This is a genomic window from Shinella sp. CPCC 101442 (assembly GCF_024704725.1).
Classification (GTDB): Bacteria; Pseudomonadota; Alphaproteobacteria; order Rhizobiales; family Rhizobiaceae; genus Shinella.
In genome coordinates, this window is record NZ_JALIQS010000005.1 from 113,590 (window position 1) to 169,155 (window position 55,566).

Consider the following 55,566-nt stretch of genomic DNA (forward strand, 5'->3'; position numbering starts at 1 on the left):
ATCGTGCCGATGCCGTAGAGGAGAAGCAGGCCGCCGGAGACCTTCACGAAGTCTTCGGGGCTGGCGAAGTCGTTGGCGTGGGACACGGCGATCGGGTAGAGCGCGTTGGCCATCGCACCGTAAAGGGCGGTCAGCACCAGCAGCACGGTCACGTTGGCCGGCTGGAAGACGAAGAGGGCAAGTCCGGCGGCGGCGGCCACGGCCGAGAGCGCGGCGAGCACCATGCGCCGGTCGATCCGGTCGGACATGCGGCCGGCCGGCAACTGCATGACGGCGCCGGCGAAGATCGCCACGCTCATCATGGTCGCGATCATGCTGGAGGAAAGCCCGACCTGGGCGCCGAACACGGCGCCGAGCGTGCCGAAGGCGCCGTTGGAAATGCCGATCAGCACGATGCCGACACAGGCGATCGGCGAGGTGCGGAAGAGTGCCGGGATATCGAGGCGCACCTGCTTCAGCGGCTGCGGCGAGGCCGCGGTGGAGAGCGTCGTCGGCAGCATGGCGAAGCAGTAGAGAATGCCGGCGAACATGAAGAGGATCGGCGTCGTCACGTCGCCAAGCGCCACCGTCATCTGGCCGCCGACGGTGCCGATCAATGTGATGGCGATGTAGAGGGAAAAGATCAGGCCACGGCTCTCGTTGGTGGCGCGTTCGTTCAACCAGCTCTCGATGATCATCGAGGTGCCGGCAATCGAGAAGCCCGTCACGGCACGCAGCACGATCCACCAGACGGGATCGACCAGAATACCGCTCAGGAGCGCGATGATGGCGATGAGCGAGGCGAAGCCGGAAAAGGCGCGCACATGGCCGATGCGCTTGACGATGGTCGGTGCGAGCAGGCAACCAAGAACGAAGCCGGAGGCCCAGGACGTGCCGAGCAGGCCGAGCATCGTGGTCTCATAGCCTTCAAAGGCGCCGCGCATGGGAAGCAGCAGGCCGTGCAGGCCGTTCCCGAGGAACAGGAACAGCGTGCCCATGAGCAGTGCGAAGACGGATATGAGGTTATTGCGCATGTGATTTCCGCAGGTTCGCCGATGCAATAGGAATAGCGCGCCTCACGCCGATTGCCAGATGCAAAGGCGACATGGCGCATGATTTTCAACCCTTGCGCTGATCGCTTGGAAAAGTGTCTGAGGTGTGACAGGAAGGGCCAGGAAAGGCCACCATGTCGAAAATCCTCCCTGTCCTCCTGCTCGCCGTCATGCTGCTGCATCTCATCCGCCCCATCGGCCTGCCGGGGTTGAGACGGCGCGCGGATTTCTGGAAGATCGCGGTCGTCGCCATTGCGTTGATGATGCTGACGGTACTCATCCGGCCATAGGCGCCGGGCATGGACTGAAACGCAAAAGGGCCACCCGAAGGTGGCCCCCATGAGGTTTGGTCCGGCGTGGACCCGGGCCTTTGGGCCCGCAGGAAGGTGGGGTCAGAACGAGGGCTGCCTCGTTTCATTCACCACAATTCCCATGCCCGAAGCCAAGACCGAAATCTCATTAGACATTGGATCACCTTCCTTTCTGTTCGTTGATACTGACTGGAAATGTAGGCGATCCGTGACGAAGCGCAAGTCCCCCGCCGTTATTTCTGCTGGCGCAGGATGTCGACGCCCGGAAGCGGCTTGCCTTCCATCCATTCCAGGAACGCACCGCCGGCCGTCGAGACATAGGTGAAATCGTCGGCGACGCCGGCATGGTTGAGGGCTGCCACCGTATCGCCGCCGCCGGCGACGGAGACGAGCTTGCCGGCCTTGGTCTCAGCGGCCGCGTGCCTGGCGGCCGACACCGTCGCGGTGTCGAAGGGGGCGATTTCGAAAGCGCCAAGCGGGCCGTTCCAGACGAGCGTCGAAGCGCGGGAAATCCACGTATTGACGGCTTCGATGGTCTTCGGGCCGACATCGAGCATCATGGCGTCGGCCGGAATGGCGTTGACGTCGACCACTTCGTTTTTGGCATTGGCTTTGAATTCGCGCGCGACGACGCCGTCTTCCGGCAGCACGATGGCGCAGGTCGCGGTCGCAGCCTCGATCATGATCTGCTTGGCGGTTTCGGCAAGATCATGCTCGCAGAGCGACTTGCCGACATCGGTGCCGCGGGCGGCGAGGAAGGTGTTCGCCATGCCGCCGCCGATGACCAGCGCATCGACCTTCTTCACGAGGTTCATGAGGAGATCGATCTTGGTGGAGACCTTGGCACCGCCGACGATGGCGACGACCGGGCGGTTCGGGTTGCCGAGGCCCTTTTCCAGCGCTTCGAGTTCCGCCTGCATGGTGCGGCCGGCATAGGCGGGCAGCAGATGGGCGAGGCCTTCGGTCGAGGCATGCGCGCGGTGCGCGGCGGAAAAGGCATCGTTGACATAGAGGTCGCCGTTGGCGGCGAGCGCTGCGGTGAAATCGGGGTTGTTCTTCTCTTCACCCTTGTGGAAGCGGGTGTTTTCGAGGAGCAGGATGCCGCCGTTGTCGAGCGCTGCGATGGCGGCCGCGGCCGTCTCGCCGACGCAGTCGGAGGCGAAATGCACCTTCGTGCCGAGCACCTCGTTCACCGCCGGCAGGATCTGCTCCAGCGACATGTCGGCGACGACCTCACCCTTCGGGCGGCCGAAATGGGCGAGCAGGATGACCTTGGCGCCCTTCTTCGACAGTTCGAGAATGGTCGGGGCGACGCGCTCGATGCGGGTTGCGTCCGTTACCTTGCCGTCCTTGACCGGCACGTTGAGATCGACGCGGACGAGCACGCGCTTGCCGGTGATGTCGGTGAGGTTGTCGAGGGTCTTGAAGGTCATGGCGCGGCTCCGAAAGTCTGGTGTCTGGTCAAGAAAAAACACCCGGACATCGCTGCCCGGGTGTTTCGCATTTTTGCTTAGATCAGCTTGCCGAGGGCAACAGCCGTGTCGGACATGCGGTTCGAGAAGCCCCATTCGTTGTCGTACCAGGACAGGATGCGAACGAGGTTGCCGTCGAGAACCTTGGTCTGGTCGGCAGCGAAGTTCGAGGAGTGGCTGTCATGGTTGAAGTCGATCGAGACGAGCGGGCCCGTGACGTAGTCGAGGATGCCCTTCAGTTCGCCTTCGGCGGCGGCCTTGATGGCAGCGTTGACTTCGTCGGCCGTGACATTGCGCGACGGCACGAACTTCAGGTCGACGACCGAGACGTTCGGGGTCGGAACGCGGATGGCCGAACCGTCGAGCTTGCCGGCGAGCTGCGGCAGCACGAGGCCGACGGCCTTGGCAGCGCCCGTCGAGGTCGGGATCATGGACAGGGCTGCGGCGCGGGCGCGGTACAGGTCCTTGTGCATGGTGTCGAGCGTCGGCTGGTCACCCGTGTAGGAGTGGATCGTCGTCATGTAGCCCTTCTCGATGCCGAAGGCCTTGTCGAGAATGTAGGCGACCGGCGCCAGGCAGTTCGTGGTGCACGACGCGTTCGAGATGACCAGGTCATCCTTGGTCAGCGTGTTGTGGTTGACGCCGAAGACGATCGTCTTGTCGGCATTGTCGCACGGTGCGGAGACGATGACGCGCTTGGAGCCGTTGGCGAGATGCGCGCCAGCCTTTTCCTTCGTCGTGAACAGGCCGGTGCATTCGAGCGCGATGTCGACATCGCTCCACGGCAGTTCCTTCGGATCGCGGATGGCGGTGACGCGGATCGGGCCACGGCCGACGTCGATCGTGTCGCCGGAAACGGTGACGGTGCCGGGGAACTTGCCGTGGACGGAATCGTAGCGAACGAGGTGCGCGTTGGTCTCGACCGGGCCGAGGTCGTTGACGGCGACGACTTCGATATCGGTGCGGCCGGACTCGACGATGGCGCGGAGCACGTTACGGCCGATGCGGCCAAAACCGTTGATGGCAACTTTCACAGTCATGTGGGGTCTCTCCCTATGGATAATCTCTAGGCGACGTCAGGGCGCGACGGGAGGCCGCGCCCGACAGACAATCAGGCGAGCTTGGCTTCCGCAGCGGCGACGACAGCTTCCGGCGTGATGCCGAAATGCTTGTAGAGTTCCTTGTAGGGACCCGAGGCGCCGAAGGAGGACATGCCGACGAAGATGCCGTCCGAACCGATGAAGTGATCCCAGCCCTGGCGGATGCCGGCTTCGACGGCGATCTTGACCGGCGAGTTGCCGATGACGGCCTGCTGGTAGGCTTCCGGCTGCTCGGCGAAGAGCTCGACGCAGGGAACGGAAACCACGCGGGTCGAGATGCCCTTGGCCGACAGCGCCTGCTGGGCCTTCACCGCGATCTCGATTTCCGAGCCGGAGGCGAAGATCGTGACCTTGGCGTCGCTTGCCGAGACGAGATCGTAGGCACCGCGCGCCGAAAGGTTTTCTTCCTCGTATTCCAGGCGCACCGGCATCAGGTTCTGGCGGGTGAGCGCAATCGCCGACGGGCGGTTGTGGCTCTCGAGCGCAAGCTGCCAGCACTCTGCCGTTTCCGTGGCGTCGGCCGGGCGGAAGACGAGCAGGTTCGGGATGGCGCGCAGTGCCGCCATGTGCTCGACCGGCTGGTGCGTCGGGCCGTCTTCACCAAGACCGATGGAATCGTGCGTCAGGACGTGGATGACGCGGATACCCATCAGCGCAGCAAGGCGGATCGACGGACGGCAATAGTCCGAGAAGATCAGGAAGCCGCCGGAGTAGGGGATGAGGCCGCCATGCAGCGCCATGCCGTTCATGGCGGCAGCCATGCCGTGCTCGCGAACACCGTAGTGGATGTAACGACCGGAGAAGTCGGTCGGCGTGATCGACTTGGTCTGGCTCGTCTTGGTGTTGTTCGAGCCGGTCAGGTCGGCCGAGCCGCCGATGGTTTCGAGCAGCACGCCGTTGATGACTTCCAGCGCGTCTTCGGAGGCCTTGCGGGTCGCCGGGTTCGGCTTGGTTTCGGCAAGCTTCTTCTTGTAGGCGGAGATGGCCGAATCGAGGCCGCTTTCGAGGTCGCCGGCGAAGCGGCGGACGAACTGCGCCTTCTTCTCGGCGTCCGTCTTTTCGAGGCGGGCGTCCCATTCCTTGTGGGCCTTGGTCGAACGAAGACCGGCGAGGCGCCAGGCGTCGAGCACGTCGGACGGAACCACGAAGGCTTCCGATTCCCAGTTCAGCGCCTTGCGGGTGGCGGCGATTTCTTCCGCACCGAGCGGCGAACCGTGCACCTTGTGCGTGCCGGCCTTGTTCGGCGCACCGAAACCGATGGTCGTCTTGCAGGCGATCAGGGTCGGCTTGTCGGACTTTTGGGCTTCTTCGATGGCGGCAGCGATCGCCTCCGGATCATGACCGTCGACGGCGATCGTGTGCCAGTGCGAGGCGCGGAAGCGGGCGTGCTGGTCGGTCGAGTCGGCAATCGAGATCGGGCCGTCGATCGAGATGTTGTTGTCGTCCCAGAACACGATCAGCTTGTTGAGCTTCAGGTGGCCGGCGAGCGAGAGTGCTTCCTGGCTGATACCTTCCATGAGGCAGCCGTCACCCACGATGGCGTAGGTGTAATGCTCCATCAGGTCGGCGCCGAATTCGTCGCGCAGCTTGCGCTCGGCAATCGCCATGCCGACGGCATTGGCAATGCCCTGGCCGAGCGGACCGGTGGTCGTCTCGATGCCGGCGGCGTGGCCGTATTCCGGGTGACCCGCGGTGCGCGAGCCGAGCTGGCGGAAATTCTTGATCTCGTCGATCGTGATGTCCTCGTAGCCCGTCAGATAGAGCAGCGAGTAGAGGAGCATCGAGCCGTGGCCGGCCGACAGCACGAAGCGGTCGCGGTTCGGCCAGGACGGCGTCTTCGGATCGAAGGAGAGAAAGCGGGTGAAAAGAACCGTTGCGATGTCTGCTGCGCCCATGGGCAGGCCGGGGTGACCGGAGTTCGCCTTTTCCACGGCATCCATGGAAAGGAAGCGAATTGCGTTCGCCATCCGGTCGTGTTTTTCGCGAGAGATCATGACTGTTCCGTATTCTTCGGAGTGTTGGGCCCGATGCCTTTTGGAGCATCGGTTAGGAAGCGGGAGACACATAGCAGGTGCGCCGTCGGAGTCAACGAATTCGGCCGTTTTTCCGGCCTTTGCGGGTCAATTCCGCCGCCTTTTGCGGCCTTTGCGAAAAGGTGTCGCAGGCGCGCTTTGCAACCCGCCGAGCGGCTGATCCACAACGGGTTTCGGGCGTAGCGGGCCGCGCTGTTGACGCTCATGCCCGCAGTTGAATACTGTCAAGGTAAGAGAACCGGCGCTGGCGGCGGCGATTCGCGTTTTTTGAGAGTGCCGGTGAAGGCTTTATGACCAACGGGGAAACAGTTCGGGCAGCGATCGAGGAGCTTCGCAAGGCGCTCAGCAATCTCGACAATGCGCTCGACATGCGCTTCGACCGAGAGCGCGATCACGGCGAGGTGGAAGGCGAAGTGCGGCGGGTGAACACCGACCGCTCGCGGCTTGCCCAGGAACTCGACCAGTCCGAATTCCGTGCCAACCGGCTGGAGGAGGTCAACCGAGAGGTTTCCCGCCGGCTCGTGACGGCGATGGAAACCATCCGGGCCGTGCTCGACCGTTAGAGTAGCGCATTTCCGGGCGCAAACCGCTTCACACTTTTGCTGGAAATGCTTTAATCGCAAGCAGAAAGAATCCGCATGGCACAGGTAACCGTACAGATCGATGGCAAGGCCTATCGCATGGCTTGCGAAGAGGGCCAGGAGGCGCATCTCGAAGAGCTCGCCGCCGGCTTCGATCAGTATGTCGGGCACTTGAAAAGCCAGTTCGGCGAGATCGGCGACCTGCGCCTGACCGTCATGGCCGGCATCATGGTGATGGACGAGCTGAACGACGTGAAGCGCCGGCTGGGCAAGCTGGAAAAGGAAGCCGAAGAGCTGCGCAAGGGGCGCGAGGGCGTGATGGGCGAGGTTTCGCGCAACGAAGAGGCGATCGCCCAGGCGCTCGGCGATTTGACGAGCCAGATCCAGGGCATGGCCGCGAAACTGAACGGCAAGCCGCCAGTCAACTGACATCACGCGATTGCCACTGGCGAAGCACACGCTTTCGTCCTATATGTGAGATGCGGTCTGCGCTTCCCGACAGGAACCACAATCCCTGGGGCCATACTCGATCCAAAGGGAGCTGTCCCTGGCCAGGCCCGTGGGCTTGGACATATGGCGCCCACCTACGTTTGTAGGCACCCAGGATCGTAAACATCCATCGGTCGCCGTGGATCGCACTTTTTCTTATGTTTCGATGATTTCGACTGAGCGTTAGGCTTTGACGCCGATTTTCATGCCGGTGTCGAGGTTGACCGGTCGAAACACGGTAAATCAGTATCGCCTTTATCGTCGAGCCAAACACCCTTTGACATGCGCCGGTTTCACGGCACTCAGATTGAGGCGCGCTCCTGAGGCAATCGTGATTTCCGGGAGGCACTTCGCCGTCTGCCCTCCCGTTCAAGCGTTTCGGAGCGTCAGTCGATCGACCGGCAATATGTCTTTGTTAATAGCGCCAGCCAGCGCACACTCCTACATTATGCGTATCGGCAGCATGCGAGCGCCACAACCATTCAAAAAAGCGCTGATGTTTTCGCTGACAAGTCGGGAGATTGCCATGCACTCGACGCACCTTCAGCCGGAAGAATTGTCTGCGGTAAAGCAGGTTTACGACGATATCGTTGCGGAAGACTGGTTTGATGACAACGAGGATGCGCGCTCGTCGTTCGCGCGCTACCTGATCGAGACGTATTCGATTGATTCAATCGAACCGGCGCGGTTCCGGACGATCGTGGAAGGTTCGGCGCGCATGCACTACAGCCGCACGAGATAAGAGCCATCCGGGGGTGGGATGGAGGACCCGGTGTCAGCGATGATGTCGGGTCCTTTTCGTTAGACACACGCCAATATTCGCGTATGGTTGCACTACCGGTCGCCGATGCAACGGGCGCGACCATGAGAGTTCGATAGCTTTCGCCCCGGTATTGGAGGTGAGGCTATGTCGCGTAGCTCTGTTGTACTTTTCGCAGAAAACAAAGAGTGGTCGGTCATCGTCATTGAGGACGGTGGCGAGTCTCGTCATCCCTTCCGTCTTCACAAGCATGCAGCCAGTTTCGCGGACGGACAGCGTGTCCGGCTCGGCTTTCCGCTTATCGATTTCGCGGCTTGCGACAACGCCAATCTGCCGGTCGAAGCGAGATAGTTTGACATGTCCACGGGGGACGCAAAGAAAGGCGCGGCTTGAGTTTTGCGTAGTCGCGTCTTTCTGGATGCTTTGTGGAAACCAGATGCTTGCCATGCTCGATCCAAGGGCAGCTTTCCTCTGCCGGGCTCGTGGGCTTGGGCATGTGCTGTCCACTAAGTTTGTAGGCACCCAGATCGCAGATCTCCATCGCCGGTGTTGATACGCTTTTCCTCCAGAGATTTTAGTCGGCGTGGGCCGATAGGCCTTTGGCAAGGACATGCCAGCATGCGATGTGTCACGGTCATTTTGCCGATCGGTAGAACGCCCGCCGCAGCGTATCAAAATCCCATGAGGTCACGGCGCCGTCGGCTCCGGCAGATTTTCTTTAGAAGAAACCGGCTTCTCTACTCGTATGGGTAATGCGGTTTCTTCGAAGCCTGTGTAGGGTTGCGTGAGGGACTATGGCCAGCGGGGCGCGAGGCGCAGCCACGCTGAATTCGCTATCAGGGGGAAACGGCAGCGATGGTGATCACAAGCGGCACGCTCAGCAAGGTCAATACCGGTACGGCATCTTCCAGGCAGTTTCCGCATGTCACGGGGCTTGCGGACGGCGGGTGGGTCGTTACCTGGGAATCCGATAAGCCGGACGCGTCCGGCCTCGATATTTCCCAGCAGGTCTATAACGCCGACGGCACGAAACAGGGTGGCGAAACACGAGTGAACACCTATACGGCACTCGACCAGTACGGGCCGCAGGTGATCGCGCTTTCGGATGGTGGCTGGGTCGTCACGTGGTTCGGTTCCGGTGGCGCCCGGCAGCAGGCCTATCGTGCGGACGGCGCCGTCAGGGGCGCGGAAACCCGAATCGATACCGAGAGCTTGCTTGGTGCCCAGACCACAGCCCTTTCGGACGGTGGCTGGGTCGTTACCTGGGAGCGCCCTTCCGGAGGAGCCTCCTCCGACTACGACGTCTACCAGCAGGCCTTCCGTGCCGACGGCACGGCGCGGGGCGGCAAGATCCTGGTCAACACAGCGACCAGCGGCGACCAGCTGGCGCCGCAGATCACGGCCCTTTCGGATGGTGGCTGGGTCGTCATGTGGTCGTCCACCGAGGGATCGACTGATTCCGGTCCGCTCGACACGGACATCTATCAGCGGGCTTACCATGCCAACGGCACGGCGCGCGGGGTCGCGGTGCGGGTCAATACCCATACGGCGGACTTCCAGATCGGCACGCAGATCACGGCCCTTTCGGACGGCGGCTGGGTCGTTACCTGGATGTCTTCCGATCTGATCGCCGATGAAGTCGGCATCAACCAGCAGGTCTACAACGCCAACGGCACGAAACAGGGCAATGAAGTCCAGGTCAACTCGGTGGCGATCAGCCTGCCGGAGGTGGCGGCGCTGCCGGACGGCGGCTGGGTCGTCGCCTGGCTGGCATTGGAGGGCCTCCGACAGCAAGCCTACAATGCCAACGGCACAAAGCAGGGTGGGGAAGCCACTATCACCACCGATGGCGTAGATCCGCAGATCACGGTGCTTTCGGACGGTGGATGGGTGGTCACCTGGATCAATTTTGAAGCAGGGGGAAGCACCGACATCTACCAGCAGGTCTTCAACGCCGACGGCACGCTCCACGGCGGCAAGACACGGGTGAGTTCCGGGGGATTGGACGACGACTACAGTCCGGAGATCACGGCGCTTTCGGATGGCGGATGGGTGATCACCTGGACCGTCGACGGGGCGCGTGGGGAGGGCGTATACCAGAGAACCTTCTGGCTGAACGACGCGCCGATCGGCAAGGACATCGCGGTGCAGACGGCGCAGGAGGCAAAGCCCTTCTCCTTCACGGTGCCTGCCGGCACCTTTGCCGATCCCGATGCGCTTGACGCGCTCACCTACAAGGCCACGCTTGCCGGCGGCGGCGCGCTGCCGGACTGGCTGCATTTCAACGCGGCGACCCGCACCTTCTCCGGTACGCCGCACAAAAGCGACGTCGGTGGGCTCTCCGTGCGCGTCACTGCGACCGACAAGGGCGGCCTGTCCGTCAGCGAGGTCTTCACGCTGACGGTCAAGAACCTCAACGATGCGCCGGCGCTGCCGGCAAACATCACCGCCGGGACGTTCGAAAACGCGTCGGTCCTCATCGATGTGCTGTCCGCCGCCTACGACGATGACGGCGACAAACTCAGCATCCTCTCTGCGTCCGTCCGTTCCGGCTTCGGCAGCGTGTCGATCCGGGCGGACGGCCGACTGGTCTACGATCCCACGACGGCGCCCAACCAGAACATCGCGGCGAACGAGACACGCTCCGTGATCATTCGCTACACCGTTTCCGACGGCCATGGCGGCAAGACGACGGCCGACGTAACGGTGACGGTCAAGGGTGTCGAGCCCGACATCTTCAAGGGCACGCCCGGCAATGACAGCCTGAAGGGCAGCATTCATGGCGATATCCTCTATGGCTATGCCAGCGCCGACCTGCTCAACGGCAGGACGGGCGCCGACCGGATGGTCGGCGGCAAGGGTGACGACACCTATTTCGTTGAAAATGCCAGGGATACGGTGGTCGAGACGGCCGGCGAGGGCACGGATCTCGTCAGGGCCTCCATCACCTATGCACTCACCGCGAATGTCGAGAATCTGAAGCTGACGGGTCTGGCGAAGATCAACGGTACGGGCAATGGCCTTGCCAATGCCATCAGCGGCAATGCCGCCGCCAACACGCTCGACGGCAAAACGGGCGCCGATCGCATGGCGGGCGGTAAGGGCAGTGACATCTATGTCGTCGACAATGCAAAGGACAAGGTCGTCGAATGGACGGGTGCCGGCACGGACCTCGTCAAGGCTTCGGTCAGCTACGTGCTCTCCGCCAATGTAGAACATCTGACGCTCATGGGAACGGCGGCCTCTGGCACGGGCAACAGCCTTGCCAATGTCATCATCGGCAATGCCGCCGACAATGTGCTCAATGGCAAGGCAGGGGCCGACCGGATGGTCGGCGGCAAGGGTGACGACATCTATGTCGTCGACAACGCAAAAGACAAGGTCGTCGAAAAGGCGGGAGAGGGGACCGATCTCGTCAGGGCTTCGGTGTCGTACGCCCTTTCGGCCTATATCCAGAAACTGACGCTCGTAGGCTCTGCGGAGATCAACGGGACCGGCAACGGCCTCAACAACATCATCGTCGGCAACCGTGCAGACAACACGCTGAACGGTAGGGGCGGTGCCGATACGCTGAGGGGCGGTGCCGGTGACGACACGCTGATCGGCGGCAACAGTGGCGGCAAGGACAAGCTTTACGGCGGGTCGGGCGCCGACACATTCGTCTTCGTCGCGGCGCAGGGAGCGGCTGCCGTCGCAGTCGGTAACCGTGACGCGATCGACGATTTCTCACGCAAGCAAGGCGACAAGATCGACCTGAGCGCAATCGACGCCAACGCGAAGACAGGGGCGAGTGACGCCTTTACCTTCATTGCGACCGAACAATTTCACAACAAGGCGGGCGAGCTTCGCTATGTGCTCAAATCCGGGGACACGGTCATCCTGGGCGACACCAATGGCGACGGCAAGGCGGACTTCGGCATCAAGCTCGACCTCAGTCTGGCGATGAAGGGAAGCGATTTCATTCTGTAGCGCTGCGAGGCTGAAGAGTGGATTCCGGTTTTCGTGGCGGTGAAGCGCCCTTCAGATTTGCAATCGCTCGATCCGCTGGAACACGCCTTTGATCGTGCGGCCTTGACCGCGGATCGGCTCGATACGCATCAGCAGGATCAACTCGTCGGCGTCGTTTCGGCGAAGCTTGATGTCGAAGCTTTTGCCGGAATAGGTCTTGCGCGTCCCCCGTTTCCAGAAACCGGCGCCGTCGGCCATGCCATCGCCGGAGGTCTCCGCGATGGCGCTCCAGTCGTTGTTTGCGATGACCCGGAGCGAGGTGCCGGACTGGTGAATGGTGAGGCGGCAGGTCGCACACTCGCCGGCATTCGAGGAGACCTGCTGCCATTCGCCGTGGAAGGTGCCTTCGGCGGCGGCCGGCGTGGTGAAGCCCGCCAAGCAAAACGCAAGGATTGCCGCCAGAAAATGCCTCATGCCAAAACCCTTTCGCCGCCTCGTTTGTTGTAATCTAGGCGAGCATGGCTGGCTTCGCGAGGCCGGCTGGAGCATTTGAATTTCCATGGTTAAGCGGCAAAAAACAAAGGCCGCCCCGAGGGCGGCCTTTGTTTTTCCGAAGCTGTCGGCAAGCCTTATGCGGCGGCCTTCAGTTCCTTGTCGATCATGGCGCGCAGGCTGCCGAGGTCTTTCGCGAAGGCGCGGATGCCTTCGGACAGCTTTTCGGTGGCCATGGCGTCTTCGTTCAGCATCCAGCGGAAGGCCTTTTCGTCGACCTTGACCGGCGAGACCTTGGCAAACTTCTCCGGCGAGAGCTTGCGCTCCAGCGTGCCTTCTGCCGCGTCGAGCTCTTCGAGCAGCGCCGGGCTGATGGTCAGGCGGTCGCAGCCGGCAAGCGCTTCGATCTCGCCGGTGTTGCGGAAGGAGGCGCCCATGACGATCGTGTTGATGCCGTTGGACTTGTAGTAGTCGTAGATCGCGCGGACCGACAGCACGCCCGGATCTTCCTCGGCCGTGAAGGTCTTGCCCGAGGCCTTGACATGCCAGTCGAGGATGCGGCCGACGAAGGGCGAAATGAGGAAGACGCCGGCATCGGCGCAGGCGATCGCCTGGGCCTTGTTGAAGAGCAGCGTCAGGTTGCAGTCGATGCCGTCCTTCTGGAGCACTTCCGCGGCGCGGATGCCTTCCCAGGTGGAGGCGAGCTTGATGAGGATGCGGTCGCGGGCAATGCCGCGCGCTTCGTAGGCCTTGATGATCTCGCGGCCCTTGGCGATGGAGGCTTCTGTGTCGAAGGACAGGTCGGCATCGACTTCCGTCGAGACGCGTCCGGGCACCAGCTCTGCGAGGGCGGCACCCACGGAGATGGCGAGACGGTCGGCAACGGCCGAGACGACGCCGTCACGGTTTCCGCCCTGCGACTGGCCCCAGCGGATGGCCTCGGCGACGGTATCGGCAAACATCGGCGTGCCAAGCGCCTTCAGGACGATGGTGGGGTTGGTGGTGCAATCGACTGGCTTCAGGCGGCGCACGGCTTCGATGTCGCCGGTGTCTGCCACGACGGTCGTCATCGTGCGGAGTTGTTCAAGCTTGGATGTCATATCCGAAATCCCGAATGGTTGTTGCGGGCCGGTTTCCTTGGAAACGCCGGACCCTCCTCCATGTTCCCTGTGAAAGCGCACCCGGCGACCGTGCTTCCTGTTTCAGCCGCCGTGTGCACTGGCACAACCAATCTTCCGGCGGAATTGCGCCAGCTGATCTGAGGCGGACTATCATCGTTTCCAGGGGCGAAAGTCAAGCACTTTTGCACAATCTCCTGAACATATGTCGCATTTCTGGTTTGCTGTGCTAAGCTGCCCTCAGAGCGATTGCAGACAGATGGAGGCGACGTGGCCAGGCTCCGGCGCGACACACATACGGCCTATTCGGAATCGGCGGCCCTGAGGCTCAGGGCCGCCTGGCTCTATTACAATCAGGGCCTCACGCAGAAGGATGTGGCAGAGAAGATCGGCGTCAGCCGCACCACCGTCGTGCGCATGCTCGACGAGGCGCTGAAGCGCTCGGAGGTGCAGATCTGGATCAACGAAGGCGTCGGCGACTGCGTCGAGCTCGCCGTGCGGCTGGAAAAGGCCTATGGCCTCGACGAGGCCGTCGTGGTGCCCGCGGCCGCGAGTGCGGAGGCGACCGCCAAGGGTGTCGGCCTCGCGCTCGGCCAGTTCCTCACGGAAGCCATTCCGGACGATTGCACGGTCGGCGTCGGCTGGGGGCGGACGCTGACGGCTTCGCTTGCCAGTTTTCGCCCGGCACGGCGCGAACGGGTAAAGGTGGTGTCGCTGCTCGGCGGCGTCGTCGAGGCGCACCACATCAATCCAATCGAATACACCTGGCGGCTGGCGAGCCAGCTTGGGGCGGAGTGTTATCTCTTTCTTGCGCCGCTGCTCGTCGATTCCCGCGAGACCAAGCGCAGCCTCATCGAGAAATGCGGCCTGAGGACCCTGTTCGACCTGGCGGAGAACATGGACATCGCGGTGGTGAGCTGCGGCGATATCGGACCGCGTGCGAGCTCGCTCTCGCGCGATTTCATTGCCCGGCACGAGCTGGAGGAACTGATCGCGGCGGGCTGCGTCTGCGATACGATGTGCAATTTTCTCGATGCGGAGGGCCAGACGATCGACCATCCGATCCGCCACCGCGTCATGTCGATCGATCTCGATACGGTGAAGAAGGCGCGCCACATCGTATTGGTTTCGGGCGGCGCGCACCGGGCACCCGCCATCCGCGCCACGATCCGCCGCATCGGCTGCAACACGCTGATCACCGATGAGGGGGCGGCATTGGCGATGCTGCGGCTTGCGGAGGCCGCTGCCGCGGCGTGAAACATCGGCTTTAGAGAAGGTCGAGGCGAATGGCCCGTGTGATCGCTCCGATGAGGTTGCGGGCGTCAAGCTTGTCGATCGCTCCGCGCATGGCTTCCGCCACGCGCGGCATCGTCAGGTCGGTTTCGAGCACGATCTCGGCCGGCGTCCTGCCGTGGGCGGCAAGGAAAAGGCACCGTCTTTCGATTTCGGTCAGCGCGGGCAGAGGGGAAAGATCATTTTCCGAAGACATGCGTCCCGCTTAGGGGCTCGGCCGGCCGGGGCAAAGCGCAAGCTGTTTCAATGCTTAACGACCGCAGGCGGCTTTTCGCTACTTTGTCTCATTGTGGGGCATGTCTTGCCGTGTCGCAAAAGGAAGGGAATTTGCCTTCCGCGGCTGGTAGCTGATAAGGCACGCGGAAATCAGGCCGGAGACGACAGTGACATTCAAGGAGAGGAAGGCAGCGATCCGCAACGAGCGGCTGGCGCTGCGCGATGCGATGACGCCGGACGCGCGCATCGAGGGCAGTCTTGCGATGGCGGAGCACGCAGGCGACCGCCTGGAGTTTGCGCCCGGCACGGTGATCTCTGGTTTCTGGCCGATCCGTTCCGAGGCCGACATTCGTCCGCTGATGGCGCATTTGCGCACGCGCGGCGCGCGGCTCTGCCTGCCTGTGGTGCTCGATCGCGAGACAATCATCTTTCGCGAGCTCGTCGTGGGAGCGCCGGTGGTCAAGACGGGCTTCGGCACGACGGGACCTGGAGAGGAGGCTGCGGTGCTCGATCCGGATATCCTGCTCGTGCCGCTTTCGGCTTTCGACAAGGCGGGTCACCGCATCGGCTATGGTGCCGGGCACTACGACCGCGCCATCGACCGCCTGACGGCAAAAGGCCATGCGCCAAAACTCATCGGCATTGCCTTCGACTGCCAGGAAGTGGCATCAGTACCCGCGGAACCGCATGACGTCGCGCTGGACGCGATCCTCACCGAAAGCGGCTTCCGTTTGTTCCAACCGGTTTCGTAAGGCAATCAGATGCGTTTTCTTTTTCTTGGCGACATGGTGGGCAAGACCGGGCGGACAGCCGTCTGGGAGCGCCTGCCGGGCCTGATCAGCGACTTCAAGCTGGATTTCGTCGTCGTCAACGGGGAGAATGCGGCCGGTGGTTTCGGTATTACCGAGGAGATTTTCCTTGGGACGATCAATGCCGGCGCTGATGTCGTGACGACCGGCAATCATGTCTGGGACCAGAAGGAAGCCGTCAGCTTTGCCGGCCGGCACGACCAGTTCCTGCGGCCCGCCAACTATCCCGCAGGCACGCCGGGCCGCGGCGCGAACCTCTTCATTGCCCGCAACGGCGCGCGCGTTCTCGTCGCCAACGTCATGGGCCGCGTCTTCATGCATCCGGAACTCGATGACCCCTTCACGGCGGGCGAGGCAATCCTTGCCTCCTGCCCGCTCGGCGAACAGGCGGATGCCATCATCTTCGATTTCCACGCGGAAGCGACCAGCGAGAAGCAGTGCTTCGGTCATTTCGTCGATGGCCGCGCCAGCGTCGTCGTCGGCACGCATACCCATGTGCCGACGGCCGATTGCCAGATCTTGAACGGTGGCACCGCCTATATGTCGGATGCCGGCATGTGCGGCGATTACGATTCCTCGCTCGGCATGGACAAGGAAGAGCCGCTCAACCGCTTCATCTCGAAAATGCCGAAAAGCCGCTTCGAGGCGGCCTCGGGGCCGGCGACGATCTGCGGTCTTGCGGTCGAGATTTCCGATCGCACGGGACTTGCCGAAAGGGTAGCGCCCCTCCGGCTCGGCCCGCGTCTTGCGGAAGCGTTGCCGGAGTTCTGGCGATAACCGTTTCTACCATGCGTGGTCAGCGTCAGAGCATGTGACGCAGGTGATCGGCGGACCCGCCGGTCAGGTTGATGTGGGTGCGCACGCCGACGTCGGGCTCGTCTTCCGGGTTGAAGTTCGCCTTGGCGATCTCCCAGCCGAATTTCAGCTTGCTGCCGGTCGAGGCCCAGATTTCGACATCCTCGATCTCCAGCGCCAGCATGGTCAGATAGGGATCGTTCTTGCCGTGATCGAACCAGGCTTCGACGACCGAGCTCCAGTACTCGTCGACCTTTGCCGGATCCTTGCGCACCATGATCCGGCCGGCGATGCAGGCGTGGTAGTCGTGGTCCTTGCCGACGACGCAGAAATGCGCGCGCGAGCCGGGCACGATGGCTTCGACGATTTCCGCGTCGGTCTTGGTGAAGAACCAGATCGTCGCAGCCTGCCGGTCGAGTTGCGGCGCCATCGGCTGCATATGCATATGGGCACCCTCGATACCGAGCATGCCGGCATGGATCCGGTCGATCTCGTCGAAAAGCTGTTCCTTGGGGTTTTCTCGGGCACGGGTGAGATTGGACATGGATATTCCTCTCAAGCGTTGACGTTGATGGACGGGAAACGTGAGGGGGCAGACAAGGTTCCAGCAAAACCGCTCAACCGATCGTGATTGCCTCCTGCCTTGGCACGCCTCGACCCGCCAGGGGCGTGGGTGCATAGTCGCGGCCGATCAATGAACGGAGCCGCCGATGCCGCATCTCCTCTTCATTTCGTTGCTGCTGGCCGTCCTTGCGGCCTTCACCGCGCCGCGGCCCGCCCTTGCGCAGGCCGAAACGCCGGTCAGCCAGTGCCAGATGATCGCCCGTTCTCTGCCCACGGTCACCTTCGCCACCCTTTCGGCGGTGCCGGCTCTTCAGGTGCAGACGAAGGCGAACGAGCAGGTACGCATCACCTATATCGGCCATTCCACCTTCTTCATCGAGACGCCTGCGGGCGTAACGATCGCCACGGACTTCAACGGCTGGTTCAAGCCGCCGGCGCTGCCGACCGTCGTGACGATGAACAAGGCACATTCCAGCCACTATACGCTCAGTCCCGATCCCGGCATCGAATATGTCCTGCATGGATGGAAGGATGGTTCGGTGGAGGGAGCCGACCACGATGTCGTGGTGGGTGATGCCTATATCCGCAACGTGCCGACGGATATTCGCGCTTGGGGCGGGGCAACGGAACCGAACGGCAATTCCATCTTCATCTTCGAGGTGGCTGGCCTTTGCATCGGCCATCTCGGTCACCTGCATCATGAACTCACCGAAAAACAATATGCCGAGATCGGCCGGCTCGACGTCCTGATGGTGCCGGTCGACGGCGGGCTCACCATGGGAGCCGAGAGTATGAGCCGCGTGGTGCAGCGGCTGCGCTCGGCGCTCATTCTGCCCATGCACCGGCGCGGCCCACCGATCAGCCAGTTCCTGTCGATGTTCGGCAAGGCGTTCGATGCGGTGAAGACCGATAGCGCGTCGATCACCGTTTCAATCGGCAACTTGCCGAAACGGCCGACGATTCATATTCTCTCCGGCGTCTGATCCGGAGTCTTCGATGCGATTTCCCGTTGCCGCCTGTGTTGTCCTGCTCTCTTGCGCTGTGGCTTTCGCCAGCAGCGCGCCAACGCCGGGCGGTCCGGGAGGCGAGGCCGGAAAGCCGCAACAGAAGCAGACGGAAACCAAGCCCGCCGAAAAGGTCCCCGCGCGCACCCTTGGCGTTGCGGAAACCTTCGTCATGCCGTCGGGCAATATCGGCTGCATCTATATCCCCGAAGGCGGCACGGCCGTGTACCAGCCGGTCGATGGCGGGCCGGAGCTTTCCTGCGATCGCATCGAGCCGAAATATGTGCGCGCGACGCTCGGGCGCAGCGGCAAGGCGGTGGTCCTCTCCAATGTCGGCGATCAGGGCTGCTGCGGCGGCGACAGGACCGTCGACTATGGCGAGACGTGGTCGGCGGGGCCTTTTACCTGCTATTCGGAGCGCACGGGGCTGACCTGCGAGCGCAGCGACGGCCACTCTTTCCTTCTGAGCCGTGCACGCATTCGAGCCGATTGAAGCCGCTGGACGTCGCGCGACAATGAAATTATAAGGCGGCATTCCAAAAATCGGGGCAGCAAGCTGGCGCGTTCCCGCGCTCCGCACGTCCCATGAACCGAACGGCGACCCGAGGAGGGGCGCCAAAAACGAGACAGGGGTGCCATGGCTGGCCATTCACAGTTCAAGAATATCATGCACCGCAAGGGAAAACAGGATTCCGTGCGGTCGAAAATGTTCTCCAAGCTCGCCCGTGAAATCACGGTTGCGGCCAAGACCGGTCTGCCCGACCCGGCCATGAACGCCCGCCTGCGTCTGGCGATCCAGAACGCCAAGGCGCAGTCGATGCCGAAGGACAATATCGAGCGCGCCGTCAAGAAGGCGTCGGGCGCCGATGGCGAAAACTACGAAGAAATCCGCTACGAGGGTTACGGCCCGGGCGGCGTCGCCGTCATCGTCGAGGCGTTGACCGACAACCGCAACCGCACCGCCTCCTCCGTTCGCTCGACCTTCTCCAAGGCCGGGGGCGCGCTCGGTGAAACCGGTTCGGTTTCCTTCTCCTTCGACCGCGTCGGCGAGATCACCTACAAGCTTTCGGTCGGCTCCGCCGATGCCGTCATGGACGCGGCTATCGAGGCCGGTGCCGAGGACGTGACGACGGACGAGGACGGCCACACCATCATCTGCGGCTTCGAGGATATCGGCGACGTTTCCAAGACGCTGGAAGACAAGCTCGGCGAAGCCGAGACCGTCAAGGCGATCTGGAAGGCACAGAACACCGTGCCGGTCGACGAGGAAAAGGCGCAGTCGCTGATGAAGCTCATCGACACGCTGGAAGACGACGACGACGTGCAGAACGTCTATGCGAATTTCGAAATTTCCGACGAAGTCATGGCCAAGCTTTCGGCCTGATCGATCGGAGACGGACATGAAAAGGCCGGGTGCCGCAAGGCCCCGGCCTTTTTCGTTCAGGCGGCAACCGCAAGGCGCTGTTGTGCCTCCGCAAAGAGCCGCACCGATTTCAGCCGCGCCTCCATGTCGTAGATCGGCATCGACACGATCAGTTCGTCCGCCTTCGTGAGGTCGATGAAATCGGCGATGCGGCGCCGAATGGTTTCCGGCCCGCCGACCACGGCATATTGCAGCGTGTGCTCGACCATGATGCGCTCCTGCTCGTTCCAGAAGCTATCCATATCGTCGACCGGCGGCGGGAAGGCGTCCGGCGTGCCGCGGCGCAGGCGCACGAAGGATTGCTGCATCGACGTGAAGAGGTGGTTCGCCTCGACATCCGTATCGGCCGCGGCCCCCATCACGCCCACCATGGCATGCGGTCTGTCGAGATATTGCGAGGGCGTGAAGCGCTCGCGGTAGATTTCCAGCGCCGTCAGCAGCATTTCCGGCGCGAAATGCGAGGCGAAGGCGAAGGGCAGGCCGAGCATGCCGGCAAGATGTGCCGAATAGTGGCTCGAGCCGAGCAGCCAGACCGGCACGTTGCTGTTGGCGCCGGGGATGGCCACGACCTTCTGCTGCGGGCTGGTCGGTCCCATCAGCTGCATCAGCTCGATGACATCCTGCGGGAAATTGTCGGCGCTGCTGTCGAGATTGCGCCGCAACGCCTGCGCCGTGCGCATGTCGGTGCCCGGCGCACGCCCGAGGCCGAGATCGACGCGGCCGGGAAAAAGTGCTTCGAGCGTGCCGAACTGCTCGGCGATGACGAGCGGTGAATGGTTCGGCAGCATGATGCCGCCCGAGCCGACGCGGATCTTTTCCGTGCCGGCGGCGACATGCTGGATGACGAGGGAGGTGGCGGCGCTGGCAATGCCGCGCATGCCATGATGCTCGGCAAGCCAGAAGCGCTTGTAGCCGTAAGCTTCGGCCTCCTGCGCAAGGCGGCGGGAATTGGCCAGCGACTGGGCGACGGTGCCGCCTTCGATGACCGGGGACAGGTCGAGGATGGAGAAGGGCACCATGGGAGCGGCCTCTTGTAAGGGAATTTGATCGTCCTCCCATGTAGGTTCAGTTTTGCGAAATCCAAGCGAGAAGAAATCGCTTTTCGTTCGCGACCTTCGATGTTTTTGTTTTGTTCACATTTCGCTGGCAGGGTCCGCTCGACAGGACTAGGATTTTTCTATGCAGGAAACGATTCGCATCATCGGCGTCGATCCGGGGCTTCGCCGCACCGGCTGGGGGATTATCGAGACGCTCGGCAACTCGCTGCGCTTCGTCGCCTCGGGTACGGTGACGTCCGATGGAGACGCGGATCTTGCCTCTCGTCTTTGCCAGTTGCATGACGGCCTTGCCGAGATCATACACAGCTACCAGCCGCACGAAGCCGCCGTCGAGCAAACCTTCGTCAACAAGGATGCGGTGGCGACGCTGAAACTCGGCCAGGCCCGCGGCATCGCCATGCTTGTTCCCGCCCGCGCCGGTCTGCGTGTCGCCGAATATGCGCCAAATGCGGTGAAGAAGGCCGTCATCGGGGTCGGGCACGGCGAGAAGCAGCAGATCCACATGATGCTGAAGGTTCTGATGCCGAAGGCGACTTTTGTCGGCAATGACGCCGCCGATGCGCTCGCCATCGCCATCTGCCACGCCCACAATCGCCAGGGTCTCTCCGGCCGCCTCGCCAAGCTCGTCGGTTGATTTGTTCTTGACTTGTTCCGGTTGTGGCGATAAGTAATACCGCAGAGGTATTACCATGCGTGTGACGGAAAAAGGCCAGGTGACGATTCCAAAGGATATCCGCGACCGGCTGAATATCGGTCCGGGATCGGAGGTCGACTTCGTTGCCGATGGCAAGGGCGCGCGACTCATCGTCGTCTCGGGTGGCAAGGTTGCCGAACCCGATGATTTCGAGACGTGGCTGAAGAGCCGGTCCGGGACGTTCGATACCGGCGGTATGACGGGCGATGAATATGTAGAGTGGCTTCGGGGACCGCGTGATGACCTCGGTTCTGATTGACACCAACATCATCATCGACGTTTTCGGACCGGAGACACCCCTCAAGCTTTGGTCTTCCGATGTCATCCTTGCGCTCAAGCCGGATGCGCAATTCATCCTGTCGCCGATCGTCTGGGCGGAGTTGGCGGGCATGATGCCGAGTGAGGATGAGCTGGCGCTCACACTATCGCGCCTCAATCCGGTGCGCGAAGCTTTGCCTTTCTCTGCCGCTTATCAGGCGGGAATTGCGCACCAGCGCTATCGCCGGGCCGGCGGGCAGCGCGAGCGCACACTGCCGGATTTCCTGATTGGTGCTCATGCGGAGATACGCAGGCACCGGCTGCTCACCCGCGACGCCGCGCGCTACCGCACCTATTTCCCGACGCTCGACATCATCTCTCCTGAAACCCATCCCTGACGGATACCCACCATGATCGGCAAACTCAAAGGCACCATCGACGAGATCGGCGACGACCATGTGGTGCTCGACGTTCACGGTGTCGGCTATGTCGCCCATTGTTCGGCGCGCACGCTCGGCAAGCTCGGTTCGTCCGGCGAGGCGGCCGTTCTGTTCATCGAGACCTATGTGCGCGAGGACCAGTTCAAGCTGTTCGGCTTCCTGACGGCGCTGGAGCGGGAATGGTTCCGGCTGTTGCAGAGCGTGCAGGGTGTCGGCTCCAAGGTGGCGCTTGCTGTGCTCTCGACGCTGACACCCGGCGAACTGGCCAACGCCATCGCGCTGCAGGACAAGATCGTGGTGTCGCGCGCACCGGGCGTCGGGCCGAAGGTGGCGGTGCGCATCGTCACCGAACTGCGCAACAAGGCGCCGGCCTTCGCGGGCGAGGCGGCCGCTTCCATAGGGCTCAAGCAGGAGATCGGCGAAGGTGTCGCCTCCGCGCCCGTTTCCGATGCCGTCTCGGCGCTCACCAATCTCGGCTATTCGCGCGACCAGGCGGCCAATGCCGTCGCGGCGGCGCTGAAGAATGGTGGGGAGGGGGCCGACAGCGCCAGGCTCATCCGCCTCGGCCTCAAGGAATTGTCGCGGTGATGCGGTTGCCTTCCGCCGTGGACAATGGGATTAGGGCGCGATGAGCGACGAGAACAGACTGCTTGCGCCGGAAAAGCGCGGCGAGGACATCGATACCGCCTTGCGGCCGCAGACGCTGGACGATTTCACCGGCCAGGCGGAGGCGCGCGCGAACCTCAAGATCTTCATCGAGGCGGCGAAGAACCGCGGCGAGGCGCTCGACCATGTGCTTTTCGTCGGTCCGCCCGGCCTCGGCAAGACGACGCTTGCGCAGATCATGGCGAAGGAACTCGGCGTCAATTTCCGCTCGACCTCCGGCCCCGTTATCGCCAAGGCGGGCGATCTCGCGGCGCTGCTCACCAATCTCGAAGAGCGCGACGTGCTCTTCATCGACGAAATCCATCGCCTCAACCCGGCCGTCGAGGAAATCCTCTATCCGGCCATGGAGGATTTCCAGCTCGACCTGATCATAGGCGAGGGCCCTGCCGCGCGTTCGGTCAAGATCGACCTGTCGAAATTCACCCTCGTCGCCGCCACCACGCGCCTCGGCCTGCTCACCACGCCATTGCGCGACCGTTTCGGAATTCCGGTGCGGCTGAATTTCTACACCGTCGAGGAACTGGAACTGATCGTGCGCCGCGGCGCGCGCCTGATGGGCCTCGGTATCACGGAAGACGGCGCGCGCGAGATCGCGCGGCGTGCGCGCGGAACGCCACGTATTGCGGGCCGTCTTCTGCGCCGCGTGCGAGACTTCGCCGAAGTGGCGCGGGCCGAAGCGGTGACCCAGAAAATCGCGGATGAGGCGCTGACCCGGCTGCTCGTCGACAATATGGGGCTCGACCAGCTCGACCGGCGCTATCTTTCGATGATCGCGCATAATTTCGGCGGCGGGCCGGTCGGTATCGAGACGATCGCGGCGGGGCTTTCCGAGCCGCGCGATGCGATTGAGGACATCATCGAGCCCTATATGATCCAGCAGGGTTTTATCCAGCGCACGCCGCGCGGCCGCGTGCTGACCGCCAATGCCTGGAAGCATATGGGCCTGACGCCGCCGCGGGATCTGGAGGCGTCGCAGTTCCGGCTGGGGCTCGAGGATGAGTGAGCCGGATCGCCATATGATCCGGATAGACCGCAAGCCGCAGCTCTTCAGCTTCCGTGTGGCTGGCCTGATCTTCCGCGACGGGCATGTGCTCGCCCAGCGCGGGGCGCAGGACGATTACTGGGCGCTGCCCGGCGGGCGGGCGGAGATCGGCGAGAGCTCCCAGGAGACGGTTCTGCGTGAAATGCGCGAGGAGCTGCATCGGGAAGCGCGTATCGAACGCCTGCTGTGGACGGTCGAGAATTTCTTTACCTATGAAGGCTACGCCGCGCACGAACTCGGCTTCTACTACCTGCTCACGCTGGACGAGGCATTTCCGTTTCACGAGACGGACATCGTCCACCGGGTCGTCGATGGTGTCGAGGTGGAGTTCCGCTGGCTGCGCGCGACACCGGGCGCGCTGAGCGGAAATCGCCTGAAGCCGCAGTTTATCGCAGATCGCATCGACCGGCTGCCGGCATCGGCCGAACATCTCATCGTCCGGGAAGGCCTGCCGTTGCTCGCCGCGAAGGAGACCGCATTTTGACGGATATCCCCCATCATCTCTCCGGTGAATTAACCGAAGCGGGCCACCGGCTCGTGCAGCGCGTCTATTACGAGGATACGGACTTTTCGGGTGTCGTTTATCACGCGCGCTACCTGCATTTCCTCGAGCGAGGACGGACGGACTATCTGCGCCTGCTCGGCGTGGAGCAGGGCAGTCTTGTCCTTGAGGAGGATCGCGAGGGGCTGGTCTTCGTCGTGCATCGCATGGAGATCGACTTCAAGGCGCCCGCGCGCATGGACGATATCCTGACCATCCAGACCTCCACCGAAAAGGCGGGTGGGGCGAAGATGATCCTCAACCAGGAAATCCGACGCGGCGAGCAACTGCTGATCGCCGCGCGCGTCATCATCGCGGTCATCAATTCGGCGGGCCGGCCGCGGCGCCTGCCGGAAGGACTTGCGGCGCGTTTTCTTGCCAGGGCGCAAGAAGCTTCGGGCGCGCATTAGCGGTAACACTCCCTTAACCATAATGATGTCTTACTCGGTTCGTGAGGATTTTGTGCACTGCACGTCATCCTTTAACCAAAATTGCCGTGAAGAAGGCAGGTTGTAAGCGTTTGACCGGCATTTGGCTGCCGGCGGCATCAACCGGACATTCTTGACGGATAGGCGAAGCGGGTGGGGCAAAATCCTGGTCTGCAACGCATGTTTCTGTGAATGCCGATGCGGGTTCGACCTCCCAGGAGACCGTGCGGCGTGAATGTTACCCGGTTCGAGCCGCAAGGGCCCGTGCCGGGTGTTTGGATTCGGGGACATAGGTCTATGGAACAAGTAGGTTTGGAAGCGGCTGCGAGCGTCACCCTCTGGGGGCTCTTCATGCAGGCCGGGTTCGTCGTGAAGCTGGTCATGCTCGGCCTTATCGCAGCGTCCGTCTGGACCTGGGCCATCGTCGTCGACAAGACGGTGAGCTACGGCAAGGCGCGCCGCCAGTTCGACAGCTTCGAGCAGGTCTTCTGGTCGGGTCAGTCGCTGGAGGAGCTCTACCGCACGCTCTCCGATCGCCAGACCTCGGGCATGAGCGCCATCTTCGTGGCGGCGATGCGTGAGTGGAAAAAGAGTTTCGAACGCGGCGCGCGCTCTCCGATCGGTCTCCAGATGCGTATCGACCGGGCGATGGACGTGACGCTGTCGCGTGAATCCGAAACGCTGGAGGCGCGCCTCGGCTCGCTCGCCACCATCGGTTCGGCCGCACCCTTCGTCGGTCTCTTCGGTACGGTCGTCGGTATCATGACCTCATTCCAGGCCATCGCCGGTTCCAAGCAGACGAGCCTCGCGGTCGTCGCTCCCGGTATTGCCGAAGCGCTTCTCGCGACCGCCATCGGCCTGCTTGCCGCAATTCCGGCGGTTATTGCCTACAACAAGTTCTCCGCCGATGCCGGCAAGCTAACGGCGCGCATGGAAGGTTTTGCGGACGAATTCTCCGCCATCCTCTCGCGCCAGATCGACGAGAAGCTGCAGCCGCGCGCCGCGGCGCAGTGACGATCGTTTAGAACAGACGGAGACGACGCCATGGGCATGTCAGTCGGAGCGAAGAATTCAGGTGGCGGTCGCCGTCGCCGCGGCGGCGGCAAACGCGCCCCGATGAGCGAAATCAACGTGACGCCGTTCGTCGACGTCATGCTTGTGCTGCTCATCATCTTCATGGTGGCAGCACCTTTGATGACGGTCGGCGTGCCGCTCGATCTGCCGAAGACGCAGGCGAAGGCGCTCAACGCCGATACGCAGCCGATCACCATATCGGTCAAGGCCGACGGTCAGGTCTTCCTGCAGGAGACGGCAATCCCCATCGACGAAGTGGCTGCCAAGCTCCAGGCCGTGGCGACGACCGGCTACACGGAACGTGTTTTCGTGCGCGGCGACGGTACGGCACCCTACGGCGTGATTGCCGACGTCATGTCGCGCATCCAGGCCGGCGGCTTCACCAATATCGGTCTCGTCACCGAGCAGAAACCGGACAGGTAACCGCACGCCATGAAGGGCAGCCTTGCCACATCCGCCATGCTCCACACCCTGGTTCTGACCTGGGCGCTGGTTTCGCTCGGCAGTCCTGAAAGTTTCGACGTCGCCGACGTCGAGGCGCTGCCGGTCGATATCGTGTCGATCGAGGAACTGACGCAGATCCAGCAGGGCGACAAAAAAGCCGAAATGAAGGAAAAGGCCGCGCCGATCCCGACGAAGAAGGAAACGCCGGTCGAGAATGCGGAAAATGCCGGCGACAACGAACTCGACCTGAAGAACATGCCGACGCCGGAAGAAAAGCCGCGCGATATCGAGACGGCTGCTTCGCCTGAAAAGGCCGAAAAGGCCGTGCAGACGCCCGACACCAAGCCCGTCGAAGAGGTAAAGCAGGAAGAGCCTGCGAGCGAGCCCTCGACGGAAGTCGCAGCCGTTGCCGAGGCCAAGCAGGAGGTGAAGCCGGACCCCAAGGCTGAGGCGACCCCTTCGGAAGAAAAGCCGACGGCGGATCCGGAAGCCGAGGCGCTGCCGGACAAGATCCCGCTTCCCGAGATGAAGCCGAAGCTCGAGACAGCGAAGACCGAGACGACGGAAAAGCCGGCTGAGAAGAAGGTGGAGACGGCGAAGGCCGAAACCGCCAAGACGCCGGACCGCAAAAAGGATCAGAAGAAGAAGCAGGAGGAGGCGAGGTCGCTGAACGACAGCGACTTCAATGCCGACGAGATTACCGCGCTTCTCAACAAGGAAAAGGCAGCCGGCGGCGGAAAAAAACGTTCGAAGGAAGAGGCGGCACTCGGCGGCGAGAAGACCACGAGCGGCACCAAGCTTTCGATGAGCGAGATGGATGCGCTGCGTGGTCAGATCCAGAACAACTGGTCGATCATCCCCGGCATGGCCGATGCCACGGACGTGCGCATCAAGGTGACGATGCAGCTCGACCAGAACGGCGACATCATCGGCGAGCCGGAGGTGACGGCCACCGGCGGTTCGGAATCCGCGCGTCGCGCGCTCGCCGGCGGTGCCCGCCGCGCCATCATGAAATCGCGACCCTTCAAGGGTCTGCCGCCTGAAAAATATGACGCCTGGAGTGAAGTTGTCGTGAACTTCGACCCCAGCCAGATGATGTAAGAACTAGGAAGGCCTAGAAAAGATGTTCAGACGCACTCTCCTCCGTATGCTGGTCGTGCTGACCGGCCTCGCGGCTTTCCTGCCGCAGGCCTGGGCGGTCGTGGAAATCAACATCAACAAGGGTAACGTCGAGCCGCTGCCGATCGCGGTAACGGACTTCGTTGCCAGCGGCGACCTCGGCCAGCGCATCTCCGACGTGATCGCGGCTGACCTGAAGCGCTCCGGCCTCTTCGCGCCCGTCAACAAGCAGGCCTTCATCGAGAAGATTTCGAACCCCGACCAGGCGCCGCGCTTCGATGACTGGAAGGTCATCAACGCGCAGGCGCTGGTGACGGGCCGTGTGACGCAGGAAGGCGATGGCCGCCTGCGCGCCGAATTCCGCCTCTGGGATACCTTTGCCGGCCAGCAGCTGACGGGCCAGCAGTTCTACACCCAGCCGGAAAACTGGCGCCGCGTCGCCCATATCATCGCCGACGCCATCTATGAGCGCCTGACCGGTGAAAAAGGCTACTTCGACACCCGCATCGTCTATGTCGCCGAAAGCGGCCCGAAGACGGCCCGCAAGCGCCAGCTCGCCATCATGGACCAGGACGGCTTCAATGCCCGCGCGCTGACGAACTCCAATGATCTCGTCCTGACGCCGCGCTTCTCGCCGAACCGCCAGGAAATCACCTACATGTCCTTCGAGGGCGACCAGCCCCGCGTCTACCTGCTCCAGCTGGAGACGGGGCAGCGTGAAGTGGTTGGCAACTTTCCGGGCATGACCTTTGCGCCGCGCTTCTCGCCCGATGGCCAAAAGGTCATCATGAGCCTGCAGCAGGAAGGCAATTCCAACATCTACACGATGGACCTGCGCTCGCGCACCACCACGCGTCTGACCTCGACGGCGGCCATCGACACTTCCCCGTCCTATTCGCCCGACGGTTCGCAGATCGTCTTCGAAAGCGACCGTGGCGGCAGGCCGCAGCTCTATGTGATGGGCGCCGACGGTTCCGGCCAGCGCCGTATCTCCTTCGGTGACGGCTCGTATTCCACGCCGGTCTGGTCTCCGCGCGGCGATCTCATCGCCTTCACCAAGCAGTCGGGCGGCAAGTTCTCGATCGGCGTGATGAAGACGGACGGCTCGGGCGAACGTATCCTGACCTCTGGCTTCCACAATGAGGGCCCGACCTGGGCGCCGAACGGCCGCGTGCTGATGTTCTTCCGCCAGGGTGCGGGCGCCGGTGGTCCGCAGATCTACTCGATCGACCTTTCCGGCTACAACGAGCAGCCCGTGCAGACGAAGGGCTTCGCCTCCGACCCGGCCTGGTCACCGCTTCTGGAGTAGGATCGCATATAAGGCGGGTCTGCCGCGTTCTTGCCGCAAAGTCCTGTAAATCAGGCTTTAAGGCGAGAAGCGGCAGACCCGTTTTCGCGTGACGTCAATCCGGCAGGGGCGAAGTGGATTCGTGGCCGGGAGGACGAGCAATAGAGAATGCGAGGGGCCGGGGACGGTCTTACAAGCAATCGTTAACCATAATCGTTGAGTGCGGATTAACCGACTGCGGTTACAGTCTGGCAACCCTGATTGAAAACCGCGCTTCAACGAACTTGACGCAAAAACTGATGCAAGGAGACCGGCTCATGAGCCGCATTCATTCCCCGGCCGCTGGCCGCATGCAGACCATCGCCCGCAATCCGGTGATGATCGCGCTTGTCATGACGCTGGCCCTCGCAGGCTGCGCCTCCAAGAAGAACCTGCCGAACAGCGCCGGCGACCTCGGTCTCGGCGGTGCAGGTGCGGCGACCCCGGGCTCGCAGCAGGACTTCACCGTCAATGTCGGCGACCGCATCTTCTTCGACACCGACTCCTCGTCGGTCCGCGCGGACGCTGCCGCGACGCTCGATCGTCAGGCCCAGTGGCTGCAGAAGTATCCGAACTACGCGATCACGGTCGAAGGCCATGCCGACGAACGCGGCACGCGTGAATACAACCTCGCGCTCGGCGCACGCCGTGCGGCTTCGACCCGCCAGTACCTCGCTTCGCGTGGCATTCCGGCAGGCCGCATCAAGACGATTTCCTACGGCAAGGAAAAGCCGGTTGCTGTCTGCGACGACATTTCCTGCTGGTCGCAGAACCGCCGCGCCGTCACCGTTCTCGGTGGTGCCGGCATGTAATTCCTCGAAAAGAGGAACGATCCGAAAGGCGGCCCATCGGCCGCCTTTCTTTTTTCAACACACTTTGGCCGAACTCCGTTGCTTTTTAAAAGCATTTGGAAAACTCTTGCGGCGGCGCTTCGGCGCACAACGACACCAACAGGACGAAGATAGATGAAGAAACTTGTCGCGGCAGGCGTTTTCAGTCTCGCAGCGGTAGCAGGCATGGTCGGTCCGATCAGCGCATCGCCGCTCTCGACGCTGACGAATGGCTTCCTGCCGGCGCAGAACGAGCGCGCGGCGAAGGGCGATGTGATCCTGGCGCAGGCCATGGACCCGCGCGTCGGTGAGCTCGAAGAGCAGATCCGCAGCCTGAACGGGCGGATCGAGGAAATGAGCTACCAGCTCCTGCAGATGCAGGAACAGCTCCGCAAGACGCAGGAAGACAACGAATACCGCTTCCAGGATCTGGAAAGCGGCAAGGGCGGCGCGAAAGGCAAGAGCGGCGCGCTCGACAAACCGGTGGATGACGGCACGGCCGGCCAGCAGACCGCAACGAACCAGGTGCCGGCGGATGATACCGCCGGAACCGACACCCAGAGTGCTTCAAACGACGGCAGCGGCGCGCAACCGCAGGAGCTGGGCTCGATCCGCTTCGACGAGAACGGCAACCCGGTCGGGGCGTCCTCCAATCCGGACCTCGACAATCAGAGTGCCTCGCTTGGCAATGATAACGGGAACACGCTTCCAGGCGTCGACGGCGGCGGCAACCTGCCGGCGGCCTCGCAGTCATCAACCGCCTCGCTCGACAATCCCGACGACCTCTACAATGTCGCCTATGGCCATGTCTTGACCGGCGACTACCAGATGGCCGAGCGCGAGTTCCGCGACTATCTCGACATTTTCCCGAAGGGCGAGAAAGCGGCGGACGCCAATTTCTGGCTCGGCGAAGCCCAGTATTCCCAGGGCAATTTCAACGATGCCGCCAAGACCTTCCTCAATGCGCACCAGACCTTCAGCAAGTCGAAGAAGGCGCCGGAAATGCTTCTGAAGCTTGGCATGTCACTCGCTGCCCTCGACAACCGCGAGACCGCCTGCGCGACGCTGCGCGAAGTCGGCAAGCGCTACCCGAACGCGTCCAAAGCCGTGAAGAGCAAGGTCACGTCCGAACAGAGCCGCCTGTCCTGCTGATTGCGGACGAAGCCAAGGCCGTGGCCCGCGCGGAAGTTTCCGTCGTCGAGGCAGCCGGCCGTTTTCTCGAAAGTTTCAAGCGCCCGGTGCGCCTGCTGATCGCCATTTCCGGTGGCAGCGATTCGACCGGACTGCTCGTGGCCCTTGCCACGCTTTGCGCCGCCGGGCGCTATCCCGGTATTTCCCTCTGCGCCTGCACCATCGACCATGCGCTCCGCCCGGGCTCTGCCGAAGAGGCCGTGGTCGTTGCGGCACTCTGCGCGCGATACGGCATCCCTCACACCACCCGCCGATGGGATGGCGACAAACCCGCCACCGCCCTTCAGGCAGCGGCCCGCGCCAAACGCTACGAGTTGCTTGCCGAGGCCGCCATCGCTGCGGGTGCCGATGCCATTCTTTCGGCCCATACGCGCGACGACCAGAACGAGACGGTTGCGATGCGCGCCGAGCGGTCGGCCGGGGGCGTCGGGCTGTCGGGGATGGCCGATGCCGTCTTGTTGCACGGTGCCGTATGGTTGTTCCGGCCGTTTCTGGCGGTGGACCGGGAGGCTGTCAGAGCGTTTCTTTCCGCACATGGCGAGACGTGGATCGATGACCCCAGCAATGCGAACACCCGTTTCGAGCGCGTTCGTGTCCGCCAGCGCGCGGGCGTGGGCGAGCAGGGGAACGGCGGCGGCGACAGGCTGGCGCTCTCCGAAAAGGCCGCCGGGTTTCTGACCCGGAATGTGTGCATGGAAAACGGCGCATTTATCTTGGCGACCGAGGCGGTCGATACTGCTCTTGCCGATTGCGCCGCATGGCGGGGGCTCCTTGTGCTCGCGGCGACGGCGGGCGGACGAGTTCACGTGCTGGAGACCGCCTCGGCCGAGCGTCTGCGCGCATTCCTCGCCAGCGGCACACTGTCGCGGCTTACCGCCGGCCGCGTGGTTTTCGACCGGCGGCGCGAGGGGCTGTTTCTGTATCGGGAATGCCGCGGGATCGAGCGTCTGGTGGTGTCGGCGGGTGAGGCGGCCGTTTGGGATGGGCGCTATCGCGTGAGCAATGGCAGTCGCGGATCGATTGTGATCGGCGCCGTCGGCAATGACGGGCATACCGACGGGCAGGGGCTTCGTGGACCCGCTCTGCGCGCCCGAAAGGCCATGCCGTGCCTGAGATTTGAGGATGGCGCGCCGGTCACCGGCGACGTGGCTTCCCTCGAAGCCATCCTTGCGCCCTATGCGCAGTTTCTTCCACGTTTCGATCTGCCGCTGGCCGCTGCGCTCGCGACCGTTCTGGGCGCGCCGGATTTTCCGTCTCCGCCGAACGAATGAAGGCGCGGGCCCGCGCGTTGTGCTAGAATTGTGCCTGAGATCGATGGGCGGGTGAAAGAAGACAACCCTTCTCGTTGACGATAGCGTGAGAAATGCCCGCGGTCCGTGCGCTTTGCCTTGGCAAGGCCGCATGGCGACCCTATGTTAGGCGCTAAAGAAGCGGCCGGGAGACCCCGGCCGGGAAAGTACCTGGAACGCTCGATGAATCCTAATTTCCGTAACTTCGCCCTCTGGGCGATCATCGCCCTCTTGCTGATCGCGCTGTTCAGCATGTTCCAGACGAGCCCGGCGCAGACCGGCTCGCGGGAAATCCCCTATTCGCAGTTCCTCAAGGAGGTCGACTCGAGCCGGGTGAAGGAAGTGGTGATCACCGGCGAGAAGATCGTCGGCAGCTATGTCGAGACCGGCGCGACTTTCCAGACTTATGCGCCGGCGGGCGACAATTCGCTCGTCCAGCGGCTTGAGGCGAAGAATGTCGTGGTGAGCGCGCGTCCGGAAACGGATGGCTCCTCTGGCTTCCTCAGCTATATCGGCACGCTGCTGCCCATGCTGCTGATCCTCGGTGTCTGGCTGTTCTTCATGCGCCAGATGCAGGGCGGCTCGCGCGGTGCGATGGGTTTTGGCAAGTCCAAGGCGAAGCTTCTGACCGAAGCGCATGGCCGCGTCACCTTCGCGGACGTTGCCGGTGTGGACGAAGCCAAGCAGGATCTTGAGGAAATCGTCGAATTCCTGCGCGATCCCCAGAAATTCCAGCGCCTCGGCGGTCGCATTCCGCGCGGCGTGCTGCTCGTCGGCCCGCCCGGTACGGGTAAGACGCTGCTCGCTCGCTCTGTTGCGGGTGAGGCGAACGTGCCGTTCTTCACGATCTCGGGTTCGGACTTCGTCGAAATGTTCGTCGGCGTCGGCGCCAGCCGCGTGCGCGACATGTTCGAGCAGGCCAAGAAGAACGCACCCTGCATCATCTTCATCGACGAAATCGACGCCGTCGGCCGTCACCGCGGCGCCGGTCTCGGCGGCGGCAATGACGAGCGCGAGCAGACGCTGAACCAGCTGCTCGTCGAGATGGACGGCTTTGAAGCGAATGAAGGCGTCATCCTGATCGCCGCGACCAACCGCCCGGACGTTCTCGATCCGGCGCTGCTGCGTCCCGGCCGTTTCGACCGCCAGGTCGTCGTGCCGAACCCCGACATCATCGGCCGTGAGCGCATTCTCAAGGTTCACGTTCGCAACGTGCCGCTGGCGCCGAATGTCGATCTGAAGATTCTGGCCCGTGGTACGCCCGGCTTCTCCGGTGCCGACCTCATGAACCTCGTCAACGAATCTGCCCTGATGGCGGCGCGTCGCAACAAGCGCCTCGTCACCATGCAGGAGTTCGAGGACGCCAAGGACAAGATCATGATGGGCGCGGAGCGCCGTTCCTCGGGCATGACCGAGGCGGAAAAGAAGCTCACCGCCTATCACGAGGCCGGCCACGCCATCGTCGCGCTCAAGGTGCCGCTCGCCGATCCTCTGCACAAGGCGACGATCATCCCGCGCGGCCGTGCGCTCGGCATGGTCATGCAGCTTCCCGAGGGCGACCGCTACTCGATGAGCTACAAATGGATGGTCTCGCGCCTCGCCATCATGATGGGCGGCCGCGTTGCCGAGGAAGTGACCTTCGGCAAGGACAACATCACCTCCGGCGCATCCTCCGATATCGAGCAGGCGACCAAGCTTGCCCGCGCGATGGTCACCCAGTGGGGCTTTTCCGACCAGCTCGGTCTTGTCGCCTATGGTGAGAACCAGCAGGAAGTCTTCCTCGGTCATTCGGTGTCGCAGCAGAAGAATGTTTCCGAAGCCACCGCGCAGAAGATCGACAACGAGGTCCGCCGCCTGATCGACGAGGCCTATACCGAGGCGAAACGCATCATCACCGAGCAGCACCACGAATTCGTGGCGCTCGCCGAAGGCCTGCTCGAATACGAGACGCTGACGGGCGAGGAGATCAAGGCGCTGATCCGCGGCGAAAAGCCGGCGCGCGATCTTGGCGACGACACGCCGCCGCACCGTGGTTCCGCCGTTCCGAAGGCTGGCCACAAGAAGGGCGGCGAAACGGAAGGCGGGCTCGAGCCGCAACCGCAGTAAATCCTGCGCAAGGAATGAAAGAACGGTCGGGACGTTGTTCCCGGCCGTTTTCTTTCGGTAACGGGCTGTAATCATTCCTGATCTGTAGCTTGATGCTATTTCCCGACTTCTGTGGCAAAGAGACAGCATGTCCGGCTGCGCCTTAAGGTTAAGGCAAGGTTACGGATTTAGACTATTCCGCCTCTTCGCGGCTTGATGTATGACGCCGCCGGGCTTGTGAGCAAAAGCTCCAGAGCCGAGCGCATCAGAGAATGCCGTCACAGCGGGCGATTTCAGGAGCACATATGAAACGTCGTTACTTCGGCACGGATGGTATCCGGGGACAGTCCAATACCTTTCCCATGACGCCTGATCTTGCCATGCGCGTGGGCATTGCGGTCGGCACCATCTTCCGGCGCGGCGCGCACCGTCACCGGGTGGTCATCGGCAAGGATACCCGGCTTTCCGGCTACATGCTGGAAAATGCCATGGTTGCCGGGTTCACCGCGGCCGGCATCGATGCCTTCGTTCTCGGCCCGATCCCGACGCCGGCTGTCGCCATGCTGACGCGCTCGCTGCGTGCGGATATCGGGGTGATGATCTCGGCTTCGCACAACCCGTTCTACGATAACGGCATCAAGCTCTTCGGGCCTGATGGCTACAAGCTCTCCGACGAAATCGAGTTGGAGATCGAGGACCTGCTTGAAAAGGACCTCATGGCCCAGCTCGCCAAGTCCGACGAGATCGGCCGGGCCAAGCGCATCGACGGCGTCCATGACCGCTATATCGAACATGCCAAGCGCACACTGCCCCGCGATGTCACCCTGCAGGGCCTGCGCGTCGCCATCGACTGCGCCAATGGCGCCGCCTATCGTGTGGCTCCGGCCGCCCTCTGGGAACTCGGCGCCGATGTCGTGACGATCGGCAACGAGCCTGATGGCCTCAACATCAATCTCGAATGCGGCTCGACCCATCCCGAAACGCTGCTGCGCAAGGTGCACGAAGTGCGCGCCGATATCGGTATCGCACTGGATGGCGACGCGGACCGCGTGCAGATCATCGACGAGACCGGCAAGATCATCGACGGCGACCAGCTGATGGCCGTGATTGCCGAAAGCTGGGCGGCGGACGGCATTCTGCGCGGCAATGGCCTCGTCGCGACCGTCATGTCCAATCTTGGCCTGGAACGGTTCCTCACGGACAAGGGGCTTGGCCTCGAGCGCACCAAGGTCGGCGACCGCTATGTCGTCGAGCACATGCGCAACCACGATTACAATGTCGGCGGCGAACAGTCGGGCCATATCGTTCTGTCGGATTTTGGCACGACGGGCGACGGCCTCGTTGCAGCCCTTCAGGTGCTCGCCTGTGTCAAGCGCAGTGGCAAGTCGGTGAGCGAGGTCTGCAACCGGTTCGAGCCGGTGCCGCAGGTGCTGAAGAACGTCCGTATCAAGGCCGGCAAGCCGCTGGAGGACGCAGGCGTCCGCCAGGCGATTGCCGATGCGGAAAGCGAACTTGCCAAGAACGGTCGCTTGTTGATCCGCCCGTCCGGCACGGAGCCGCTGATCCGCGTCATGGCCGAAGGCGACGATCGCGGCCAGGTGGAGCGCATCGTGGACGAACTGGTCAGCGTTATCGGATCGGTACGAAGCGCCGCCTGATCCTGGTATTCTGGGACGATTTGAAAAGGTCGGGGCTCTGCCCCGGCCTTTTCTTTGTCGTGCAAGTAGGCCTTGAAGCTTTCGTGCCGAATTGATGTTTTTTATTTAAAATTTACCGAATTCGTGAACGTCCGTTAACAAATAAGGTGAATCTTTGTAGTTAATCGCCCCTTAACCTTTCCTCTCCATTATCCATTCCTGATCGAGGGACTTGGGGACCGGCGCACCGGCCGCGCCAAGTTGAAGCCTATTGGAGCAAGGCCATGAGGAAAGTTTTGAGTGGCGTCGTAGCCGTCCTGCTGACAGGCACGTCGGCTTATGCGGCCGACGTTTACCAGCCGCAAGTCATCGAAGCACCCGTTCAGGAGGCCATCGTCGAGACAGGCGGCTGGTATCTGCGCGGCGACATGGGCTGGTCCTACAACAAGATCCGCGGCGCGAAGTATTTCCAGGGCTCGAACGGCAATGTCCGTGAGTTCGACTCCACGCGCCTCAAGAGCGGCTTCACGCTCGGCGGCGGTGTCGGCTACCAGATCAACGACCATTTCCGGACGGACGTGACGCTCGACTACATGTTCAAGTCGAATTTCCGCGGTTCCACCTCCGGCGGCTGCGGTGTGGCTGTCAGCTGCACCTCCACCGACGTCGCGTCCCTGACGGCGCTCAGCCTGCTCGCTAACGCCTATGTCGATATCGGTCATTATGGTCTCTTCACGCCTTATGTCGGCGCGGGTATCGGCGGCACCTATGTGCGCTGGGACGACCTCAAGAACACATCGTGCGAAGACGGCGATCCGACGAACTGCGATCCGACCTTCGTTCACCGCGGCAAGAAGAACTGGCGCTTTACCTACGCCCTCATGGCCGGTACGGCGATCGACGTGACCTGCAACCTGAAGGCCGATGTCGGCTATCGTTTCCGTCACGTCACCAAGGGCGGCATGTTCGGCTTCAACGAGGGCGGCGGCCCGGGTTACGACAAGGGCTTCTACAGCCACGAGGCTCGCGCCGGTTTGCGCTACTCCTTCAACGGTTGCGACCAGCAGGCCTATATCCCGCCGGCGGAGATTCCGATCGAGCAGCCGGTCTACAAATAATCCCGTCTCACGGGACCAGCATCCAGGGCCGCCCTTCGGGGCGGCCTTTTGCATTCTTGCTGCTTCGGTTCGGTTGTCCCGATTCAGGGCGCTTAACCGTTTTTTCATTCCTTAACAGCTATGGTTAATCAACGGTATAGGGCAGCAACGTCGTCGTTTGCGCCCGAGCCGATCGCAACCGCCGGCAGGTCCGGGCTTCAGGGGAACGAAGCTATGTTTCGACGTATCGCACCGCTTGGTTTCGCCGGTTTCGCCGTTTTCGCCGGCCTCGTCGCAACCGGCGCCATGGCCAGCGACCTCGACATCATCAACGCTCCGGAGATCGACGTTTCCGGCAGCACGGTTGCCGAGGGCTGGTATCTGCGCGGCGACCTGGGCTATTCGGGCTGGATGAAGGGCGGCAAGCCGCACTACACGGTCTATCAGCCGGGCGGCACGGTCTTCTCGAACGAAAGCTTCGACAGCGCACGTTTCTCCAAGCCGATGTCCTATGGCGTCGGCATGGGCTACCAGTTCAACAATTTCCTGCGCACCGACCTGACGACCGACTTCTTCAATGGCAGCCTCAGCGGCCGTTCGAACGTCAACCTGCCCTGCAGCAGCGACGAGCCGGCGGGCACGAGCTGCGGCTTCGGCCACAAGGGCGATTACAACGCGCTCAACGTCATGGCCAACGGATATGTCGATCTCGGCACCTATGCCGGCATCACGCCCTATATCGGCGCGGGCGCGGGTGTGACCTATCTCCGGTGGAACACCATGAATCAGAAGCCGTTCTGCGAAGACGGCACGGCCAGCTGCTCGGGTCGGCTCTATGCCAACGAGCGTCTCAGCGGCGAGGATAGCTGGCGCTTCACCTACGCCCTCATGGCGGGCGCATCCGTGGATCTGACGAACCGCGTCAAGCTCGACCTCGGCTATCGTTATTCCGACACGGCCGGTGGCAATATGTACAGGTACGGCGCCACGGAAGCGGGTTGGGGCGGTGCAGGCACGAAGGGCCGAGACGACGGTTTCCAGAAGCACGAAATCCGCGCCGGCATCCGCGTCACCACCTGGTAGGCCTTTTCTCGCAAATCTCTTCAACGGCGCGTCGGGCAACCGGCGCGCCGTTTCCATTGCGTCGGATTATTCTTCGTTCGCGACATAATCCTCTTGACGGAAAAGCGACTCTCCCATATTCACGACGGCGGGACACCCTTCCCCAACGAAGGGCTATCTATCTGGAAGGATAGCGATCATGACGAAGACCGTCACCGCGCCGGACGTACGTCCGAACAACACCCATTTTTCTTCTGGCCCGTGCTCGAAGCGCCCCAATTGGTCGCTCGATGCGCTTTCCGATGCTCCGCTCGGTCGTTCGCACCGCGCCAAGATCGGCAAGACCAAGCTCAAGCAGGCTATCGATCTCACCCGTGACGTCTTGGAAGTGCCGGCGGATTACCGCATCGGCATCGTGCCGGCCTCCGATACCGGCGCCGTCGAGATGGCGCTGTGGTCGCTGCTCGGCCCGCGTGGCGTCGACATGGTCGCCTGGGAAAGCTTCGGTTCGGGCTGGGTTTCCGATGTCGTTAAGGAGCTGAAGCTCCCGGATACGCGCAAGATCACGGCCGATTACGGCCTGCTGCCCGACCTTTCCACGATCGATTTCGACCGTGACGTGGTCTTCACCTGGAACGGCACGACATCAGGCGTGCGTGTCGCCAATGCAGACTTCATTCCTGATGACCGCAAGGGCCTGACGATCTGCGACGCGACCTCGGCCGCGTTTGCCCAAAATCTCGATTTCGCGAAGCTCGATGTCGTCACCTTCTCCTGGCAGAAGGTTTTGGGCGGCGAGGGCGCGCATGGCGTCATCATCCTGTCGCCGCGTGCCGTCGAGCGTCTCGAAAGCTACACGCCTTCCTGGCCGATGCCGAAGATCTTCCGCATGACCAAGGGCGGCAAGATCATCGAGGGTATCTTCCAGGGCGAGACGATCAACACGCCCTCCATGCTCTGCGTCGAGGACTATATCGATGCGCTGCTCTGGGCCAAGCAGGTTGGCGGCTTGAAGGGCCTGATGGCTCGCGCCGATGCCAATGCCAAGGTCATCTTCGATTTCGTCGACAAGAACGACTGGATCGCCAACCTTGCCAAGGACCCGGCGACCCGTTCGAACACCTCGGTCTGCCTGACGATATCAGACAAGGATGTGCTGGCGCTCGACGCCGACGCACAGGCGGCCTTCGCCAAGGGCCTCGTGTCCCTTCTCGACAAGCAGGGTGTCGCCTATGACATCGGCGCCTACCGCGATGCCCCCTCGGGCCTGCGCATCTGGGCCGGTGCCACCATCGATACGGCCGACCTCGAAGCGTTGATGCCGTGGCTGACTTGGGCCTTCGAGACCCAGAAGGCGACGCTTTCCAAGGCTGCGGCCTGAATTCGCGACCGGCTTCGTCCTCTGGGCGAAGCCACCTTTGATCTCATCTCCCCGGACCCATTGAAGGAGGCCTCCCATGGCACCTCGCGTACTCGTATCCGATGAACTCTCGGAAACCGCCGTCCAGATCTTCCGCGATCGCGGCGTTGAAGTCGATTTCCAGCCGAAGCTCGGCAAGGACAAGGAAAAGCTCGCCGAGATCATCGGCAACTACGACGGCCTTGCCATCCGCTCCGCCACCAAGGCGACGGAAAAGCTGATCGCGGCAGCGACCAACCTCAAGGTCATCGGCCGCGCCGGCATCGGCGTCGACAATGTCGATATCCCGGCCGCCTCGCGCCGCGGCATCATCGTCATGAACACGCCCTTCGGCAACTCGATCACCACGGCGGAACACGCCATCGCGCTGATGTTCGCCGTCGCCCGCCAGCTGCCTGCCGCCGACACCTCCACGCAGGCCGGCAAGTGGGAAAAGTCGAAGTTCATGGGCGTCGAAATCACCGGCAAGACGCTCGGCGTCATCGGCGCCGGCAATATCGGCGGCATCGTTTGCCGCAAAGCGATCGGCCTTGGCATGCACGTCATCGCCTACGATCCCTTCCTCTCGGCTGAACGCGCCCGGGAAACGGGTGTCGAGAAGGTGGAGCTGGACGACCTGCTCGCCCGCGCCGATTTCATCACGCTGCATGTTCCGATGACCGACAAGACGCGCGGCATTCTGGGCAAGGAAGCGCTGGCCAAGACGAAGAAGGGCGTACGCATCATCAACTGCGCCCGTGGCGGCCTGGTCGACGAGGCGGCACTCGCCGAAGCCATCAAGTCGGGCCATGTCGCCGGCGCAGGTTTCGACGTGTTCGAAGTCGAACCTGCGACGGAGAGCCCGCTGTTCGGCCTCGAAAACGTCGTCTGCACCCCGCATCTCGGCGCCTCCACCACGGAAGCGCAGGAGAATGTCGCCCTGCAGGTCGCCGAGCAGATGTCGGACTACCTCGTCAAAGGCGCGGTCTCCAACGCCATCAACATGCCGTCCATCACGGCCGAGGAAGCGCCGCTCCTGAAGCCCTTCATCCGCCTTGCCGACGTGCTCGGCGCCTTCGTTGGCCAGGTCACGGAAAGCGCGATCAAGGAAATCGAGATCCTCTACGACGGCGCGACCGCTTCGATGAACACCAAGGCGTTGACGAGCGCCGTGCTTGCCGGCCTCATCCGTCCGCAGGTAGCCGACGTCAACATGGTCTCGGCCCCGGTGATGATCAAGGAAAAGGGCGTCATCCTTTCCGAGGTCAAGCGGGACAAATCGGGCGTCTTCGACGGCTACATCCGCTTGACGGTGAAGACCGAGAACCAGACCCGTTCGATCGCCGGCACCGTCTTCTCCGACGGCAAGCCGCGCTTCATTCAGATCAAGGGCATCAACCTGGACGCCGACGTCGGCAACCACATGGTCTACATCACCAACACCGACGTTCCCGGCATGATCGGCTTCATCGGCACGACGCTCGGCGAAGCCGGTGTGAACATCGCGAACTTCCAGCTTGGCCGTGACAAGCAGGGCGGCGATGCCATCGCGCTGCTTTATGTCGATGCCGCCGTGTCCGAGGACGTGCTGAACAAGCTGCGCGCCAATCCGGCGATCCGCCAGATCAAGCCGCTTGTCTTCAACGTCGACTGACCTTCGTCCTCCCAAGACGGAAAAGAAGAGGCCCGCCGGAGCGATCCGGCGGGCCTTTTGATTGAAGACGGTTCTGGCGATAAGTCAGGCCGCGCGGCGCATCTTGCTGGTGACGGTGCCGGCGAACTGGAAGTGGGCGATGCGGCTGGCAAGCTGGCCGCTCTCCTGTGCCAGCGTCTGGCTGGCGGCCGAGGTCTCCTCCACCATGGCGGCGTTCTGCTGGGTCATCTGGTCCATCTGGTTGACGGCCGTGTTGATTTCCCGCAGGCCGACGGCCTGTTCCTGCGCCGCAGTGGCAATCGAGACGATGCGATCGTTGATCTCGTTGACGCGGCGCTCGATGTCGCTGAGCGACGTGCCGGTTTCCTCGACCAGCGAGACGCCCGCGGAAACCTCGGTGGAGGATGCGTTGATCAGCGTCTTGATCTCCTTGGCGGCATTGGCCGAGCGCTGGGCGAGTTCGCGCACTTCCTGTGCCACGACCGCAAAACCCTTGCCGGCTTCCCCGGCGCGGGCAGCTTCGACGCCGGCGTTCAGCGCGAGCAGGTTGGTCTGGAAGGCGATGTCGTCGATGACGCCGATGATCTCGCCGATCTTGGAGGACGAGCTTTCGATGCGGCCCATAGCATCGACGGCGTTGCGAACGACTTCGCTCGACTTTGCCGCGCCCGAGCGTGCGTCGGAGACCATGCGCTTGGCCTCTTCGGCGCGGGTGGTGGAGTTTTGCACCGCGGCGGTGATCTCGTCGAGGGCCGCGGCGGTCTCTTCCAGCGAGGCGGCCTGCTGCTCGGTGCGCTGCGAGAGGTCGTTGGCCGCGCGGCTGATCTCGGCGGCACTGGAGTTGACGACGGCGGTGGATTCGGCAATCGCCGCGATGGTGGATTTCAGGGACGCAACGGCGCCGTTGAAATCGCGGCGCAGTTTTTCGTATTCGGCGCCGAGTTCCGGCACGGAGACGGTGAGATCGCCTTGCGCGAGACGTTCCAGGGCGGAGCCGATCGTATCGACCACGCGGGACTGGCCGCGGGCAACGGCCGTCTGGCGCTCCTCGTTGGCGCTGCGTTCGCCGTCGATGACCACCTGCTGTTCACGCTGGCGGATTTCCAGGGCATTGCGCTCGATGACGGAGTTGCGCAGCAACACGAGCGCATCGGCCATGCTGCCGATTTCGTCCTTGCGGTCGGTGTCCGGCACGTCGGAGCGCGTCTCGTTGCGCGAGACCTCGAGCATGACGTCCTTCAGGCGATTGATCGGGCGGCTGATGGAACGGCCGATGAAAAGGGCGGCTGCCAGCGTCGCGATACCGGCGATCAGCGTGATGACGATCGTCGTCACCATGGACGTGTAGTATTGCGCGGCAAGGTCATCCGCGTAGACGCCCGTGCCGACGCCCCAGCCCCAGGGCTTGAAGCCCTGGATGTAGGAGAATTTTTCGACCGGCTCGCTCTGGCCAGGCTTGTCCCACACGTAGTCGACGAAACCGCTGCCGGGGTTCTGCGCGAGCGCGATGAGCTCGACGTTGAAGGCCTTGCCGTTGGCATCCTTGAGGCCGCGGACATCGGTCCCGATGAGCTTGGCGTTCAGCGGATGGGCGATCATCATGCCGTCGAAGCCGTTGATGAAGAAGTAGCCGCCTTCGCCGAAGCGCATGGCCATCACGTCGGCGATTGCGCGCGTCTTGGCTTCCTCGACAGGCAATGCGCCCTCGTTGGCGAGTTTTTCGTAGGATGCGATGACGGAGATGGCTGACTCCGTGACGTTGCGCAACATCAGGCGGCGTTCGGCATTCACCTCCTCGTTGGCGACCTGCGTCTTGTAGATCATGGCAGCTGCCATGAAGACGAGAGCCATGGCGGTGAGGAGATAAATGCGGGTGGAAATGCGTATGTTTTTCACGGCTTGAACCTGAAGAGAGCAATGGTGCGCAAACAGCACCATTAAAAATCTAAACAAAGTTTAAGCGGCCGCCCCAGTTTTAGGGATAAAACCCTTGAAATATAAGGATTTACCCGTGACTTCCGGGGATTGTCAGACCTTTTTTTCCTTCGGGCGTCCCCACTCGGCAATCGCTATGCCGCCGAGTACGAGAAGGAGAGCGACGAAGTGGAAAGCGTAAATGGTTTCGCCGATGAGCAGTACGGAGAGAAGCGTGCCGAACACCGGAATGGCGTTGATGAAGAGACCGGCCCTGTTCGCTCCGATCATCTCGACGCCGCGCACGTAGAGAACCTGTGAGAGGAGGGAGGGGAAGATGCCGGCATAGAAGACGATGGCCCAGCCGGTCGCATCCGGGAAGATCGCGGCATCGCGGGACAGTTCCCAAAAGAGGAGCGGTATGGCGCTGAGCAGTGCGCCCAGGGCGGGCGCGGCGATGAAGCTCTGCCAGTGCAGATTCGGTTTCCAGCGCAGCGAGACCGTATAGGCGGCATAGACGATGCAGGCGACCAGCATCAACGCATCGCCAAAATTGAACTCGAGCTCGGCGAGTGCCGAGAATTCGCCATGAGCGGCTGTTATCAGCACGCCGACGAGCGTCACCGTGAAGCCGATGATCTGCGCGATGGATGCCTGGATGCGGAAGAGCAAGAAGTTGAAGACAAAGATCAGCATGGGAATGCCGGCCTGCTCGATGACGGCATTGATGGCGCTGGTAAAGCCGAGCGCGGTGTAGAGCAGGGCATTGAAGGCCGTGAAGCCGAAGACGCCGTAGAGCAGCAGCTGGAGCCAGTGTTTGCGGATGACCGGCCAGTCGCGTTTCACCTGCGGCGTCATGAGCGCGAGGATGATGAGAAGCGCGACGACCCAGCGGAAGGTCGTCAGCACCATCGGGCTCACATGGCCGACCGCGAGTTTTCCCGCGACCGAGTTCCCGCCCCAGAAGAGCGATGTGATGCACAGGTATAAATAGGCTCTCTTGTTCAAGGCGACAGGATCCGGATGGTGAAAGGGACGGGCAGGGCGCGCCGGCAGGTTGTCGAGGTAAGGTGAAAAAGCGCGGACTGTCATTCAAAAAGCGGATGTGGGCCGTCATAACAGGGTCGCATTCCCAAAGACAACACAGTATAGATGCGCGGGTTTGTGTCAGGCGCACCCCTGTATGTGTGCTTAAACGGTAGAGCGCTCGCGCGCGAAAACGGGAAAGATGAAATGGCAAGTGTCGTAGTTGTCGGTTCGCAATGGGGTGACGAAGGCAAGGGCAAGATTGTCGATTGGCTTTCGGAACGGGCCGAGGTGATCGTTCGTTACCAGGGTGGCCACAATGCCGGTCATACCCTCGTCATCAACGGTATCAGCTACAAGCTGGCCCTGCTGCCGTCCGGTCTCGTGCGCGGAAAGCTCAGCGTCATCGGCAATGGCGTGGTCGTCGATCCGCACCATTTCGTCGCGGAAGTGGAGAAGCTGCGCGCGCAGGGCGTGGCGGTGACGCCCGACGTGCTGCGCATCGCCGACAACGCGCCGCTCATCCTGTCCCTGCACCGGGATCTCGATGCGCTGCGTGAAGACGCGGCCTCCGCCAGCGGCACCAAGATCGGCACGACGCGCCGCGGCATCGGCCCGGCCTATGAGGACAAGGTCGGCCGCCGCGCCATTCGCGTGATCGACCTTACGGAGCCCGAGACGCTTCGGCCGAAGATCGAGCGCCTGCTGACGCATCACAACGCGCTGCGTCGCGGTATGGACCTTCCTGAAATCTCCGTCGAGTCGATCGAAGAGGAACTGACGTCGGTCGCCGGGCACATCCTGCCCTATATCGACCGGGTCTGGGATCTCTTGGACAAGCAGCGCCGGTCCGGCGCACGCATCCTGTTCGAGGGCGCGCAGGGCGCGCTGCTCGACAACGACCACGGCACCTATCCGTTCGTAACATCGTCCAACACCGTTGCCGGCCAGGCCGCTGCCGGTTCGGGCCTCGGGCCGACGGCGATCAACTATGTGCTGGGCATCACCAAGGCCTACACCACCCGCGTTGGCGAGGGACCGTTCCCCTGCGAGCTGGACGACGAGATCGGCAAGCACCTGGCGACCGTCGGCCGCGAGGTCGGCGTCAATACCGGACGTCCGCGTCGTTGCGGCTGGTTCGACGCCGTCCTGGTGCGCCAGACGGTCAAGACCAACGGCATCACCGGCATCGCGCTCACCAAGCTCGACGTTCTCGATGGCCTCGATGAACTGAAGATCTGCGTCGGCTACAAGCTTGATGGCAAGGAGATCGACTACCTGCCGGCAAGCCAGAGCCAGCAGGCGCGGGTCGAGCCGATCTACATCACGCTCGAAGGCTGGAAGGAATCGACGGTCGGCGCGCGCAGCTGGGCGGACCTGCCGGCCCAGGCGATCAAGTATGTCCGTCAGGTCGAAGAACTGATCGGCGCGCCGGTCGCCCTGCTTTCGACCAGCCCGGAGCGGGACGACACCATACTTGTGACGGACCCGTTTGAGGATTAATCTCAAGCCTAACACCAGTTCCGTGCTCTATTCCAATGGGATAGCGCGCGGACACCACGGAAAGTTCTGATGGCGGATTTTGTAGCAGTCATTCGAAGGGCCGTTGATGGCCTCTCGGACAACAATGCCGAGATGCGGCTGAAGGTTTACGAGAAGGCTCGCGGCGCCGTCCGCAGGCAACTCGAATCCATGAACCCGCGCCCTTCCGATGACCTCGTGAAGCGCCAGCTCGACAAGCTCGAGACGGCGATCAACGACGTCGAAGTCGAGCATGCCGAGGCGCTGCCCGCCGACGATCCAGCGCCGGAAATCGTCCCTGAACCCGTTGTCGAGGCCGTCGAGCCCGAACCCGAACCCGTTGAAACGGCGGCGGAAGTGTCCGCCGCTGTCGAGGAGCCGGAAGAACAATCCGGCGAAGCCGAGCCGGAGCACCATGCCGCACCCGTGCCGGAGCACCATGCCGCACCCGTGCCGGAGGCCGTTGAAGAACCGGCCGAGCAGGTCGTAGACGAGCCCGCGGTCGAAGAGCCGCCGGTCGAAGAACCGGTCGCCGAGATCGCTGCCGAGCAGGAACAGGTCACCGAGCCAGAGCCGGAACCGGTCGTGGAAGCGGTTTCGGAAGAGCCGGCGGTCGAAGAGGCCGAGCCGGAGCCTGCCGTCGTGGAGGCCCATATCGAGCCGTCCTGGCAGGTCGAGGCCGAGCCGGCGAGCGATTATGTTCCTTCCTGGCGCGAGCCGGAACATCGCGACGAGACGCCCGCCGAAGGAGCGCAGTCGGCCGCGACTGCGGCCGAGGTGGAACCGGTTGCGGATGTCGATCCGGTGCATGACGCGCTGGTGCCGGATTCCGCGCCTGTCACGGACGCCCGCATGCCGGCGGCCGGGGCGCAGTGGGACTGGGACGATGTGAGCCCGGTCGCGACGCCGGCCGACAAGCAAGAGCCTGCGGTTGCCGCCGGCAATGATCCGATGGCCTGGGAATGGCCGGAGGAGAAGGCCACAAAGCCGGAAGGCGCAAAACAGGATCAGCCGGCGGAGAAGAGCGAGTGGGGTGACCTCGACGACCTGATCGGCTTTACGCCGAAGGCCGCCGCCGCCGAGACAACGTCGATGGAGCAGGCTGGCGTTGCCGATGCGACGGCCACGTCGCCGGCCGTCGAGGCGCGGGCGCCGCAACGGTCCTTCCGCGCCGAGCCGCGCAAGTCGCGCGTCAATGTCGCCGCACTTGCGGCCCTGGTCGGCGTTCTCGCCATTGCCGGTGGCGCAGGCGCCGCCTACTGGTTCAACCGCGATGCGGTGAACGGCTGGGTCAACGAGATCGTCGCTTCCGTGACCAAGCCGTCCACGCCCGGCACGGAAACGCCGGAGGCCAAGACCGACACCGCCGATGGCGGCAGGAACCTGCCGGCGACCACGACGACAAACAATACCACCCCGACGGACACGCAGACCGACGGCGCGGCGACCAAGCCGGCGACCGAAGTTGCCGCCGCCGACCAGAGCAGCGGCAAATTCACCCAGCGCCTCCTGACGGACGGTACGGAAGTGGATGAGGGCCCGGCAGCGGCGCCCGAAGGGGTTACGACCGAGGAAGGCAAGTCCGTCGCGGCCCAGACGCCGGAGACGGCGGGCGCCGCCACGGAAACGGACGCCGGCACGACGGGCGCCGGCACTGCGACGACGGATGGTGCAACGCCCGCCACCGGCACGGACGGCACGACGCCGACCGACACCGGTACGGCGACGACCACGACGACCGATACGCAGACACCCGCGGCCACCGGCGAACAGCCGGCCGCCATCGGTGTCACGCAGAAGATGTTCCTTTATGAGGAGCGTCTCGGCCAGACGGCGCCGACGGCCATCGAAGGGACGGTTGCCTGGTCTACCGCCGAGGAATCGCCCGGTGGCGATGCCAAGCCGGAACCGGTCGTGCGCGCCCAGATCAACGTGCCCTCGAAGGGCCTGACCGCGCTCATCACCTTCCGTCGCAACGCTGACAAGTCGCTGCCGGCGAGCCATATCGTCGAGCTGGTCTTCTCGTTGCCGGAAAGCTTTGAAGGCGGCGGTATCGAAAGCGTGCAGCGTGTGGCGATGAAGCGGACCGAGCAGGATCGCGGCGATGCGCTGATCGCGGTGCCCGCGAAGATCACCGACGATTTCCACATGATCGCGCTCAACGATTTTCCCGAGGCGATCACCAAGAATACGGAACTGCTGCGCACCCGCAGCTGGATCGACATCCCGATCACCTATCGCAACGGCCGCCGCGCGCTGATTACCCTCGACAAGGGCACGGCTGGCACGGAAGCCTTCGACAAGGTGATGAAGGCCTGGTCGACGGCGGGCACGCAATAAGAAAACGGGACGCAAAGAAAAGGCCCGCCGGGTGATCCGGCGGGCCTTTTTGTTTGCATGCTGTCGCGGGTCTTATGCGTCTTCGATGACGCGGACCGCGCGGGCCTGTTCGGCGGCAAACTTCTGCACCGCTTCCTGCACCTTCTCGAAGGCGCGGACTTCGATCTGGCGGACGCGCTCGCGGCTGATGTCGAACTCGGAGGAGAGTTCTTCCAGCGTGACCGGGTCTTCGGCGAGGCGGCGTGCCTCGAATATGCGGCGTTCGCGGTCGTTCAGAACATCCATGGCGCGTGCCAGCATGGCGCGGCGCGTCTCCAGTTCGTCCTGCTCGATCAGCGTCTGTTCCTGGCTGTCATGGTCGTCGACGAGCCAATCCTGCCACTGGCCGGATTCGCCTTCGCCAGCCTTGATCGGCGCATTCAGCGACGCGTCGCCGGTGAGGCGGCGGTTCATCGAAACGACTTCCGCCTCGGAAACCTTGAGCTTGGTCGCGATTTCCTTGACCTGGTCAGGCTTGAGGTCGCCGTCGTCGATGGCCTGGATCTTGCTCTTCATGCGGCGCAGGTTGAAGAAAAGGCGCTTCTGGTTGGCCGTCGTGCCCATCTTCACCAGCGACCACGAGCGCAGGATATATTCCTGGATCGAAGCCTTGATCCACCACATCGCATAGGTCGCAAGACGGAAGCCACGCTCCGGGTCGAACTTCTTGACGGCCTGCATGAGGCCGACATTGCCCTCGGACACGACTTCGCCGATCGGCAGGCCGTAGCCGCGATAGCCCATGGCGATCTTCGCCACGAGGCGCAGATGGCTGGTGACGAGTTCGTGGGCGGCGGTACGGTCGCCGTGTTCCTGGTAACGCTTGGCGAGCATGTATTCCTGCTGCGGCTCAAGCATTGGAAATTTGCGGATTTCATCGAGATAGCGGTTGAGACCACCTTCTCCAGCCGTAATAGACGGCAGCGTATTGCGGGCCATTCAGCACCCCTTTCTGAGACGGCTTCCATTTCGGCAAGCCTTGGTACGGAGCTTGATCCTGAAGACCGGATCCCCGTCAGCAACCATGCTCCCCGTGGGGTATGGCGGCCCCACTGATCATAAAGATAGGTATGGCGAAACAATGGTTCAAGGTGCCGCAGGCTTCACGGCTGCGTGAAGGCGGGAGGACGAATTGGGTTTTGCGACACTCTGCTAAAGTGGGGGCGGATGCCCGAAAATCAAGGGTCGGCGGGCTCGTCGATGGACCGGAAGGCCTCAATCAGCTTTTCCATATCCTTTGCCGGGGGACTTTCGAAACGCATGGTTTCGCCGGTCGAGGGATGCTCGAACTGTAGCAGGAAAGCGTGCAGTGCCTGCCGGCGGAACCGATCGACGACTTTCTTCGGACCCTCGGGCAGGCGGTTGGCTTTCGTCTTGAAGGCAGCGCCGTATTCGGGGTCGCCGACGAGCGGATGGCCGATATGGGCCATGTGGACACGGATCTGGTGCGTGCGGCCGGTTTCGAGGTGGCATTCGACCAGCGAGGCGAGGCTGGTGCCGTCCTCGGTCTCGCCGTAGCGCTCGATCACCTCGTAGTGGGTGATCGCCTCGCGCGCGTCGTCGGCGTCCTCGCGCTTGACGGCGCGTTTGGTGCGGTCGTTGCCGCGGCCGAGCGGCGCGTCGATCGTGCCCTTGATCTGGCGCGGACGGCCCCAGACGATGGCCTGGTAGGCGCGCTCCAGCGGGCCGGTGCGGCCGTGGTCGGCGAACTGGTCGGAGAGATGGCGGTGGGCAAGATCGTTCTTGGCGACGACCATGACGCCGCTCGTCTCCTTGTCGAGTCGGTGCACGATGCCGGGCCGGCGCACGCCGCCGATACCCGACAGGCTCTCGCCGCAATGGTAGATCAGCGCGTTGACGAGCGTGCCCGTCCAGTTGCCGACGGCCGGATGCACGACGAGACCGGCGGGCTTGACCAGCACGATGACGTCGCCGTCCTCGTAGAGCACGTCGAGCGGGATGTCCTCGCCCTTCGGCTCGGGATCGCGCGGGGCCGGCATGGTGAATTCGATGACATCACCGGGGCGCACCTTGCGCTTCGGTTCGTCGATGACGGTGCCGTTGACGAGGGCCGCCCCTTCCTCGATCAGCGCCTTGATGCGACTGCGCGAGAAGTCGCCGGCAAGCGTAGCCGCAAGCCACGCGTCGATGCGCCCCTCGGCGTCTTCAGGCACCGTCAGGACTTTCATTGTGGCGTCGGCTTCTTTAAAGGGGTCGGTCATCGTTCAATCTACTCATTGCCGGAAGGGCGTTCGCCATGTCCAATATCGAAAACGACGATCAGGAAGACAAGCCGCTCGACCCTGTCATGGAGAATGTGCGCCGCAAGATGATGCGTCTGCAACTCGTCTCGGGCGGCATCATGTTCCTGATGTTCTTGGCGGTGCTCGCGGCCATTGTCTACAAGATCAACACGCGGGAAAGCAAGCCGGACGCCGCCCTTTCAGCCTCAGGCGCCGTTAGCGTGCCGAGCGATGCGCCGGTCAAGGCAACCGTGACGCTGCCGGACGGTTTTGCCATTTCGGCGATCTCGCAGTCGGACGGGCAGATTCTGTTCTACGGCGTGACGGCCGATGGCGCGCGCAAGGCCATCCTCTTCGATATCACCACCGGCCGCATCGTCGCGGAGATCGACGTCAAGGGCAACTGATCCGACATGGCAGGCGAGCCGGTCCGCATCGATGATCCCTCCGATCCGCGCATCGCGGGCTTCGTGTCGATCCGCGAGCGCGATCTGACCGGCCGCGACGGCCTGTTCATTGCCGAGGGTACGGTCGTGTTGCGCATGCTCGGCAGCGCGCAGGCGATGACGAACGGCTTTGCCTGCGAAGCCGTCCTGCTCCTCGAAAGCCGGCTTGCCGGCCTCGCGGATGTGCTCTCCCTTTTTGGACCAAACGTGCCCGTCTATATCGCTTCGGCGGGCGTTTTCGATGCGGTTGCCGGTTTCAACATGCATCGCGGCGTGCTGGCGCTCGGCCGCAAGCCGACGCCGGAGGCCGGTGCCGCGCTGCTGGGCGGCCTGCCGGAAACCAGCCTCGTGCTTGTGGGCTGTGGCCTTTCCAACCACGACAATGTCGGCTCGATCTTCCGCAACGCCGCCGCCTTCGGCGCCGATGCCGTCTTCCTCGACGAAACCTCCTGCGATCCGCTCTACCGCAAGGCGATCCGCGTTTCCGTCGGTTCGGTGCTGAGCGTGCCGTTTTCGCGCGGCCTCGGGGCACAGGCCATGCTGCAAGGGTTGGCGGCTGCGGGTTTCGAGATCTGGGGACTTTCGCCGCGCGGCACGGTTCCCGTCGCGGCCATTCCGGCGGCGCGGCGCATCGCGCTGGTGCTCGGCACGGAAGGCGAGGGGCTGCCGGCAAGCATCCTTTCCGCGTTCAGAACGGCACGCATCCCCCAGCGCCCCGGCCTCGACAGCCTCAATGTCGCGACGGCGAGCGGGATTGCGCTCTACCAGATCGCGTTGGCGATGGGGCGCATCGATTGATGCCGCTCAGCAGCGTACCCCATCCCACAATTCGTTCGGCGATCCTGTCTGGTCCTGCCACTTGCCTGTAAAGCCGCTGTAGTCGGGCTTGAAGGTGAGCATGAGCCTGCCGCTGCCGTATTTGTCCTTCCAGGTGAGCGTATGGTCAAGCCCGGTGGTGGCGGCGGCTTCGTTGAGGGTGCCAGAGGTCATGGTGCCGGCATCGGCGAACCGGTAGGTGCCCATCAGGCTGCCGTCGGTTTCCGTCCTGAATTCCGTGATGGCCTGGACGAGCGCGCCGTTACTCCAGAGCCGGCCGCAATACTGGCCGGCGGCGGTCGCCTGCTGTTTGGGTGATGGAGCGTTTGCACCGGTGAGGCCGAGCGAGAGTGCGATTATGGCTGCCTTCATGCCGCGCTCCTTCGGGGTCAGGCCTCGTCGCGGCCGATCCGCTCACGCACGCGTTGGGCCAGGCTGCGGTCGTCGCCGTCAAGGCTAGGGTCGAGCGTTGCGATGAGGTCGTGCACCGGCGAGCTTGCGCCTTCGCGCGCGGTGGTCAGCACGATCATCTTGCTGGCGAGATCGGCCATCTCTTCGCGCAACGCGGCATCGTTCGTCCCGGTTCTGGCAGCCAAAAGCCGTTCGGAAAGCGCTGTGCCCTGATTGCGCACATCCTGCTCCAGCGCAACGATGTCGATGGGAGGAGCGGCTTTCTCAGTGCGGCGCGGGCCGACCTTTCCAGGTGTCAGGGCGCGGGCAATGCCGCTCGTGCGGGCCGCTTTGGCGGCCTCTTTGTTTTCGACGCTCAACGTCTTCACCTTGTCGCGCAAGCGGTTGATTTCCGCGATGCGTCGTTCGATTGCATTGTCCTTGTCGGCGGCACCGGCGAGTTCCCGCGTCAGCCGCGTCTCGAGCTGGTGCACGCGGCCCTCCTCGCGTGTGAGGCGCAGTTCCAGCGATTTCGCCTTTTCGCTTGCGCTCTTCAGGTCGCCGCGTGCCTTGTCGCGCTCGTCCTTGAGATTGCCGATGCGGCTCTTCAGGTTCTCCATCGTGGTTTCCTGCGTCGCGATGTCGATCTTCATCGTGTCGATATCGGACTGCAGATGGGTGATGGTGGTGTTGAGCTTGTCGATCTCGGTCAGGCGGCTGCGCACCTCGCGGTCGGCGCTGGCAAGTGCCGTCTTCAGCTGCTCGCCCTTCATCTCTTCGCGCCGGAAGGCCGAGCGCATGTCGCCGGACTCGATGTTCATGTCGGCGATCTGCGCGTGCAGTTCGGCATTTTCCGTGCCGATGGCGGCGGCCTGCGCCAGGAGCTTTTCGTTGCGCACCATTTGCTGCGTATGCTTTTCGCGCTCGCGGCGCACACTCTGGGAAAGCCGGGCGTTTTCAGCGGCAAAGGCGGCGCGGGCCATGTCCTTCTGCGCGCGCACTTCCTGCGGGCTCAGCGGCATGGTCGCCTGCATGCGCGCTTCGGTGAACTTGACGACGCGCTTCTGGATGGCCGGCGCAATCAGCAGTCCGGTCAACGTGGCGGCGAGAAAGCCAAGCGCGAAGAGAAGGGCATACTCGATCACGGGTCAACTCGCTTCAAAACGGGTCCTGGTCCAAACGGGTCTGAACCAAACGGATGTCGGGCAGTCACACTATAGCGACTTGCCCGGATTTGCGGGAGGGGGCGTTCCCGCGAAATCAACTCTCGGTTAACCAGACGGCCGAGCGGCCCGGTTCATTCGGAACGGAGATATCAGAAGGGGTTCCAGGTCGGCTGGCGGGTGAGCTTGAGATAACCCGCATTGATGCCGATACGGGCGCCGACGCCGGTGCGGATCGGTACGAGCACGATGTCTTTGTTGACGTTCACCTGCATGCCGACGCCGGCAATGACATAGGCGGAGCCCGAGACGCCGCCGAAGCGGTCGTAGAGCGCATTCACGTCGGGCAGATTGTAGACGAGCATCATCGTGCGGCTGCCCTGGCCGCCCCAGTCGAGGCCGAGCGAGGGGCCCTGCCAGAACACGGAGTGCTGGCCGGCATTCTTGGTGTTCAGCGTGCCTTCGCCATAGGTGAGGCCCGCGACGAAGGCGCCGGAACCTTCCTGACCGAGAATGTAGCCGTTGGGCAGGCCGTAGGACTCGAAAGCACGCTCGACGACCCTGGCAAGACCGCCCGACGTCGAGCCGAAGAAACCGTGACCGGCATCGACGATTTCCTGCATCGAATACTGGTTGGACTGTTGTGCTTGCGCCGGCAGGGCGAGGAGCAACGCCACAAAGGCCGCAATTGCGAGCCTGAATGCCGCCGTGACCAGATTTGTAACAGCCATGTCCCGTTTGCCTTCCTATGTCTCGGCCCCGTTCCCTGCTGCAATTTGATCCGATGGTCTTAACAATCGGTTTACCAAATGTGGTGTCATTATGGCTGTCTTCAAATCGAGCACGCCTCGCGCAATCATGGCGTGCTATGCGTCGCGCGGAATGGTCCCGCGTGCGCCCTTCACAAGGTGTCCCGCGATGAATGAATGCGTGGATCCAGGAGAAATTTATGGCGAAAAATCCGAACCTCACGCTGACAGGTCCCGATCTGGCAGCGCTTCTGTGCAGCCGCGTCTGCCATGACGTCATCTCGCCGGTCGGCGCGATCAACAATGGTCTCGAACTGCTCGACGAAGGCGGTGCCGATGCCGAGGCGATGGACCTCATCCGCACCAGCGCGCTGAATGCCTCCGTGCGCCTCAAATTCGCACGCCTGGCCTTTGGCGCTTCCGGCTCGGTCGGCGCGTCGATCGATACGGGCGAGGCGGAAAAGGCCGCGCGCGATTTCGCCGCCGCCGAAAAGAAGACCGAGATCAGCTGGACCGGCCCGCGCGCGATTATTCCGAAGAACCGGGTCAAGCTGCTGCTCAACCTCTTCCTGGTCGCCTACGGCGCCATTCCGCGCGGCGGCTCGATTGACGTGACGCTGGAAAATCCGGAATTCGACGCGGTCTTCAAGCTTGCCGTCAAGGGCCGCATGTTGCGCGTGCCGCCGAAATTCGCGGAAATCCTGACGGGTACGCCGGATGAGTCCGTGGATGCCCATTCGATCCAGCCCTACTACACGGTGCTGCTTGCCGACGAAGCCGGCATGGAACTCGATGTTGCGCCGAGCCCGGAAGAGATCGTCTTCAGCGCGCGCATGGCGGCGGTGTCCGAATGATGCGAGACCGGCCTGGCGTTAACCATGGCCGGTAACGCTTTGTTTGCCAGTGATCGGTACTGTCGTTTTGGTATTGTTCCCGCTTAACGGGCGGGAGACCAAGGAGCAGCGAATGCAGCGGTTGATGATCGCCGACGGTTCCGATGTCGTCCGCAAGGTCGGCAAGCGTATTCTTTCCGGCTTCAATTTCCTCGTGCTGGAAGCGTCGAGCTCGCTCGAAGCGCTGGTGCGCTGCGAGGCGGAGCTTCCCAACATCCTGATCGTCGATGCCACCATGGATGGTGCGCTCGAACTGATCGGCAACATCCGCAACCTGCCGCAGGGCAAGTCGGTGCGCATCTTCTATTGCGTCGTCGAGGCGGATCTGAAGAAGATGATGATGGGCAAGCGCGCCGGCGCGGACGATTTTCTCCTCAAGCCGTTCGACCGCAAGATCCTGACCCAGGTCTTCAGCAACCTTTCGATCGCCGCGTAAGCGGCTGATCAGTCGATCCCATTTGCGAACGCGGCCGCTCGAAGGAGCCGGCCGCGTTTTGCTTTTGGGTGTCCTGCTCACGCCCATCCAGGCAAAGAAAAACCCGCCGGCAAGCGGCGGGTTGAATTCTTGAGCGGGAAGGGGGCTATCAGGCGCTTTCGGCGTAGTCGCCATCGGGCTCGCGCAGTACGTAGCCGCGGCCCCAGACCGTCTCGATGTAGTTCGCGCCGCCAGCGGCGTTCGCCAGCTTCTTGCGCAGCTTGCAGATGAAGACGTCGATGATCTTCAGTTCCGGCTCGTCCATACCGCCATAGAGGTGGTTGAGGAACATTTCCTTGGTGAGCGTCGTGCCCTTGCGCAGCGAAAGCAGCTCGAGCATCTGGTATTCCTTGCCCGTCAGGTGCACGCGCTGACCACCGACTTCGACCGTCTTGGCGTCGAGGTTGACGATGAGCTCGCCCGTCGAGATGACGGACTGGGCATGGCCCTTGGAACGGCGCACGATGGCGTGGATGCGGGCAACGAGTTCGTCCTTGTGGAACGGCTTCGTCATGTAGTCGTCGGCGCCGAAGCCGAGGCCGCGCACCTTGTCCTCGATACCGGCCATGCCGGAGAGGATCAGGATCGGCGTCTTGACCTTGGAAAGGCGCAGCGTGCGCAGAACTTCGTAACCCGACATGTCGGGCAGATTGAGATCGAGCAGGATGATGTCGTAATCGTACAACTTGCCCAGATCGACACCTTCCTCGCCGAGGTCGGTGGTATACACATTAAAGCTTTCGGACTTCAGCATCAGTTCGATGCTCTGCGCTGTCG

The 55,566-nt window shown here is 62.9% G+C and carries 55 protein-coding genes and 1 other RNA gene (2 of these 56 cut by a window edge); 39 read left to right on the plus strand and 17 right to left on the minus strand.

The window, feature by feature from the left end:
- On the minus strand, positions 1–1,013 hold the 5' portion of the coding sequence (locus MUO32_RS19590) for an MFS transporter (RefSeq protein WP_257950070.1). 268 nt of this gene lie to the left of the window's left edge; 1,013 of the gene's 1,281 nt are visible here — the first part of the coding sequence; it begins with the start codon at positions 1,011–1,013; its stop codon lies off the left edge, out of view.
- A 152-nt stretch (positions 1,014–1,165) separates the two neighbouring features.
- On the opposite strand from MUO32_RS19590, the gene MUO32_RS19595 reads away from it, so the two are divergent.
- Positions 1,166–1,321 carry a hypothetical protein gene (locus MUO32_RS19595; RefSeq protein WP_244762403.1) on the plus strand — a complete coding sequence of 52 codons (156 nt, stop codon included), beginning with the start codon at positions 1,166–1,168 and terminating at the stop codon, positions 1,319–1,321.
- Positions 1,322–1,575: 254 nt separating this feature from the next.
- On the opposite strand, the gene pgk is transcribed toward MUO32_RS19595, so the two are convergent.
- The 3 genes from pgk to tkt form a co-directional block, all read right to left on the minus strand.
- Entirely contained in the window at positions 1,576–2,775 is a 1,200-nt protein-coding gene (gene pgk / locus MUO32_RS19600; protein ID WP_257950071.1) for a phosphoglycerate kinase, read from the minus strand.
- Between the two features lie 77 nt (positions 2,776–2,852).
- The gene (gene gap / locus MUO32_RS19605; RefSeq protein ID WP_069061198.1) at positions 2,853–3,854 is read right to left on the minus strand and encodes a type I glyceraldehyde-3-phosphate dehydrogenase; all 1,002 of its coding nucleotides are present in this window, start codon (positions 3,852–3,854) and stop codon (positions 2,853–2,855) included.
- A gap of 71 nt (positions 3,855–3,925) precedes the next feature.
- Positions 3,926–5,908: a transketolase gene (tkt, locus tag MUO32_RS19610; RefSeq protein ID WP_257950072.1), complete on the minus strand. Its 1,983-nt coding sequence runs from the start codon at positions 5,906–5,908 to the stop codon at positions 3,926–3,928.
- A gap of 329 nt (positions 5,909–6,237) precedes the next feature.
- Here tkt and MUO32_RS19615 point away from each other — a divergent pair, with 329 nt between their 5' ends.
- The 6 genes from MUO32_RS19615 (at position 6,238) to MUO32_RS19640 (ending at position 11,746) form a co-directional block, all read left to right on the plus strand.
- Positions 6,238–6,510, plus strand: a complete 273-nt coding sequence (locus MUO32_RS19615; RefSeq protein ID WP_257950073.1) for a DUF4164 domain-containing protein — start codon at positions 6,238–6,240, stop codon at positions 6,508–6,510.
- A 75-nt stretch (positions 6,511–6,585) separates the two neighbouring features.
- The gene (locus MUO32_RS19620; protein ID WP_257950074.1) at positions 6,586–6,957 is read left to right on the plus strand and encodes a cell division protein ZapA; all 372 of its coding nucleotides are present in this window, start codon (positions 6,586–6,588) and stop codon (positions 6,955–6,957) included.
- Positions 6,958–7,008: 51 nt separating this feature from the next.
- Positions 7,009–7,167, plus strand: a non-coding RNA gene (ssrS, locus tag MUO32_RS19625) — 6S RNA.
- Positions 7,168–7,543: 376 nt separating this feature from the next.
- Positions 7,544–7,759 (plus strand): hypothetical protein, encoded by a 216-nt coding sequence (locus MUO32_RS19630; RefSeq protein ID WP_257950075.1) that lies wholly within the window; start codon positions 7,544–7,546, stop codon positions 7,757–7,759.
- Between the two features lie 165 nt (positions 7,760–7,924).
- Positions 7,925–8,128: a hypothetical protein gene (locus MUO32_RS19635; RefSeq protein WP_257950076.1), complete on the plus strand. Its 204-nt coding sequence runs from the start codon at positions 7,925–7,927 to the stop codon at positions 8,126–8,128.
- 504 nt (positions 8,129–8,632) lie between these two features.
- Positions 8,633–11,746, plus strand: a complete 3,114-nt coding sequence (locus MUO32_RS19640) for a putative Ig domain-containing protein (RefSeq protein ID WP_257950077.1) — start codon at positions 8,633–8,635, stop codon at positions 11,744–11,746.
- A gap of 51 nt (positions 11,747–11,797) precedes the next feature.
- Here MUO32_RS19640 and MUO32_RS19645 read toward each other — a convergent pair whose 3' ends face one another.
- Entirely contained in the window at positions 11,798–12,274 is a 477-nt protein-coding gene (locus tag MUO32_RS19645; RefSeq protein WP_257950078.1) for a hypothetical protein, read from the minus strand.
- Positions 12,275–12,354: 80 nt separating this feature from the next.
- On the minus strand, positions 12,355–13,317 hold the full coding sequence (gene tal, locus MUO32_RS19650) for a transaldolase (protein ID WP_257950079.1): 963 nt from the start codon (positions 13,315–13,317) through the stop codon (positions 12,355–12,357).
- A 288-nt stretch (positions 13,318–13,605) separates the two neighbouring features.
- Between tal and MUO32_RS19655 the strand changes: the two genes are divergently transcribed.
- On the plus strand, positions 13,606–14,592 hold the full coding sequence (locus MUO32_RS19655; RefSeq protein WP_257950080.1) for a sugar-binding transcriptional regulator: 987 nt from the start codon (positions 13,606–13,608) through the stop codon (positions 14,590–14,592).
- A gap of 10 nt (positions 14,593–14,602) precedes the next feature.
- Here the strand turns inward: MUO32_RS19655 and MUO32_RS19660 are convergent, their stop codons facing one another.
- On the minus strand, positions 14,603–14,824 hold the full coding sequence (locus tag MUO32_RS19660; protein WP_257950081.1) for a transcriptional regulator: 222 nt from the start codon (positions 14,822–14,824) through the stop codon (positions 14,603–14,605).
- A gap of 187 nt (positions 14,825–15,011) precedes the next feature.
- Between MUO32_RS19660 and MUO32_RS19665 the strand changes: the two genes are divergently transcribed.
- Complete coding sequence (locus MUO32_RS19665; RefSeq protein ID WP_257950082.1) at positions 15,012–15,596, plus strand: 5-formyltetrahydrofolate cyclo-ligase; 585 nt, start codon at positions 15,012–15,014, stop codon at positions 15,594–15,596.
- A 9-nt stretch (positions 15,597–15,605) separates the two neighbouring features.
- Positions 15,606–16,430 (plus strand): YmdB family metallophosphoesterase, encoded by an 825-nt coding sequence (locus MUO32_RS19670; RefSeq protein WP_257950083.1) that lies wholly within the window; start codon positions 15,606–15,608, stop codon positions 16,428–16,430.
- Positions 16,431–16,455: 25 nt separating this feature from the next.
- Here the strand turns inward: MUO32_RS19670 and MUO32_RS19675 are convergent, their stop codons facing one another.
- Complete coding sequence (locus tag MUO32_RS19675; protein ID WP_257950084.1) at positions 16,456–16,992, minus strand: pyridoxamine 5'-phosphate oxidase family protein; 537 nt, start codon at positions 16,990–16,992, stop codon at positions 16,456–16,458.
- Between the two features lie 166 nt (positions 16,993–17,158).
- Between MUO32_RS19675 and MUO32_RS19680 the strand changes: the two genes are divergently transcribed.
- The 3 genes from MUO32_RS19680 (at position 17,159) to MUO32_RS19690 (ending at position 19,400) form a co-directional block, all read left to right on the plus strand.
- Positions 17,159–17,995 carry an MBL fold metallo-hydrolase gene (locus MUO32_RS19680; RefSeq protein WP_257950085.1) on the plus strand — a complete coding sequence of 279 codons (837 nt, stop codon included), beginning with the start codon at positions 17,159–17,161 and terminating at the stop codon, positions 17,993–17,995.
- A gap of 13 nt (positions 17,996–18,008) precedes the next feature.
- Positions 18,009–18,509 (plus strand): hypothetical protein, encoded by a 501-nt coding sequence (locus MUO32_RS19685; RefSeq protein ID WP_257950086.1) that lies wholly within the window; start codon positions 18,009–18,011, stop codon positions 18,507–18,509.
- A 144-nt stretch (positions 18,510–18,653) separates the two neighbouring features.
- Complete coding sequence (locus MUO32_RS19690) at positions 18,654–19,400, plus strand: YebC/PmpR family DNA-binding transcriptional regulator (protein ID WP_257950087.1); 747 nt, start codon at positions 18,654–18,656, stop codon at positions 19,398–19,400.
- Positions 19,401–19,456: 56 nt separating this feature from the next.
- On the opposite strand, the gene MUO32_RS19695 is transcribed toward MUO32_RS19690, so the two are convergent.
- Entirely contained in the window at positions 19,457–20,458 is a 1,002-nt protein-coding gene (locus MUO32_RS19695; RefSeq protein ID WP_257950088.1) for an LLM class flavin-dependent oxidoreductase, read from the minus strand.
- Positions 20,459–20,618: 160 nt separating this feature from the next.
- On the opposite strand from MUO32_RS19695, the gene ruvC reads away from it, so the two are divergent.
- The 20 genes from ruvC (at position 20,619) to serA (ending at position 40,774) form a co-directional block, all read left to right on the plus strand.
- Positions 20,619–21,131 carry a crossover junction endodeoxyribonuclease RuvC gene (gene ruvC, locus MUO32_RS19700; RefSeq protein ID WP_257950089.1) on the plus strand — a complete coding sequence of 171 codons (513 nt, stop codon included), beginning with the start codon at positions 20,619–20,621 and terminating at the stop codon, positions 21,129–21,131.
- 55 nt (positions 21,132–21,186) lie between these two features.
- Complete coding sequence (locus tag MUO32_RS19705; RefSeq protein WP_257950090.1) at positions 21,187–21,450, plus strand: AbrB/MazE/SpoVT family DNA-binding domain-containing protein; 264 nt, start codon at positions 21,187–21,189, stop codon at positions 21,448–21,450.
- Positions 21,431–21,847: a type II toxin-antitoxin system VapC family toxin gene (locus MUO32_RS19710; protein ID WP_257950091.1), complete on the plus strand. Its 417-nt coding sequence runs from the start codon at positions 21,431–21,433 to the stop codon at positions 21,845–21,847. The genes MUO32_RS19705 and MUO32_RS19710 overlap by 20 nt, the downstream gene beginning before the upstream one ends.
- Before the next feature lie 12 nt (positions 21,848–21,859).
- Positions 21,860–22,477: a Holliday junction branch migration protein RuvA gene (gene ruvA / locus MUO32_RS19715; protein WP_257950092.1), complete on the plus strand. Its 618-nt coding sequence runs from the start codon at positions 21,860–21,862 to the stop codon at positions 22,475–22,477.
- 40 nt (positions 22,478–22,517) lie between these two features.
- On the plus strand, positions 22,518–23,558 hold the full coding sequence (gene ruvB / locus MUO32_RS19720) for a Holliday junction branch migration DNA helicase RuvB (RefSeq protein WP_257950093.1): 1,041 nt from the start codon (positions 22,518–22,520) through the stop codon (positions 23,556–23,558).
- 13 nt (positions 23,559–23,571) lie between these two features.
- Complete coding sequence (locus tag MUO32_RS19725; protein WP_257950094.1) at positions 23,572–24,081, plus strand: NUDIX hydrolase; 510 nt, start codon at positions 23,572–23,574, stop codon at positions 24,079–24,081.
- Between the two features lie 5 nt (positions 24,082–24,086).
- The gene (gene ybgC, locus MUO32_RS19730) at positions 24,087–24,548 is read left to right on the plus strand and encodes a tol-pal system-associated acyl-CoA thioesterase (RefSeq protein WP_374708698.1); all 462 of its coding nucleotides are present in this window, start codon (positions 24,087–24,089) and stop codon (positions 24,546–24,548) included.
- Positions 24,549–24,863: 315 nt separating this feature from the next.
- Positions 24,864–25,580: a protein TolQ gene (tolQ, locus tag MUO32_RS19735; RefSeq protein WP_257950096.1), complete on the plus strand. Its 717-nt coding sequence runs from the start codon at positions 24,864–24,866 to the stop codon at positions 25,578–25,580.
- A gap of 30 nt (positions 25,581–25,610) precedes the next feature.
- Positions 25,611–26,063 (plus strand): protein TolR, encoded by a 453-nt coding sequence (gene tolR, locus MUO32_RS19740; RefSeq protein ID WP_257950097.1) that lies wholly within the window; start codon positions 25,611–25,613, stop codon positions 26,061–26,063.
- Between the two features lie 9 nt (positions 26,064–26,072).
- Positions 26,073–27,185 (plus strand): cell envelope integrity protein TolA, encoded by a 1,113-nt coding sequence (gene tolA / locus MUO32_RS19745; protein WP_257950098.1) that lies wholly within the window; start codon positions 26,073–26,075, stop codon positions 27,183–27,185.
- 22 nt (positions 27,186–27,207) lie between these two features.
- Entirely contained in the window at positions 27,208–28,512 is a 1,305-nt protein-coding gene (gene tolB, locus MUO32_RS19750; RefSeq protein ID WP_257950099.1) for a Tol-Pal system beta propeller repeat protein TolB, read from the plus strand.
- A 296-nt stretch (positions 28,513–28,808) separates the two neighbouring features.
- Positions 28,809–29,342: a peptidoglycan-associated lipoprotein Pal gene (pal, locus tag MUO32_RS19755; protein WP_257950100.1), complete on the plus strand. Its 534-nt coding sequence runs from the start codon at positions 28,809–28,811 to the stop codon at positions 29,340–29,342.
- A 153-nt stretch (positions 29,343–29,495) separates the two neighbouring features.
- Positions 29,496–30,512: a tol-pal system protein YbgF gene (gene ybgF, locus MUO32_RS19760; RefSeq protein ID WP_257950101.1), complete on the plus strand. Its 1,017-nt coding sequence runs from the start codon at positions 29,496–29,498 to the stop codon at positions 30,510–30,512.
- A gap of 20 nt (positions 30,513–30,532) precedes the next feature.
- Positions 30,533–31,822: a tRNA lysidine(34) synthetase TilS gene (tilS, locus tag MUO32_RS19765; protein ID WP_257950102.1), complete on the plus strand. Its 1,290-nt coding sequence runs from the start codon at positions 30,533–30,535 to the stop codon at positions 31,820–31,822.
- Between the two features lie 201 nt (positions 31,823–32,023).
- Positions 32,024–33,946 (plus strand): ATP-dependent zinc metalloprotease FtsH, encoded by a 1,923-nt coding sequence (gene ftsH / locus MUO32_RS19770; protein WP_257950103.1) that lies wholly within the window; start codon positions 32,024–32,026, stop codon positions 33,944–33,946.
- A gap of 284 nt (positions 33,947–34,230) precedes the next feature.
- Positions 34,231–35,583, plus strand: coding sequence for a phosphoglucosamine mutase (gene glmM, locus MUO32_RS19775; protein WP_257950104.1), 1,353 nt, complete (start codon positions 34,231–34,233; stop codon positions 35,581–35,583).
- 263 nt (positions 35,584–35,846) lie between these two features.
- Positions 35,847–36,680: an outer membrane protein gene (locus tag MUO32_RS19780; RefSeq protein WP_257950105.1), complete on the plus strand. Its 834-nt coding sequence runs from the start codon at positions 35,847–35,849 to the stop codon at positions 36,678–36,680.
- Between the two features lie 213 nt (positions 36,681–36,893).
- The gene (locus tag MUO32_RS19785; RefSeq protein WP_257950106.1) at positions 36,894–37,742 is read left to right on the plus strand and encodes an outer membrane protein; all 849 of its coding nucleotides are present in this window, start codon (positions 36,894–36,896) and stop codon (positions 37,740–37,742) included.
- Positions 37,743–37,920: 178 nt separating this feature from the next.
- Positions 37,921–39,102 (plus strand): phosphoserine transaminase, encoded by a 1,182-nt coding sequence (locus tag MUO32_RS19790; RefSeq protein ID WP_257950107.1) that lies wholly within the window; start codon positions 37,921–37,923, stop codon positions 39,100–39,102.
- Positions 39,103–39,178: 76 nt separating this feature from the next.
- Positions 39,179–40,774, plus strand: a complete 1,596-nt coding sequence (gene serA, locus MUO32_RS19795) for a phosphoglycerate dehydrogenase (protein WP_257950108.1) — start codon at positions 39,179–39,181, stop codon at positions 40,772–40,774.
- Between the two features lie 84 nt (positions 40,775–40,858).
- Here serA and MUO32_RS19800 read toward each other — a convergent pair whose 3' ends face one another.
- Both MUO32_RS19800 and MUO32_RS19805 read right to left on the minus strand, forming a co-directional pair.
- The gene (locus MUO32_RS19800) at positions 40,859–42,670 is read right to left on the minus strand and encodes a methyl-accepting chemotaxis protein (protein ID WP_257950109.1); all 1,812 of its coding nucleotides are present in this window, start codon (positions 42,668–42,670) and stop codon (positions 40,859–40,861) included.
- 132 nt (positions 42,671–42,802) lie between these two features.
- Positions 42,803–43,696: a DMT family transporter gene (locus tag MUO32_RS19805; RefSeq protein ID WP_257950110.1), complete on the minus strand. Its 894-nt coding sequence runs from the start codon at positions 43,694–43,696 to the stop codon at positions 42,803–42,805.
- A 225-nt stretch (positions 43,697–43,921) separates the two neighbouring features.
- Between MUO32_RS19805 and MUO32_RS19810 the strand changes: the two genes are divergently transcribed.
- Positions 43,922–45,217, plus strand: a complete 1,296-nt coding sequence (locus MUO32_RS19810) for an adenylosuccinate synthase (RefSeq protein WP_257950111.1) — start codon at positions 43,922–43,924, stop codon at positions 45,215–45,217.
- A 69-nt stretch (positions 45,218–45,286) separates the two neighbouring features.
- Positions 45,287–47,575, plus strand: coding sequence for a hypothetical protein (locus tag MUO32_RS19815; protein ID WP_257950112.1), 2,289 nt, complete (start codon positions 45,287–45,289; stop codon positions 47,573–47,575).
- Between the two features lie 72 nt (positions 47,576–47,647).
- On the opposite strand, the gene rpoH is transcribed toward MUO32_RS19815, so the two are convergent.
- Both rpoH and MUO32_RS19825 read right to left on the minus strand, forming a co-directional pair.
- Positions 47,648–48,553, minus strand: coding sequence for an RNA polymerase sigma factor RpoH (gene rpoH, locus MUO32_RS19820; RefSeq protein ID WP_257950113.1), 906 nt, complete (start codon positions 48,551–48,553; stop codon positions 47,648–47,650).
- Between the two features lie 239 nt (positions 48,554–48,792).
- The gene (locus MUO32_RS19825; RefSeq protein ID WP_257950114.1) at positions 48,793–49,836 is read right to left on the minus strand and encodes an RluA family pseudouridine synthase; all 1,044 of its coding nucleotides are present in this window, start codon (positions 49,834–49,836) and stop codon (positions 48,793–48,795) included.
- Between the two features lie 35 nt (positions 49,837–49,871).
- On the opposite strand from MUO32_RS19825, the gene MUO32_RS19830 reads away from it, so the two are divergent.
- Together MUO32_RS19830 and MUO32_RS19835 are read left to right on the plus strand one after the other, a co-directional pair.
- Positions 49,872–50,264, plus strand: a complete 393-nt coding sequence (locus tag MUO32_RS19830) for a hypothetical protein (protein ID WP_257950115.1) — start codon at positions 49,872–49,874, stop codon at positions 50,262–50,264.
- Between the two features lie 6 nt (positions 50,265–50,270).
- Positions 50,271–51,101, plus strand: a complete 831-nt coding sequence (locus tag MUO32_RS19835) for an RNA methyltransferase (RefSeq protein WP_257950116.1) — start codon at positions 50,271–50,273, stop codon at positions 51,099–51,101.
- A 6-nt stretch (positions 51,102–51,107) separates the two neighbouring features.
- Here the strand turns inward: MUO32_RS19835 and MUO32_RS19840 are convergent, their stop codons facing one another.
- The 3 genes from MUO32_RS19840 to MUO32_RS19850 form a co-directional block, all read right to left on the minus strand.
- Positions 51,108–51,491, minus strand: a complete 384-nt coding sequence (locus tag MUO32_RS19840; RefSeq protein WP_257950117.1) for a hypothetical protein — start codon at positions 51,489–51,491, stop codon at positions 51,108–51,110.
- A 17-nt stretch (positions 51,492–51,508) separates the two neighbouring features.
- Positions 51,509–52,654, minus strand: a complete 1,146-nt coding sequence (locus tag MUO32_RS19845; protein ID WP_257950118.1) for a hypothetical protein — start codon at positions 52,652–52,654, stop codon at positions 51,509–51,511.
- A 170-nt stretch (positions 52,655–52,824) separates the two neighbouring features.
- Positions 52,825–53,403 carry a DUF1134 domain-containing protein gene (locus MUO32_RS19850; RefSeq protein WP_257950119.1) on the minus strand — a complete coding sequence of 193 codons (579 nt, stop codon included), beginning with the start codon at positions 53,401–53,403 and terminating at the stop codon, positions 52,825–52,827.
- A gap of 218 nt (positions 53,404–53,621) precedes the next feature.
- Between MUO32_RS19850 and chpT the strand changes: the two genes are divergently transcribed.
- Entirely contained in the window at positions 53,622–54,275 is a 654-nt protein-coding gene (gene chpT, locus MUO32_RS19855) for a histidine phosphotransferase ChpT (RefSeq protein ID WP_257950120.1), read from the plus strand.
- A gap of 112 nt (positions 54,276–54,387) precedes the next feature.
- The gene (locus MUO32_RS19860; protein WP_244762353.1) at positions 54,388–54,750 is read left to right on the plus strand and encodes a PleD family two-component system response regulator; all 363 of its coding nucleotides are present in this window, start codon (positions 54,388–54,390) and stop codon (positions 54,748–54,750) included.
- A gap of 148 nt (positions 54,751–54,898) precedes the next feature.
- On the opposite strand, the gene ctrA is transcribed toward MUO32_RS19860, so the two are convergent.
- Positions 54,899–55,566 carry the 3' portion of a response regulator transcription factor CtrA gene (gene ctrA / locus MUO32_RS19865; protein ID WP_018327818.1) on the minus strand. It continues 31 nt past the right edge of the window, so only the last 668 of its 699 coding nucleotides appear in the window; the start codon falls outside the window, past its right edge; its stop codon occupies positions 54,899–54,901.

Coding starts and splice junctions, on each gene's coding strand:
- MUO32_RS19595 (WP_244762403.1), top strand. CDS start 1,166: ATGTCGAAAATCCTCCCTGTCCTCCTGCTCGCCGTCATGCTGCTGCAT.
- pgk (WP_257950071.1), bottom strand. CDS start 2,775: ATGACCTTCAAGACCCTCGACAACCTCACCGACATCACCGGCAAGCGC.
- gap (WP_069061198.1), bottom strand. CDS start 3,854: ATGACTGTGAAAGTTGCCATCAACGGTTTTGGCCGCATCGGCCGTAAC.
- tkt (WP_257950072.1), bottom strand. CDS start 5,908: ATGATCTCTCGCGAAAAACACGACCGGATGGCGAACGCAATTCGCTTC.
- MUO32_RS19615 (WP_257950073.1), top strand. CDS start 6,238: ATGACCAACGGGGAAACAGTTCGGGCAGCGATCGAGGAGCTTCGCAAG.
- MUO32_RS19620 (WP_257950074.1), top strand. CDS start 6,586: ATGGCACAGGTAACCGTACAGATCGATGGCAAGGCCTATCGCATGGCT.
- MUO32_RS19630 (WP_257950075.1), top strand. CDS start 7,544: ATGCACTCGACGCACCTTCAGCCGGAAGAATTGTCTGCGGTAAAGCAG.
- MUO32_RS19635 (WP_257950076.1), top strand. CDS start 7,925: ATGTCGCGTAGCTCTGTTGTACTTTTCGCAGAAAACAAAGAGTGGTCG.
- MUO32_RS19640 (WP_257950077.1), top strand. CDS start 8,633: ATGGTGATCACAAGCGGCACGCTCAGCAAGGTCAATACCGGTACGGCA.
- MUO32_RS19645 (WP_257950078.1), bottom strand. CDS start 12,274: ATGCTCCAGCCGGCCTCGCGAAGCCAGCCATGCTCGCCTAGATTACAA.
- tal (WP_257950079.1), bottom strand. CDS start 13,317: ATGACATCCAAGCTTGAACAACTCCGCACGATGACGACCGTCGTGGCA.
- MUO32_RS19660 (WP_257950081.1), bottom strand. CDS start 14,824: ATGTCTTCGGAAAATGATCTTTCCCCTCTGCCCGCGCTGACCGAAATC.
- MUO32_RS19670 (WP_257950083.1), top strand. CDS start 15,606: ATGCGTTTTCTTTTTCTTGGCGACATGGTGGGCAAGACCGGGCGGACA.
- MUO32_RS19675 (WP_257950084.1), bottom strand. CDS start 16,992: ATGTCCAATCTCACCCGTGCCCGAGAAAACCCCAAGGAACAGCTTTTC.
- MUO32_RS19680 (WP_257950085.1), top strand. CDS start 17,159: ATGCCGCATCTCCTCTTCATTTCGTTGCTGCTGGCCGTCCTTGCGGCC.
- MUO32_RS19685 (WP_257950086.1), top strand. CDS start 18,009: ATGCGATTTCCCGTTGCCGCCTGTGTTGTCCTGCTCTCTTGCGCTGTG.
- MUO32_RS19690 (WP_257950087.1), top strand. CDS start 18,654: ATGGCTGGCCATTCACAGTTCAAGAATATCATGCACCGCAAGGGAAAA.
- MUO32_RS19695 (WP_257950088.1), bottom strand. CDS start 20,458: ATGGTGCCCTTCTCCATCCTCGACCTGTCCCCGGTCATCGAAGGCGGC.
- ruvC (WP_257950089.1), top strand. CDS start 20,619: ATGCAGGAAACGATTCGCATCATCGGCGTCGATCCGGGGCTTCGCCGC.
- MUO32_RS19705 (WP_257950090.1), top strand. CDS start 21,187: ATGCGTGTGACGGAAAAAGGCCAGGTGACGATTCCAAAGGATATCCGC.
- MUO32_RS19710 (WP_257950091.1), top strand. CDS start 21,431: ATGACCTCGGTTCTGATTGACACCAACATCATCATCGACGTTTTCGGA.
- ruvA (WP_257950092.1), top strand. CDS start 21,860: ATGATCGGCAAACTCAAAGGCACCATCGACGAGATCGGCGACGACCAT.
- ruvB (WP_257950093.1), top strand. CDS start 22,518: ATGAGCGACGAGAACAGACTGCTTGCGCCGGAAAAGCGCGGCGAGGAC.
- MUO32_RS19725 (WP_257950094.1), top strand. CDS start 23,572: ATGATCCGGATAGACCGCAAGCCGCAGCTCTTCAGCTTCCGTGTGGCT.
- tolQ (WP_257950096.1), top strand. CDS start 24,864: ATGGAACAAGTAGGTTTGGAAGCGGCTGCGAGCGTCACCCTCTGGGGG.
- tolR (WP_257950097.1), top strand. CDS start 25,611: ATGGGCATGTCAGTCGGAGCGAAGAATTCAGGTGGCGGTCGCCGTCGC.
- tolA (WP_257950098.1), top strand. CDS start 26,073: ATGAAGGGCAGCCTTGCCACATCCGCCATGCTCCACACCCTGGTTCTG.
- tolB (WP_257950099.1), top strand. CDS start 27,208: ATGTTCAGACGCACTCTCCTCCGTATGCTGGTCGTGCTGACCGGCCTC.
- pal (WP_257950100.1), top strand. CDS start 28,809: ATGAGCCGCATTCATTCCCCGGCCGCTGGCCGCATGCAGACCATCGCC.
- ybgF (WP_257950101.1), top strand. CDS start 29,496: ATGAAGAAACTTGTCGCGGCAGGCGTTTTCAGTCTCGCAGCGGTAGCA.
- ftsH (WP_257950103.1), top strand. CDS start 32,024: ATGAATCCTAATTTCCGTAACTTCGCCCTCTGGGCGATCATCGCCCTC.
- glmM (WP_257950104.1), top strand. CDS start 34,231: ATGAAACGTCGTTACTTCGGCACGGATGGTATCCGGGGACAGTCCAAT.
- MUO32_RS19780 (WP_257950105.1), top strand. CDS start 35,847: ATGAGGAAAGTTTTGAGTGGCGTCGTAGCCGTCCTGCTGACAGGCACG.
- MUO32_RS19785 (WP_257950106.1), top strand. CDS start 36,894: ATGTTTCGACGTATCGCACCGCTTGGTTTCGCCGGTTTCGCCGTTTTC.
- MUO32_RS19790 (WP_257950107.1), top strand. CDS start 37,921: ATGACGAAGACCGTCACCGCGCCGGACGTACGTCCGAACAACACCCAT.
- serA (WP_257950108.1), top strand. CDS start 39,179: ATGGCACCTCGCGTACTCGTATCCGATGAACTCTCGGAAACCGCCGTC.
- MUO32_RS19810 (WP_257950111.1), top strand. CDS start 43,922: ATGGCAAGTGTCGTAGTTGTCGGTTCGCAATGGGGTGACGAAGGCAAG.
- MUO32_RS19815 (WP_257950112.1), top strand. CDS start 45,287: ATGGCGGATTTTGTAGCAGTCATTCGAAGGGCCGTTGATGGCCTCTCG.
- rpoH (WP_257950113.1), bottom strand. CDS start 48,553: ATGGCCCGCAATACGCTGCCGTCTATTACGGCTGGAGAAGGTGGTCTC.
- MUO32_RS19825 (WP_257950114.1), bottom strand. CDS start 49,836: ATGACCGACCCCTTTAAAGAAGCCGACGCCACAATGAAAGTCCTGACG.
- MUO32_RS19830 (WP_257950115.1), top strand. CDS start 49,872: ATGTCCAATATCGAAAACGACGATCAGGAAGACAAGCCGCTCGACCCT.
- MUO32_RS19835 (WP_257950116.1), top strand. CDS start 50,271: ATGGCAGGCGAGCCGGTCCGCATCGATGATCCCTCCGATCCGCGCATC.
- MUO32_RS19840 (WP_257950117.1), bottom strand. CDS start 51,491: ATGAAGGCAGCCATAATCGCACTCTCGCTCGGCCTCACCGGTGCAAAC.
- MUO32_RS19850 (WP_257950119.1), bottom strand. CDS start 53,403: ATGGCTGTTACAAATCTGGTCACGGCGGCATTCAGGCTCGCAATTGCG.
- chpT (WP_257950120.1), top strand. CDS start 53,622: ATGGCGAAAAATCCGAACCTCACGCTGACAGGTCCCGATCTGGCAGCG.
- MUO32_RS19860 (WP_244762353.1), top strand. CDS start 54,388: ATGCAGCGGTTGATGATCGCCGACGGTTCCGATGTCGTCCGCAAGGTC.